43 protein-coding genes and 2 pseudogenes (1 of these 45 running past the window's edge) are annotated in these 57671 nt (G+C 41.3%); 8 read left to right on the forward strand and 37 right to left on the reverse strand.

Annotated elements, in window-relative coordinates; all coding sequences use genetic code 11:
- The first annotated feature begins 384 nt into the window (after positions 1-384).
- Positions 385-1194, forward strand: a complete 810-nt coding sequence (locus tag KUL49_RS14405; protein WP_131137743.1) for a hypothetical protein — start codon at positions 385-387, stop codon at positions 1192-1194.
- A 212-nt stretch (positions 1195-1406) separates the two neighbouring features.
- On the opposite strand, the gene KUL49_RS14410 is transcribed toward KUL49_RS14405, so the two are convergent.
- Genes KUL49_RS14410 through KUL49_RS14420 form a run of 3 tightly spaced genes read right to left on the reverse strand, consistent with a single transcriptional unit; the run spans position 1407 to position 5680 of the window.
- Positions 1407-2861 carry a TolC family protein gene (locus KUL49_RS14410; protein WP_242633845.1) on the reverse strand — a complete coding sequence of 485 codons (1455 nt, stop codon included), beginning with the start codon at positions 2859-2861 and terminating at the stop codon, positions 1407-1409.
- Entirely contained in the window at positions 2855-3907 is a 1053-nt protein-coding gene (locus KUL49_RS14415) for an HlyD family secretion protein (RefSeq protein WP_131137744.1), read from the reverse strand. Before KUL49_RS14415 ends, KUL49_RS14410 begins: the two co-directional genes overlap by 7 nt.
- Positions 3908-5680, reverse strand: coding sequence for an ABC transporter ATP-binding protein (locus KUL49_RS14420; RefSeq protein WP_242633846.1), 1773 nt, complete (start codon positions 5678-5680; stop codon positions 3908-3910).
- Positions 5681-5895: 215 nt separating this feature from the next.
- On the opposite strand from KUL49_RS14420, the gene KUL49_RS14425 reads away from it, so the two are divergent.
- Entirely contained in the window at positions 5896-6786 is an 891-nt protein-coding gene (locus KUL49_RS14425) for a LysR family transcriptional regulator (protein WP_131137745.1), read from the forward strand.
- 46 nt (positions 6787-6832) lie between these two features.
- On the opposite strand, the gene KUL49_RS14430 is transcribed toward KUL49_RS14425, so the two are convergent.
- Positions 6833-7507 (reverse strand): YkgJ family cysteine cluster protein, encoded by a 675-nt coding sequence (locus KUL49_RS14430; protein ID WP_131137746.1) that lies wholly within the window; start codon positions 7505-7507, stop codon positions 6833-6835.
- A 67-nt stretch (positions 7508-7574) separates the two neighbouring features.
- Here KUL49_RS14430 and KUL49_RS21245 point away from each other — a divergent pair, with 67 nt between their 5' ends.
- Positions 7575-7706, forward strand: a complete 132-nt coding sequence (locus KUL49_RS21245) for a hypothetical protein (protein WP_258312656.1) — start codon at positions 7575-7577, stop codon at positions 7704-7706.
- A gap of 111 nt (positions 7707-7817) precedes the next feature.
- Here the strand turns inward: KUL49_RS21245 and KUL49_RS14435 are convergent, their stop codons facing one another.
- The 13 genes from KUL49_RS14435 to KUL49_RS14495 all read right to left on the reverse strand — a co-directional run bounded on the left by KUL49_RS14435 (position 7818) and on the right by KUL49_RS14495 (position 18898).
- Positions 7818-9005: a nucleotide sugar dehydrogenase gene (locus KUL49_RS14435; RefSeq protein ID WP_131137747.1), complete on the reverse strand. Its 1188-nt coding sequence runs from the start codon at positions 9003-9005 to the stop codon at positions 7818-7820.
- Between the two features lie 300 nt (positions 9006-9305).
- Positions 9306-10388, reverse strand: coding sequence for a dTDP-glucose 4,6-dehydratase (rfbB, locus tag KUL49_RS14440; RefSeq protein ID WP_131137748.1), 1083 nt, complete (start codon positions 10386-10388; stop codon positions 9306-9308).
- A 37-nt stretch (positions 10389-10425) separates the two neighbouring features.
- On the reverse strand, positions 10426-11295 hold the full coding sequence (gene rfbD / locus KUL49_RS14445) for a dTDP-4-dehydrorhamnose reductase (protein ID WP_131137749.1): 870 nt from the start codon (positions 11293-11295) through the stop codon (positions 10426-10428).
- Positions 11296-11353: 58 nt separating this feature from the next.
- On the reverse strand, positions 11354-11899 hold the full coding sequence (rfbC, locus tag KUL49_RS14450; RefSeq protein WP_131137750.1) for a dTDP-4-dehydrorhamnose 3,5-epimerase: 546 nt from the start codon (positions 11897-11899) through the stop codon (positions 11354-11356).
- Between the two features lie 75 nt (positions 11900-11974).
- Positions 11975-12862, reverse strand: a complete 888-nt coding sequence (gene rfbA / locus KUL49_RS14455) for a glucose-1-phosphate thymidylyltransferase RfbA (protein ID WP_131137751.1) — start codon at positions 12860-12862, stop codon at positions 11975-11977.
- A 9-nt stretch (positions 12863-12871) separates the two neighbouring features.
- Entirely contained in the window at positions 12872-13609 is a 738-nt protein-coding gene (locus KUL49_RS14460) for a sulfotransferase family 2 domain-containing protein (protein WP_131137752.1), read from the reverse strand.
- A 169-nt stretch (positions 13610-13778) separates the two neighbouring features.
- Positions 13779-14984: a glycosyltransferase gene (locus KUL49_RS14465; RefSeq protein ID WP_131137753.1), complete on the reverse strand. Its 1206-nt coding sequence runs from the start codon at positions 14982-14984 to the stop codon at positions 13779-13781.
- 2 nt (positions 14985-14986) lie between these two features.
- Entirely contained in the window at positions 14987-15433 is a 447-nt protein-coding gene (locus KUL49_RS14470) for a hypothetical protein (protein ID WP_131137754.1), read from the reverse strand.
- Positions 15434-15922 carry a GDP-mannose mannosyl hydrolase gene (locus KUL49_RS14475; protein WP_131137755.1) on the reverse strand — a complete coding sequence of 163 codons (489 nt, stop codon included), beginning with the start codon at positions 15920-15922 and terminating at the stop codon, positions 15434-15436.
- 3 nt (positions 15923-15925) lie between these two features.
- The gene (locus KUL49_RS14480; protein WP_131137756.1) at positions 15926-16885 is read right to left on the reverse strand and encodes a GDP-L-fucose synthase; all 960 of its coding nucleotides are present in this window, start codon (positions 16883-16885) and stop codon (positions 15926-15928) included.
- A gap of 9 nt (positions 16886-16894) precedes the next feature.
- Complete coding sequence (locus KUL49_RS14485) at positions 16895-17461, reverse strand: hypothetical protein (protein WP_131137757.1); 567 nt, start codon at positions 17459-17461, stop codon at positions 16895-16897.
- A gap of 235 nt (positions 17462-17696) precedes the next feature.
- On the reverse strand, positions 17697-17987 hold the full coding sequence (locus tag KUL49_RS14490) for a VCBS repeat-containing protein (RefSeq protein WP_131137758.1): 291 nt from the start codon (positions 17985-17987) through the stop codon (positions 17697-17699).
- Entirely contained in the window at positions 17873-18898 is a 1026-nt protein-coding gene (locus tag KUL49_RS14495; RefSeq protein ID WP_131137759.1) for a VCBS repeat-containing protein, read from the reverse strand. Before KUL49_RS14495 ends, KUL49_RS14490 begins: the two co-directional genes overlap by 115 nt.
- Positions 18899-18979: 81 nt before the next feature.
- Between KUL49_RS14495 and KUL49_RS14500 the strand changes: the two genes are divergently transcribed.
- The 3 genes and pseudogenes from KUL49_RS14500 to KUL49_RS14510 all read left to right on the forward strand — a co-directional run bounded on the left by KUL49_RS14500 (position 18980) and on the right by KUL49_RS14510 (position 21230).
- Entirely contained in the window at positions 18980-19300 is a 321-nt protein-coding gene (locus KUL49_RS14500; protein WP_131137760.1) for a hypothetical protein, read from the forward strand.
- Positions 19297-19647 (forward strand): IS66 family insertion sequence element accessory protein TnpB, encoded by a 351-nt coding sequence (gene tnpB, locus KUL49_RS14505; protein ID WP_131137761.1) that lies wholly within the window; start codon positions 19297-19299, stop codon positions 19645-19647. The genes KUL49_RS14500 and tnpB overlap by 4 nt, the downstream gene beginning before the upstream one ends.
- Positions 19648-19733: 86 nt before the next feature.
- Positions 19734-21230, forward strand: a pseudogene (locus tag KUL49_RS14510) (IS66 family transposase).
- 434 nt (positions 21231-21664) lie between these two features.
- Here the strand turns inward: KUL49_RS14510 and KUL49_RS14515 are convergent.
- The 14 genes from KUL49_RS14515 to KUL49_RS14580 all read right to left on the reverse strand — a co-directional run bounded on the left by KUL49_RS14515 (position 21665) and on the right by KUL49_RS14580 (position 38187).
- Positions 21665-22045, reverse strand: a complete 381-nt coding sequence (locus KUL49_RS14515) for a hypothetical protein (RefSeq protein WP_131137762.1) — start codon at positions 22043-22045, stop codon at positions 21665-21667.
- Positions 22023-22394, reverse strand: coding sequence for a sulfotransferase family 2 domain-containing protein (locus tag KUL49_RS14520; protein ID WP_165477911.1), 372 nt, complete (start codon positions 22392-22394; stop codon positions 22023-22025). Before KUL49_RS14520 ends, KUL49_RS14515 begins: the two co-directional genes overlap by 23 nt.
- 16 nt (positions 22395-22410) lie before the next feature.
- Positions 22411-23169, reverse strand: a complete 759-nt coding sequence (locus tag KUL49_RS14525; protein ID WP_131137763.1) for a DUF1796 family putative cysteine peptidase — start codon at positions 23167-23169, stop codon at positions 22411-22413.
- 220 nt (positions 23170-23389) lie between these two features.
- Positions 23390-24859 carry a glycosyltransferase family 25 protein gene (locus KUL49_RS14530; RefSeq protein WP_131137764.1) on the reverse strand — a complete coding sequence of 490 codons (1470 nt, stop codon included), beginning with the start codon at positions 24857-24859 and terminating at the stop codon, positions 23390-23392.
- 156 nt (positions 24860-25015) lie between these two features.
- Positions 25016-26131 (reverse strand): GDP-mannose 4,6-dehydratase, encoded by a 1116-nt coding sequence (gmd, locus tag KUL49_RS14535; protein WP_131137765.1) that lies wholly within the window; start codon positions 26129-26131, stop codon positions 25016-25018.
- A 20-nt stretch (positions 26132-26151) separates the two neighbouring features.
- Positions 26152-26922 carry a hypothetical protein gene (locus tag KUL49_RS14540; RefSeq protein ID WP_131137766.1) on the reverse strand — a complete coding sequence of 257 codons (771 nt, stop codon included), beginning with the start codon at positions 26920-26922 and terminating at the stop codon, positions 26152-26154.
- Between the two features lie 40 nt (positions 26923-26962).
- Positions 26963-29947 (reverse strand): hypothetical protein, encoded by a 2985-nt coding sequence (locus KUL49_RS14545; RefSeq protein ID WP_131137767.1) that lies wholly within the window; start codon positions 29945-29947, stop codon positions 26963-26965.
- On the reverse strand, positions 29940-30326 hold the full coding sequence (locus KUL49_RS14550; protein WP_131137768.1) for a hypothetical protein: 387 nt from the start codon (positions 30324-30326) through the stop codon (positions 29940-29942). Before KUL49_RS14550 ends, KUL49_RS14545 begins: the two co-directional genes overlap by 8 nt.
- Before the next feature lie 60 nt (positions 30327-30386).
- A complete protein-coding gene (locus tag KUL49_RS14555) occupies positions 30387-31337 on the reverse strand; it encodes a hypothetical protein (RefSeq protein ID WP_131137769.1) in 951 nt (316 codons plus the stop codon).
- Positions 31330-32616 (reverse strand): hypothetical protein, encoded by a 1287-nt coding sequence (locus KUL49_RS14560; protein WP_131137770.1) that lies wholly within the window; start codon positions 32614-32616, stop codon positions 31330-31332. Before KUL49_RS14560 ends, KUL49_RS14555 begins: the two co-directional genes overlap by 8 nt.
- A 19-nt stretch (positions 32617-32635) precedes the next feature.
- Positions 32636-35140 carry a hypothetical protein gene (locus tag KUL49_RS14565; protein ID WP_131137771.1) on the reverse strand — a complete coding sequence of 835 codons (2505 nt, stop codon included), beginning with the start codon at positions 35138-35140 and terminating at the stop codon, positions 32636-32638.
- A gap of 49 nt (positions 35141-35189) precedes the next feature.
- Positions 35190-36734 (reverse strand): glycosyltransferase family 32 protein, encoded by a 1545-nt coding sequence (locus KUL49_RS14570; protein WP_131137772.1) that lies wholly within the window; start codon positions 36732-36734, stop codon positions 35190-35192.
- On the reverse strand, positions 36724-37593 hold the full coding sequence (locus KUL49_RS14575; RefSeq protein ID WP_110289318.1) for a WcbI family polysaccharide biosynthesis putative acetyltransferase: 870 nt from the start codon (positions 37591-37593) through the stop codon (positions 36724-36726). The genes KUL49_RS14570 and KUL49_RS14575 overlap by 11 nt, the downstream gene beginning before the upstream one ends.
- A gap of 114 nt (positions 37594-37707) precedes the next feature.
- Positions 37708-38187 (reverse strand): hypothetical protein, encoded by a 480-nt coding sequence (locus KUL49_RS14580; RefSeq protein WP_131137773.1) that lies wholly within the window; start codon positions 38185-38187, stop codon positions 37708-37710.
- A gap of 103 nt (positions 38188-38290) precedes the next feature.
- Here KUL49_RS14580 and KUL49_RS14585 point away from each other — a divergent pair, with 103 nt between their 5' ends.
- Positions 38291-39469: a hypothetical protein gene (locus tag KUL49_RS14585; RefSeq protein ID WP_131137774.1), complete on the forward strand. Its 1179-nt coding sequence runs from the start codon at positions 38291-38293 to the stop codon at positions 39467-39469.
- A 206-nt stretch (positions 39470-39675) separates the two neighbouring features.
- Here KUL49_RS14585 and KUL49_RS21530 read toward each other — a convergent pair.
- Positions 39676-39838: pseudogene (locus tag KUL49_RS21530) on the reverse strand (hypothetical protein); the annotation flags it as partial.
- Between the two features lie 600 nt (positions 39839-40438).
- Complete coding sequence (locus KUL49_RS14595) at positions 40439-44977, reverse strand: FG-GAP-like repeat-containing protein (RefSeq protein WP_165477912.1); 4539 nt, start codon at positions 44975-44977, stop codon at positions 40439-40441.
- 321 nt (positions 44978-45298) lie between these two features.
- On the opposite strand from KUL49_RS14595, the gene KUL49_RS14600 reads away from it, so the two are divergent.
- Positions 45299-47395 carry a hypothetical protein gene (locus KUL49_RS14600; RefSeq protein ID WP_131137777.1) on the forward strand — a complete coding sequence of 699 codons (2097 nt, stop codon included), beginning with the start codon at positions 45299-45301 and terminating at the stop codon, positions 47393-47395.
- Positions 47396-47598: 203 nt separating this feature from the next.
- Here the strand turns inward: KUL49_RS14600 and KUL49_RS14605 are convergent, their stop codons facing one another.
- From KUL49_RS14605 to KUL49_RS14620, 4 genes are all read right to left on the reverse strand, one after another.
- Complete coding sequence (locus KUL49_RS14605) at positions 47599-51987, reverse strand: VWA domain-containing protein (RefSeq protein WP_131137778.1); 4389 nt, start codon at positions 51985-51987, stop codon at positions 47599-47601.
- Positions 51988-52002: 15 nt separating this feature from the next.
- Positions 52003-52731 carry a hypothetical protein gene (locus tag KUL49_RS14610; protein ID WP_131137779.1) on the reverse strand — a complete coding sequence of 243 codons (729 nt, stop codon included), beginning with the start codon at positions 52729-52731 and terminating at the stop codon, positions 52003-52005.
- Between the two features lie 99 nt (positions 52732-52830).
- Complete coding sequence (locus KUL49_RS14615; RefSeq protein ID WP_131137780.1) at positions 52831-55902, reverse strand: VCBS repeat-containing protein; 3072 nt, start codon at positions 55900-55902, stop codon at positions 52831-52833.
- A 187-nt stretch (positions 55903-56089) separates the two neighbouring features.
- On the reverse strand, positions 56090-57671 hold the 3' portion of the coding sequence (locus KUL49_RS14620) for a glycosyltransferase (protein ID WP_131137781.1). Its footprint extends 1130 nt past the window's final position; the window shows 1582 of its 2712 coding nt (coding positions 1131-2712); its start codon lies beyond the right edge, outside the window; the stop codon is at positions 56090-56092.

The raw sequence follows: 57671 nt of genomic DNA on the forward strand, positions 1-57671 counted from the left end.
AGGCTTGCTGTTTTGCTTTTCCCCCCGAAGCGGATGCGCATTTTAGGGAAATGAGCGCTCACGTCAACACTTATTTTGAAAAAGTTGAAAAAACTGAACTAACCGTCTATTTTTCGCTCAAATGTGATAATTAGTAGACAATATGGACTAATTACTAATAGGATAGGAATTCAGATCCTATAAAGTAGTAGTTCTTAAAGTAGTATTTGATCCTGCCGTTATTATTAAAGTGCTTGGTATTAGTTGCTGATATTAAAGCCAGCGTAAAGGAATACGTATAAGAATGTATATAAGCGTCGATGTTTAGCGCTTTGCGTTTTTTATAAATGTATTAATACTGGTAGTGTCATAAATTGACTACGCGATAATTATAAAGGTGGGTTTATGTTACGAACTCTTTCATTGCTATCATCTGCAGTACTAGCCTCTCATGTTAGTTTTGTAGCAATGGCACAAGATGCGTCTTCTAGTGATTCCATTCAACCAAGCACTTCAAGTAATGTAGTCGCCGTTGATGAATCGAATCATTTTCAAACTGCCTTTTTAAAGCGTCAGGTTGAACAAACCATGTCTGTGGGTAGAGCTATTAGTTCAATAGCTGGTCATTACCCACAAGAGATCGTTTCTATTGTAGATATTGCTCTAGACACTTATCCCGACAAATACAGAGAAATCATTTTTGCTGCTATCTCTGCACAACCAGCTTCTACCGAAGAGATTGTTCAGCTGGCTATTGAGAAAGAAGTGAGTAGCTGCCCTAACATCGTACAGCTGGCTATTAAGGCAGAACCGACCTATGTTGATTTTGTAGTACAAGCAGCGGCGGTATCTACCCCTGAAGAATTAGATGAAATTGTACGCGTGGCCGTATTAACTCAACCCGATGCGGCAGACAGTATTGTACAAACATTATCTAAAGAGCATCCAAACAAGATTGTCGATATTATGACTAGCGCATTAAACGCTGTTCCTTTTGTTGGCGAGTATGTAGTAGACGCACTTCTAGCCGTATTTCCTAATGAAGCGGAAACGGTAGTTGAAACGGCCGTGAGAGAGTCGGCCCAGCAGCGTGAGCAAGTTATGCGTATTTTGAATACAGCACAACACGCCGGTGTATCTCAAGAAAAGCTAAGGGAATACGCGATGTCTGCCGGACTGGACGAGGATGACGTTAATAGTGCATTGGGCAATTAAGCCCTTAAGACTAGGTTTATAAAAAACGGCGTATTGAACTCAGTACGCCGTTTTTTAATGTCAGCTCATTAGTCACTTCGTTATTAGAAACTACCGAGGCTATTGTCTTTTAAACGCTAACATCCTTTTTGTACCTATTAACTTTTAAGTAGCTAACGACAAGCGGCACTTTCCATGTACTCTCTAACAACACTCGATGAGTGTAACAACCATCAACTATCGAATGAGTGCAGCATGGCCGCTTCTTTATAGAGCATTAATTCTGCTTTTAACAAATCCACCCTAGCTTTAATTTCTTTGATCTTCGCTTTAATCTCGTTTTGCGCTCGCGCGTTTAATACAAACATATCGCTATCACCTGCATCAAAGCGTGTTTTTTCCACTCTCGATAGGGTTTTCGCAAGTACCGCATTTTCGCTTTGCAGCGCCACAATATCTTTAGCTTGCGACCAATAAATAAAAGCTTGTTCGAATCGTTGAACGATAGCTTGCTGCGTTGATGTTAGCTTGTGTGCAAGCTCTCGTTGCTTTGACTGAAGTTGAGCGCGCTCTGCCTTCGCCTTCCTGTTGCCTAGCGGATAAGAGAACGACAAGCCTACTTTTGTTTCAGTGCCCTCAAGTGTTTCCGAGCCCGCCCCCACATCTCTAGCAATAGACGCGGTAAGATCAAGTTTTGGTAGTAATGCATTGTCAGCAAGCGCTACCTTATTTTGTACCACCTGCTGTTCCAACTTCATTACGTCTAATTCAGGGTGGTTACGCAGTGCATTGCGAAGTGAAACCAGTTGTCCGTTACCAACCCAGAAAGGCCAGCTTATTTCATTAGGCGGCTGCTCGCTGTTAATTGCTAGCATATCACCATTAGGTGAACGCCAGTAAAAAGATAGCATTTTTGCATGCATGTCTCGTTTTTGTTTAAGCTCGGCCAATGTTAAACGCTGCTGAAGTAGATTAGCTTTAAACTCGGTAAGAACAATACTGGCTAAGTCGCCCTTCTCTACTCGAGTGACCAGCGCTTTTTCACGCTCTGACGCTGTATTTAGTAACTCAGTAACGGCTTGAATTTGTAAAGCACTTTCATACCATGCAATGTATTCGCTGACGCCTTTGTAGACAAAGTCATTAATAAGGCTTGTCGCTAATGCCTGCCACTGGGATGTAGCCAGACCAGCGTTTCGCAACTCAGTTCTACGTTTATCGATCTCTCGATTTTGCAAAAGCGACATAGCAACGCCAACACTTGCCTCGCCAGCGGATAGCGTATCGTAACCCCCTTCATAGCTAGGAAAGTCGCCAGCGGCAATGCGATACTCGCCAAATACAGAAGCATTAAAATCCTCAATTGGGTTGGTGAAGCGCTGAGTGAGGTTTGTTCCATCGTAATAACCCGACACTCGACTCTTTGTTTTCTGCTCAATAAAGGGGTCGAAACTGCTTCTTGCTATTTCAAGTTCAGCGGCGGCCTGGTAGTTACCTTCATTAATTGCCAGCACATACGGGTGATAGTTCACCATACTATCAATCAGCACTTCGATGGTTGGCGCTAATCGAGCATTTTGGCTTTGCCCTTGATAGGTATTTTGCGTCTGCGCAGACAGGCCCGGAGTGCCGCTGCCTATATACATGGTTAGCGCAAGTGCAGTAAAAAACAATCTGCGCATTACCATATTGATGCTCCTGAGCCTTTCGCACCACCAGATGATGATTGCTGAGTCGGCAATGGAGGGAAGTTATTCAGCTGTCGCCACATTTCATAACCTAATCGAACTTCTTCTAGTAGCACCCACGCTTTTACTCGGCTTCCTAAACGGGCAGAGCTTTCAGCTGGCCATGGGATGTCTGCCTCGTCAGGCTTTATCCAAACGTTAAAATCGCCCGTTGCGTTTGCCACTGGCTCTACGTATACCACCTCACCGCCAAAGGTTCCTATTGCGCTTCCTGGCCACCCGCTAAATTGGAAAACGGGCCACCCATCAAACTGCAGGCGAGCTTTCGCGCCGGGTTTTACTAGTGGTGCATCCAACCCTCTTACCGTTACACGGACACTACGCTTGGCATCGGCAGGAATAAACTGACCTAAAATGTCGCCTGATTTTACGAAGGTAGACACGCCGCCCGATAGCAAGCGCACCACTGTGCCATCTACAGGCGCAAACTTAGTTTGGGTAGATTGGCGAGACAACGTCATACTTACTTCGTTGATTTCAGATACAGATGCTGCGGCTTTCGCCCTAAGTTCTTGTACTTTGATTTCAGCTTGTTCTACTTCTTTGCGTGATACCAAACCCTGCTCCTGCAGAGACTTTTGGCGCGCCAAGTTGTTTTCGGCATTTCTTACCGCGGTTTCATTAGCTTGATTTTTCAGGTTTGCTGCCGAAAGCTGAGACTGCAGCTTCTCAAGACGTTGAGCATCAATGTCGATTAGCGTAACAATAGGCTCACCTGCTTTTACCTGCTGCCCTTCCCTTACGTGCCATTGCTTTACTTGCCCATCGACAAGGGCATTAATGGGCTGGGTTCTGTCTTTAGGGTCGAGCGAGTCGACCATACCCGTTCCATAGGCAGTTTGGATCCAAGGGGTAAAGTACAGTATTAATCCGGCAGCCAGCACTAAGAAAATGATCACGCCGGTAATAACGCGATGTAGCTTAGGTACTTTCAAAGAAGGTAATGAAGTAATGTTGTCTAAAAAGCGACGTTCTGCGTTATTCACTTACTCACCCTCCTTATCATTTTTTACATCGTTTATTTGCGTGGCCGCCGTTTGATGATTAGTACTTACTGTATCTGTAGCATTGACACTTTCTTGTACGCTGACAATCGGCGATTCACCATTGGTATACTCATTTAACATGGCCGTTGCGTTGTCGTGTAAGTGCAAAACACCTTCGAAGCATTCTGGTATTGGCATATTGGTAAAATACATAACAGTAAAGTCGTATTTGCTTAAGCGCCTAAGTAGTCGTGCTCTTAGCTCAACAGGTATCGCATCAAAGTGCTGATTCAAAATAAGGAGTCTAGGCTTACCAACAATTGCGGCGGCAAGTTTAAGCAATAAAAACTCTAGAGGTTGTAAAGGCGCACCTAATACCGACACTTTGGTTTGCAAACCTTCAGGCAAGCTATCGATAACCTTCGTCATTTCTACTTCTTCAAGCGCTGCTCGAATATCAGCAATGGTAGCCTGTGGATGAGCTAGTTTTAGATAGCGCTCTATAGATACTTCAATAATTAAAGAGCGATCTAAAATAGTAACTGCTTGCCTAAGTTCATGGGTGTCGTAATCGTTTAGGCTAAGTTCACCTAATAATATATCGCCTGATTTAACACGGTCGTATTGTTTTAAGAGCCCAAGCAACTGCTTTTGAACCCAGCTTTTGTCTGTGGTAACAAAATATTTTGTGCCTGGTTCAAACACCACGTTGAGGTTGCAAGAATCATTGCCATGTTTTAATTCTACGTCGTTAAAAACGAGTTTAGACGATGCCGGTATGTGCTCTGAAGCATTTAGCTCTTCTTGAGGCATTGCCAAAGCACCACCCAGCTTTTCAGCTGCACCATACAGTTCATAATATAATTTAAGGTACTGAGTAAAACGCGACAAACCGAAGAATACGGCAGACATAACCAGTTCAGCCGCGACTAACTGACCAATAGACAATTCGCCTTGCACAACAAGTACACCACCAATACCTAACAATGACGCGCTTGCTACCGCATACATCAATAGGAACATAACCACCTGTGAAAAGGTGTAATGGAAGTGGCTTTTGTGTTTTTTAACATAGTTACTAATGTAACCTTCGGTACTACGGCCAGCATATTCCACATGATCGGCAGACTTAAAAAACTCATGGGCAATGGCAATGTCGTGCAGCCATTTCGCCGAATCATATTTAGCGTGAGAGAGTTCAATTGCGGTGCGCTTAGCGCCGCGGCCCCAAATTTTCCACACGGCGTACATGGTTAAGAGCAGTACTACATTAAATGCAAAAAGCGCGGGATGGTAAAAAGAAACCAATGTGAAACCCACCAGCATTTGCAGTACCAATGCAAAGCCATCAATCATTAATGAAGGTATGTTTTTTTGGAAGGTCATAATATCGAAATAACGCTGCGTAATGCTTACGTTTTGTCGGCCTTCGAAAAAACTATGCGGCGCTAGAATAGTTTTAAGCCCTAAGTCAGCGGTAAGACGCGCGTAAACCTTGCGCTCATAAAATTCCATCACGCGCATACGAAGAGCGCTGAAGACCCCTGATGTAAACAAAGTGAGAAACAGGATAACGGCCAGTATGACTACAGCTCGGGTAGAGCCAATATTGGCGATACTATTAATTAGCGTTTGTACCGCAATAGGTACTGCCAGTGTCATCAAACTGATTGCCACGCCGTAAGCAATAGCAACCCAAAAAAAGCCAGCCTCAGGTTTTAATAACGAAAAAAGTGTTTTTCGCGTTTTACGTAAATCTATTGGTTTAGCCATAGTTATGTCTTCAATATACCGCTAGCTTGAAAAATCGGTTATGCGTTGTTTACCGAACTTATGAAACAACACTTATAGTGTATTGTAATGGTTAGTTAGAATAAATCTGTTATATTCTTAATAGTTCATCGGAAATAGTTGTTATTATGAATAATGGAGTCAGAGTACTTTTTCTCACCCTCTATTATTTTAATAATCTAGCGTCTAGATAAAGTATGCATCATCTAAACTACCATCATCTATATTATTTTTATCTTGTCGCGCGCGAAGGCAGCATCGCCAAAGCGGCTAAATTACTCCACGTTACCCCTCAAACCGTAAGCGGGCAACTGAGTACATTTGAAAGTCAGCTTGGTTATTCGTTATTCGATAGAATAAACAAACGGCTGTACCTGAACGCACGAGGTAAAGTTAGTTATCAGTATGCCAGCGAAATATTTCATAAGGGTAACCAACTGGCTGAAATACTTAACAATAGCGATGAAGTGAATACGAAAGAATTCGTAATAGGTATTACAAATGGTATTCCAAAAGTGCTTTTTTACGATTTTGTGCACGATACCATGCGCAAATACTCGCAGGTGAAGTACGTCATTAAAGAAGATAGCTTTGACGGTTTATTAAAGGAACTCGCTATTAACGCTATCGACTTTATTGTTGCCGACAGAGGCATTGCGCCGGGAACACAGATTAGCGCCAACAGTTTTTTCTTGGGAGAAAGCTCGTTAAGCTTTTTCGCTAAATCCCCCTTGGGTGAAGGGTTACAATTCCCAGACTGTTTAAACCAAATGCCACTGCTTATTCAAGGTAACACCTCGGGAATACGCCACGCGCTCACAAGCTGGCTTGAGACAGAACAGCTTTACCCTAAAATTGTTGCTGAATTCGATGATACAGCGTTGCTGAAGTTATTCGGCAGCGAGGACTTCGGCGTATTCTGCGCACCTTCTGCTATTTCTAAACACGTAGAGGAACAGTATGGTGTGCACTGTATTGGTAACGCCAATACGCTTAACGAAAGATACTACGCCATTACCGGTAAAAGCCGTGCCGACTACACAATTAGTGAGGCAATAGTGGAATCGGCACGCGAAATTCTAGCGTAACGCTCTGAGTTATTGGGTCAGAGTACATTTTATGCTTTCTATTTGTCTAAGCAGCAACACCATCATCTGTATCTTGCGCATAAAAACTTAATGTCAGAATTTTTTCTAACACAAAACGTAATGCGTCATTGATAGGCATAAGCTTTTCACCCAATTCATAATCTAATTGTGCTAATTTTTGCCTACCTTCTGCGATCATTGGCGGCTTAGACTTTACAACGTGACTTGTACTGTTTGCAGCAATATCAACAACCAACGGATACTCAAACACATCAGAGCGCTGTGGCTGTATGGCGATAAGTGCAGCCGCATATTTTTCAGGTACGGCTTGCTTTATTGGTTTGCATACCGAAAGCGTTGCTTCGCCTGATTTTGTTTTGTAGCCTGCCGCACCAAACATACGGCAAATCCCCGGGCGGTATTCGTAAATTCCGCAATAACCTTCTGTACCGTCCAAACTCAAGCGTTGATATTGCTTGCATGCAAAACCGCTATAACTTTCAAGTTCATCGAATACTTGTTCGGCTTGCCCTATATCAAACAAATGCAATGCAAATGGCAACATCTCTAAAGGCGACACTTCAATATCGGGTTTATTACAACATGCGCCGCATCTCTCAACACAGTTTAACGACTGACTTGATTGATATGCGCTGAATTCTTCAGAAAGAGATTGGTAAACATCCATTACTTGGCTGGAAAGCTCACGCAGCCTATTCATAACGACTCCGCTAATAAAAGCAAACTAAAACGAAACGAAGTTCATACTGGGTAATATGGTAGGTAGCATGAACTCAACACCTTGTTTACTGGTTTTAGTAACCAGTGAACAGATAGTATTGGAGGAAGAAATGTACTCTGCCCCCAATATTTTAAAGCATGCTTCTTCCCCGCCGGGTGTGAATAAGCGTGAGGCTTAATGGCAGGGGTTGAATTGGTGCGGATTCTATTTTGAATTTTGGGATTTGGGAAGTTTTTTGTGGGGAGGATTGCGAAAAGACTGATGCTTTTCGCAATCTCAATTCATTTTGTTAGTCAGCGTTGAACAGGTCGCGGCTGTATACTTTATCGAGTACGTCTTCGATATCGCCCGTTACACGGTTGGCAACGATTACGTCAGAGATTTTCTTAAACTCTTCTAAGTCGTTTACTACGCGTGAATTAAAGAAATCTTCTTCCTTAAGCACTGGCTCGTAAACTACAACTTCAATACCTTTCGCCTTAATACGCTTCATGATGCCTTGAATCGCACTTGCACGGAAGTTATCAGAACCAGACTTCATGATAAGGCGATAGATGCCTACAATTTTCGGCTTACGGCTTACTATTGAATCGGCAATAAAATCTTTACGCGTACGGTTAGCATCTACAATGGCCTGTATCATGTTGTTCGGCACTTCACTGTAGTTCGCAAGTAACTGCTTAGTGTCTTTTGGTAGGCAGTAACCACCGTAGCCGAAGCTTGGGTTGTTATAATGCTTACCAATTCGAGGGTCTAAACCTACGCCTTCAATAATCTGTTTTGTATCTAAGCCGTTTCGTTCTGCATAGCTATCCAATTCATTAAAATAAGCCACACGCATTGCTAAGTAAGTGTTCGCGAAAAGCTTAATCGCTTCAGCTTCAGTGCTGTCGGTAAATAGCACGTCGATTTCTTCTTTAATTGCACCTTGTTGAAGTAGCTTAGCGAAAACTTCTGCTCGTTCGCTTTGCTCGCCCACAATAATACGGCTAGGGTAAAGGTTATCGTAAAGCGCTTTGCCTTCACGCAAGAACTCTGGCGAGAAGATAATATTGTCGGAACCGAAGCGGGCTTTTGCTTCTTTAGTAAACCCTACCGGCACGGTCGATTTTACAATCATCACAGCATTAGGATTAATTTCCATCACTGTTTTGATAACCGCCTCTACACTACCTGTATTGAAGTAGTTAGTTTGAGGGTCGTAATCTGTTGGTGTTGCAATAACAACATAATCGGCGTCTTTATACGCAACTTGTGCATCTAACGTAGCTTCAAGGTTTAGCTCTTTAGTTGTTAGATATTCAGTGATTTCTTTGTCTTCAATTGGAGACGTTTTGTTGTTAAGCATCTCAACTTTTTCCGGAACTAAGTCGACTGCCTTCACTTCATTGTGCTGCGCAAGTAGCACTGCATTTGAAAGCCCTACATAGCCTGTGCCTGCTACAGCTATTTTGTACTTAGCTAACGTACTTTCCATTTACTGTTTCTCCAATCCTACTAACTATCAACGATAGACGTAATTACTTAAATATTTTCACGTATATTGCCAGAGTTTTTTGAAAATCTCATGAACAATGCATCATAAAGGTGCTTATATTTGCATAGCACTTGCGACACGGTGCATTTGGCCTCAAACCACGATGTTCAGTATGAGGCGTTAGTGATTTATTTTGCTCTAGTTATAAATAAGCAACATACAGACCACCAAGAGTTTTGCATTCAAAAAAAAGCCCCAGCTAACAGAGTAAGCTGAGGCTATAAATGTAATAGAAGTCGATTAGCTACCCGTACCTAAACGCTCACCTTGATAACTGCCGTCAAGAACCGCTTTCCACCAGCCTTCATTCGCTAAATACCACTCTACGGTTTTACGAATACCGCTTTCGAAAGTTTCTTGCGGTTTCCATCCTAACTCGCGCTCAATTTTGCTTGCGTCGATTGCATAGCGCATATCGTGCCCTGGGCGGTCTTGTACGTAGGTAATTTGATCAGCGTATTTACTATCTTTTGGCTTAACTTCATCCAGAATTGAACAAATAGTTTGCACCACTTCAATGTTCTGCTTTTCGTTGTGGCCACCGATATTGTAGGTTTCACCAATTTCACCATTAAGCGCAACCACTACCAATGCCCGGGCATGGTCTTCAACATACAACCAATCACGAATTTGATTACCTTTGCCATACACAGGCAGCTGTTTTCCAGCTAGGGCATTTAGAATAACTAGTGGAATAAGCTTTTCCGGGAAATGGTACGGCCCGTAATTATTTGAGCAGTTAGTTACAAGGGTTGGCAACTTATAGGTGCGAAGCCACGAACGCACTAGCTGATCTGAACTTGCTTTACTTGCTGAGTATGGCGAGCTTGGTGCATATGGGGTTGTTTCCGTAAACAGTGGAAGCTCCGTTCCCGGCTCAACTTCATCGGGGTGAGGAAGGTCGCCATATACTTCATCGGTTGAAATATGGTGGAACTTAAACCCTGCTTTTTTATCGCCTTCAAGTGCTGACCAGTATGCTCTTGCTTGTTCAAGCAACGTGTATGTGCCCACAACGTTAGTTTGAATAAACTCACCTGGCCCATCAATCGAACGGTCTACATGAGACTCTGCCGCAAGGTGCATTATGATATCTGGCTGGTGCGTATTAAACACTCTCTTTACTTCTTCAGCATCACAAATATCAACTTGTTCAAAGCTATAGCGGTCGCTGCTTGAAACCGAAGTTAATGACTCTAAGTTACCCGCGTAGGTTAGCTTATCTAAATTAACCACTGTGTGGTCAGTGTCGTTTATAAGATGGCGAACTACTGCAGAACCAATAAAGCCCGCGCCACCTGTTACTAAAATTGTTTTACTCATTTTCTTTTTACCAAAAGTATAATCTTGTTCTTGTCACTTACGCTTTCAATTCGTCTAGCATGCTGGCTAATTGCTTACGCCAGTGCGTGGGCTTACACGCCGCAAACGCTTCTCGAGCAGATTGTTTATCTAGCACGCTGTAATGGGGGCGCTTAGCTGGCGTAGGGTACTGGCTAGATGGAATTGGCAATACTGGGATAGCGTTACCTATCAAGCCTTTCTCAACACCTAATTCTTGAATAGCTAGCGCAAAGTCGTACCAACTTGCTACGCCTTCATCAGTCCAGTGATACACGCCACTGGTTTTATTCAAAGCGGCAGTAACACAAACTTCAGCTAAACCTTTAGCCCATGTAGGCGTTCCAATTTGATCATCTATTACGCCCAACTGAGGTTTATCAGCCATCAAACGCAGCATGGTTTTCACGAAGTTATTACCATGAGACGAGTAAACCCAAGCTGTACGAATTAAACAGCTAGCATCTGGCAGTATTTCAAGCAGCGCTTTTTCGCCTTCTGCTTTTGATTTGCCATAAGCACCTTGCGGTTCAATGGTGTCGTCAGTTAAATAGGGTGAACCCTTGTGGCCGTTAAATACATAGTCAGTAGACACATGCACCATGAAGGCGCCGTTAGCATTGCAGAAGTTTGCTAAGTTTTTAACGGCAAGCGTATTAATAGCATTGCACGCCTCGGTATCTTCTTCTGCTTTATCAACAGCTGTGTAGGCCGATGCGTTTATTACAACTTCAGCCGATAAAGGCGATAGCGTTTCTTCAATATTTGAGGCGCTCGTAATATCAATATCATCACGCCCCAAAAACGTGACTTGATGCTCGCTATTTTCTAGTTCACGAGAAAGCTCAAAAGCTAGCTGGCCAGACTTACCTATAATTACAATATTCATTAATCGCTAATACCTAGTAAAACACCAATAAAAAGCAGTGAAAAAAAATCAATGACAATTAAAACGTAGGTGCGTTAACAAATGCCAAACCCGCCTCATCTTTACCTGATAAAGAAGGCTTCTCACCATTTACTAATGGCCAGTCGATATTCAATGTAGGGTCGTCGTACTTAACTGATATTTCAGATTCCGGGTGATAATAGTCTGTGCACTTATACACGAACTCAGCAGAATCACTGGTTACGTAAAAGCCGTGAGCAAAGCCCGCAGGTACCCATAACTGACGTTTGTTCTCTGCTGATAACGTTACCCCTACCCACTTACCGTATGTAGGTGAGTCTTTACGCATGTCTACGGCTACATCGTATACTTCACCGCTAACTACACGTACTAATTTGCCTTGGGTTTGCTCCATTTGATAATGAAGGCCGCGAAGGATACCTTGCCTAGATTTAGAGTGGTTATCCTGAACAAAATCTACATCTGCGCACTCTTTTTTGAACCAGTCGGTGCGAAAGGTTTCTAGAAAAAAACCTCGCTCGTCACCAAATACTTTAGGCTCGATGATTTTTATATCAGGGATGTCTGTTTTAATTACTTGCATTTACTTTCCGTACAAACTGGCAATTTAAAATAAGAAGAAAGGTGGCAATGCCACCTTTTAGAATTTGATATGAAGCTAGATCTTAACTCTATCGTTAATCACTTTAAGCAGGTAATCGCCATAACCACTCTTCTTTAGTGGTGCCGCAAGCTTTTCAAGCTGCTCAGCGTTGATATAGCCCATTCTATAGGCCACTTCTTCTGGGCAACATACTTTCAACCCTTGGCGTTTTTCGATAGCCGCAACGAAGTTTGCTGCATCAAGAAGTGAGTCTAGTGTGCCCGTATCAAGCCAAGCAGAGCCTCGGCCCATTAGCTCTACTTTCAAGCTGCCATCTTGAAGATATAAATTATTAAGGTCGGTAATTTCAAGTTCACCACGAGGGGATGGCTTAACTTCTTTAGCAAAATCGACTACGCGGTTGTCGTAGTAGTAAAGACCTGTTACGGCGTAGTTGGATTTAGGAGCAGTAGGCTTTTCTTCTATAGAAAGCGCGTTCCAATCATCATCAAACTCTACCACGCCGTAGCGTTCAGGGTCATTAACGTGATAACCAAACACCGTTGCACCATGTTCTTGCTTATACGCATTCTGCAAAGACAGTTTTAAGTCGTGGCCGTAATAAATATTATCACCAAGAACTAGAGAACAGCTATCGTTACCAATAAACTGCTCGCCTATAAGAAATGCCTGCGCCAAGCCATCTGGCGAAGGCTGAACCGCGTACTGAATATTCATTCCCAGCGCAGAGCCATCGCCAATGAGGTCAATAAATCGTTGTTGCTCTTCAGGCGTAGTGATAATGAGTACATCACGGATGCCCGACATCATTAACGTGGTTAACGGATAAAAAATCATCGGCTTGTCGTAAACAGGCATTAACTGCTTACTGACTACCTTAGTTAACGGGTGCAAACGTGTGCCAGATCCGCCAGCTAATATTATTCCTTTTCTCGTGCTCATTATCTCAACCTACTCGCTAAATTTTTGTTTTGCCAACTCATAAAGCTCAAAATCGTCTTGGTTATTTTGAACTAAAAATTCAAAGGCTTCTTCACCCAACTCTTCACGTATCTCTGCAATTTTCTCATCAATTGATTTAGAAGTATCACGTGACACGTTTTGAACTTTTGGAGCAATATTTATCCCTTCAAATCCTTCGTTAATCAGCCACGACTCAAGCTTTTCAAGTGACTCATTGAATTTCTCTACAAGGCCAACAAACGGTAGTTGCTCTACAGCCATCTTTGCCCTGTCAAGCTCTGAACCGTGCTCAGCCCCAAACATATAAGCGAAACGCTCTGTGTGAAAATTCTTACACTGTCTGTCATGTCCGAGAGCGATTCTCGATTCAATATATCCTTTAAGAGTAGTATTTCGCGCAAGAACTGCTCCGAAACCGTTACCACCTTGCTTCCGCTCGAACGAGTATGCGGAGGCTATTCGATCAATAGGATGACGGATAAATATAACAGGTAACAGTTTAAAGTAATCTACGCTCGGCACAGGTAACTGGGCAGTATGTGATGAAAAACATTTCGCAGATTTATTGTTCTCTATCCACCGCTTAACTAACTCTCTATTTTTTGCTGGGTTAGCTGGAAACTCTTCGGTTAACCATTCAGTACCTGCCTCAAAATTTTCTTTGAACGAGGCGTCTAACGAAGTGCCTGCATTTTTAAAAAGATGGAAGTGAAAAATAGCTTTCATAAACTTTTCCGATATATTGTCAAAATATTTAGCCAGTGAAAAAACAAAGCAAGAGACTTGTGACTAAATATTTAAGGTCATTAATTCAATGCCCTTCTTGATAAATTTTGATTGCTGTCTGTATTTAAGTATTCACTATTTCACAGCAATTTTAGCGTTATTTTGAACTTCAAAAGCGAGAAAGGAGCCATTCTGAGAAAGATCTACAAATGGCATTTTTATACTGTGTAGAGTTCAAATCTACTGAGCTTTCATCAATCTCCCATTCCTTTATAGCCCGTATCATACTGTCTATATCACCGTAGTCAAAGAAGTATGCACGTTCCTCCATAAAATTAGACTCTCTTTCCAACCAAGTTCCTTTCGAACATAAAAGATTACAATGACTTCGGCGTAAAACGTCCCAGAAAATCCCCGAAGTTTTATACTTGTACTTGTTCGGCATATACGAAGCGATAACCCCTTGAACACTATCAAATAGTAGTTCATATTGCTCAGTTGTTAGGGTACCAAATAATACGTCGAAGTTGTTAACCCGACTACCTAATCTACGAAGTTGAGATTCAGCGTGTTTATATTCTATACTTCCCGGCGAATTTGTATTCCAATGCAGTACAAAATCTACATTGGGAAAACTTTTACATAGGTGTTCCGAATTATTCAGTATGAAACTGGTTCCTTTGTCTTCTTTCACGCTGCCAACAAACAATAACAAACGCTTTCTGCCTTTTATTTCACGGCTGAATGGTTGTGAGGGTTGATAGTTTATTGCTGGATGAATAAGGAAGGAAGCACCAGTCAACGCTTCGTAACCAATTTTGTACTCATTACAGCTTGTAGCGAAAACTAGTTTTTCCGAAGGTAAACTACGTGCGAGAAAAGAAAGTGAAAGCTTATTTTTAATAAACCAGCTATAGCGCATAGCTTCATCCATAAACTTGGGAGAAGCTATTCCAGGGTCAAACATTCCACAGACTATTAGTTTTGGGATATGCAACTTTGGAATACAGCTTAAAAATTTTGCTAACCCTAGAAACAAATGACTGAAAGCAGTGTGAAGAACAATAACATCATTTTGATTAATATTATAACGCCGAAATAAATCGCTAAGTTCAGCCTGAAACTTTTCAGCGAGTTCGTTTTCTTTAAAAGCAGGTAAAGGTTCGAGGTTATTTGTGTAACAAGGCGTGGTGAAAAAGGGAATAATCTTCCCTTTTAAATTTTTCACAGAATTGCTTAGCTTTTTAGACGCAAGTACTGTAATCGTCTTACGGGTTGATGATGCATCGCCAATAAGCGTCTCAGCAACCGAGCCATGGTGAGAATCAAAATCCTCAAACCCAGGATCTAACAAAAAATAGCGAATACTAGCCATTTTTATCGACCGCTAATGGACTTAATAATTTCTGCCTTAGCTAAATCAATTTGTCGATGGATTTGGCCAGTCATTGCTACCATCAATTGTTTAGTCGTAATTGTAACGTTAAAAACATGAACCGGCTTATCATTAACATACATCACAATAACATTACTACCTGCCTCGAATGCCTGCCAATTAGGCTCAACGCTAAAACCACAACCCCCATTCCCTATTCCGGCTTTTTTAAGATCCTCTCTAAAAATAGAAGCTTGGGTTTGACAAATTATTGTGTTGTTTAGTTTGAACAAAACATGGCAAGGTTTAGCGTTTTCAAGATGATTTACATGTGCCCAACCTGAAAATTTAAAAATTGATAGCTCATCAATATGAAATGTCGCATAACCTTTTTCATATTTAACTCTACGCTTACGGTTCTTATATTTTTTATATAGTTTTGAAAGCAACTACAATTCCTCGCTCAATTCACTGCTTAGCACAGCATCCATATAGTCGGATGAATGTTTATGAATGCTTTTATCGCTTTTTACTTTCGATTTTTTACACCATTTATATTCATTGTGCTGATCGCCAATAGGCAATGCCAATCTGTTCTGATGAACCTTTAAATGATAGCCCGCTACAACGTAGTGTGTGGAAGGCTTTTCTCCCATCACACTATCATCATAGAAATGTTCATACATATCCAATAAACGTGCTTGGGATCGGCTAAATTCAAAGCCTAACTCATTCAGCGTTAACCGCAAGAATGCAGCGTCTAAGGTTTCGTTTTTTAATATTCGCCCCCCAGGAACAAACCAATAATCTTTTGCAGGGCGGTTTTTTCTTAAGCCGAAAAGTATTTCACCTTTTTCATTTTCTACTACTAAATCGATAGACACCAAAGGCGTTCTATCAATAACCTCGGTAAACGCTTGTTTGTTTAAAAAGGCCAAAACTTACCCTCTGAAGTTATCCTGATTTTCTAGAAACCAATTAAAAGCGTGCTGCAGACCACGTTCTAAATCATATGTGTGTTTCCAACCTAAATCGTGAAGTCTAGAAACATTCATCAACTTTCTGGGGGCGCCATCAGGCTTAGTGGTATCCCAAACGATATTGCCTTTAAAGCCTGTAACTTTTGCAACGGTTTCTACCAATTCACGAATGGTGCAGTCTTCACCAGTACCTACATTAATATGGCTGAGCATAGGTTGGGTATTGGCTTGATAAGTTTCGTCGTCAAGTTCCATTACGTGAATGCTCGCAGCTGCCATGTCATCTACATGTAAAAATTCTCGCATTGGCTTGCCGCTTCCCCACGCGACTACTTCGCTGTCTCCACGCAGTGCTGCTTCATAAAAACGACGAAGTAAAGCAGGTATTACATGAGAGTTCTCTGGGTGGAAGTTATCGTGAGGGCCATACAAATTTGTCGGCATTACTGAACGATAATCACGTCCATATTGGCGGTTATAGCTTTCGCATAGCTTAATTCCTGCAATCTTTGCTATTGCGTAAGGTTCGTTTGTTTCTTCTAACGTTCCTGTTAACAGCGCACTTTCAGTCATTGGCTGTTCGGCTAATTTAGGATAGATACAGCTAGAACCTAAAAATAGAAGCTTCTGAACATTGTTTGCATGTGCTGCATGAATGATATTTGCCTCTATCATTAAGTTTTCATAGATAAACTCTGCAGGATAGGTATTGTTTGCATGTATACCGCCAACTTTTGCAGCTGCCAAGTAAACTTCATCAATACTGTTGTCAGCAAAGAAACGGCTTACTTCTTTCTGGTCAGTAAGATCTAAATCAGCACGTGTTCTGGTGATAATTTCAATATTTTCTCTCTGCTCTAGGTTTCTAACAATAGCAGCACCAACCATCCCTCTGTGGCCAGCAACAAACACTTTTTTCATGATTTTCTCTCAAACAGATATTAATGTCTTAAATTTCAATGTTGGTCCATAATGGAGGAAGACTGGCAAGTCTTCTTCTATCATCAAACCGTCTAATTCTGGTGAACTAATCGAAAGAATCTCCTCTTTCGATAATGCAATGGAACGAATGAGTTCATTGCTCGGCTTAGTATTTTGCTGAACAGCGCTCAGCTCGCTATCAAACATTAGTTGGTCATACTCTGTCGGCATTTCAAACCCCATTTCTACATCTATATCTTCTAATGTCTGATCATCATCAATCCATGTTAACACTTGTTCTGGCTGACCTACTGTTTCAGTCTCTATTTTTCGCTCTTGTTTATTAGCTTTATATGCCGACGACAGACTAATGATATTATTAGAATTTGGTTTTGCTTTCGACATCTTGTCAATGTCACCAGAGTGGGAATGATTATTTGCGCTAGTGTACTCTGCCTGTTCTTCCTTACCGAGGCGAACGCTATCAACATTACTCTGTTCAGAAATGTCGTTATTCAACGCAAAAAGAGAAAATGCAATAGAAAGAACAACCGCTATGGCTAAAAACGTCTTCATAAATTATCCCTAATTTAAACTTGAATGCTTGATGGAAAAGCGGGTGTCGCCCAACTGACTTACTACTATACCAAAAGTTACTCCATATTACGGCTATAAAATACTATCCAGCTCTACTAGTTCATATTTTCGGAGTAAATAGAATATTAAGGCTAAATGTAAGCTATCGTAAGGGGCGGCACTGACTTCTAAGAACTAGTCAGGGCACTGTGAATATAGTGCCCTAGAGGAATAGCTAGTCTGCCATAAACCATGTACCACCGACTGGTTTTACGACACCTGCAGCGATACGATTAGTGTTATCCATGATATGGACAATATTGCGACCGCCAAACGACTCGTTTCGCCACAAGAAGTCAACTTTACCATCTCCATTAAAGTCTTCTACTTTGGCTAACGACCACGCAGTGCCTACTTGCGGCAACAATTTCTGTTCTCTAATGACTCCGTTTGCCATGTAATAGACACTATTTCTACCATCTTGAACGTTGCGCCAAATAAGATCTTCAGTACCGTCACCGTCCATGTCTCCTGTTCCAGCAAGTATCCATTGGCTAGGGCCCCATAAGATAAGATGGCTTCGTTAAAGTTGCTTTCCCCGCTTTCTAAGCTCCATACTTTTAAGGTTTGGCCATCTCGAAGGATAAGTTCTTTAACTCTATCACCATTAAAATCTCCAATACCTTCAATGACCACATTCCCAATACTGTTAGACCAAAAATTACGTCTACTAGCTCCGTCCATGAACCAAATTGCTAATTGGTTGGTGCTTAGCCTACGCCATACTATGTCGTCTTTGCCGTCACCATTTAAGTCTCCAATAGCTTCTATTTTGAAGTCACTATCTAAACGTGCTATTACGGGGCTGGACAAGATATCGAAACCATTCATTAGATAGAGTCTGTTATAACCACCGTGTGAACTGGGGTTTCTCCAAAATAAATCCGTTTTTCCGTCTCCGTCGAAATCACCAAGGTTAAGCTGCCAATCTTCTCCTTGTACAACATTAATAGGGCGAGACTGAAGAACATCTTCACCATTCATTGTCCAAAGAAAATTCCAGCCTCGAACATCGCTAGCATTACGCCATACAATATCAGCGCGGCCGTCACCATCTACGTCGGCCCTTACAGGTAATTCAGAGTTATCACCTATACCATCACCGTCTGTATCGGCCCATTCAGAGCTATCTGTTGGAAAAGCATCGTTGAGGTCGTTAACACCGTCATAATCAGTGTCTGCATTTACCGGCGAGGTACCTAAGTTTTCTTCCTCTTCATCGGTTAAGCCATCGTTATCGTTGTCTGTATCTACAGCATTAGCGATACCATCCCCGTCGAAGTCTTCGATGTTAGAAGACAAATCCACGCCAACATTGAACATATTAAACAGGGTTTGATCGACGTTAGAATTGTAAGTGGAGTATGCAATTTTCACATCGTGTCCGTCCGATAACCCCCACGTTCAATTCATAAGTCAGCTACGGCATGGTGTTCTTTTTTGCTAAGGAGAATGACCATGCAGCAACATCAACCAAGAGACATCCAAGACTGGCTCAATCTATTTGAACAACAAAAGCAAAGTGGACTCACCGCGGTGGAGTTTTGTCGCCAACAGCAAATTAATGTTCAAACTTATTACACTAGACGGCGAGATATTCGGTTACAGCGAACAAGCAGCAAGTTCGTTCAGGTGAAACGTGAAGTCACGAAGGTTGAATCCTACACCGAAGCAACGGGTGGAGAACTTCTCCTGCAACTTGGAAATGCTCAACTTACCGTGCCAACAACGATTAATCCTCACTGGGTTGCTACTGTGATAAAGGCATTGGTCGAATGAAGATGTTCGTTGAGCCTGCCGATATCTATCTGTACATGGATATTGTCGACTTCCGCAAATCGATTAACGGCTTAATTGTCGTGGTTGAGCAGGATATGGACCTTAATCCGTTTCGCGATGCACTGTTCATCTTCTGTAACAAAAAGCGCGATAAGGTCAAAATACTCTATTGGGATAAAACGGGCTTCGCACTCTTGTATAAACGCCTCGAAAAACATCGCTTTAAATGGCCTGTCGATGCGAACTTAAAACAGATGCATATGAGTGAACAGCAGCTACAATGGCTGTTATCGGGCTACGATGTCGTAGGGCATCAGCCGTTGCACTACAACGCATCCGGCTTATAACCTGTGATCATAAGTAGCGATTAACGATCACGAAATAGTCTTAATAATGTAAGGTAATCAGCAGCTTAATACGGGGTAATAGCAGTATGAAAGAGAAAAAATACCAATCCCGCATCGCTGAACTTGAAGCGCTTCTTGAAGAGAAGAGCGCGCGGATTGCCTATTTAGAAGAACAGTTCCGCGTTGCCCAGCATAAGCAGTTCGGTAAAAGCACCGAAGGCCACGCTGGGCAAGGTGAGTTGTTTAACGAAGCGGAAGAATTGGTTGTTGAATCTGAAACAGCCGAAGAAACGATTAGCTATACCCGTAAAAAGCCTGTACGTAAACCATTGCCTCAAGACCTGCCTCGTGAAGTTATCGTTCACGATATTAGCGACGAAGAAAAAATCTGTGGCTGTTGTGCGGGCGAATTACACCGCATTGGTGAAGATAAGTCAGAGAATCTTCAGTTAATCCCTGCTCAGGTTAAAGTAATTGAGCATGTTCGGCCCAAGTATGCATGCCGTACCTGTGAAAAGAACGGTATCAGCAACACGATTAAACAAGCGCCCGTACCTCACAGTGTGATTCCAAAAGGCTACGCAACGCCAAGCTTGTTAAGTCAAATCATCACCAGCAAATATCAGTATGGCTTACCGCTTTATCGTCAAGAGGCTATGTTTAAACAGCATGGTATTGAATTAAGCCGTAAGACGATGGCAGACTGGATAATCCGCTGTGCTGAGTTGTTTAAACCGCTTTACGAGCAGCTTCATCAACACCTGTTAAAGCAACCTGTTTTAGCGGCGGATGAAACCACGCTAAAAGTGGTTGAGTCTGAAAAAACGAACAGCTATATGTGGCTGTACGCCAGTGGCGCAGACTCTCCTAACGGTAATATACCCGATGCAGAGATACCTAATATCGTGTTGTACGATTATCACAATAGTCGCGCTGGGCAATGCGCAGTAGACTTCCTTGATGGATATAACGGCTACCTGCAAGTAGATGGCTATCAAGGCTATGAGCAAACGCAAGCCACACTCATTGGCTGTTGGGCACATGCACGTCGTAAGTTCATGGAAGCCAAAAAAGGCGCAGGTAAAAAAGGTAGTGGCAAAGCGGATTGGGCTCTGAATCACATCCAAAAGCTCTACCGCATCGAAACTCAATTAAAAGATAAAACGGTGGAAGTGCGCTACAGCACAAGACAAGAAAAGAGCCTGCCGTTACTCAATCAGCTCCATACATGGCTAACGAAATCAGTTCAACAAGTGTTGCCGAAAACCAAATTAGGCGAAGCGATTCAATACTGCTTGAACCAATGGGAAAAGCCAGCGCGCTATACACTCGACGGATAATTGAATATCGATAATAATCGCGCTGAGCGCGCGATTAAACCCTTCGTGATAGGAAGGAAAAACTGGCTGTTTAGCCAAACCGCCACGGGCGCAAACGCCAGCGCAGTGCTCTACAGCATCATCGAAACTACTAAAGCAAACGACCTTAATGTGTTCGAGTATGTGATGACTTGCCTTGATGAACTCAGTCGGCCCAACGCCGATATCGAGCAACTGCTACCATGGCAATTTGCGAAGCGTTAGGTGGGATTGCCAGACGCTTACTATCCATTGACGAATTTGAAATTAGCTCCACAATCAAGGGCGTGCAGCTAATCACCGAAGACAGTTTAAGATAAAATGCCGAAATAGATCTGCACCTAACTCTTTTCTTAGCTAGTTGTGAACTAATACAGCTTTACCACTAAACTTAGACCTCGATTGACAGATAAGCACGCAGCTACTTTAGGTTATCCTAAGGAAGTAAAGGCGAATTGACTAACTCGCTTCTAGACAGAAATTTAGAACAACAATTCTCGTGGTATCTACTAGCAGGAGGGAACCGTTCCTCTTAGCTCTGAAAAATATTTGTTAAGCTTATAACTAATTAATTTCAATAGACAAAAAACTTTAAATTAAGCGTTCCCCTATGAAAAATTATAAATATTTCACTAGATTATTATATCCGATCTACCGATTTAGGGAATTTTGAATTTGTATTTATTAATACTTTCTGAATGCAAGTCAGCAATAAACTCACGAGCTTTAGGCGCCTGCCCAAACATATATTTTACTGTGGCATATTCGGGCCTTATTTTGGCTTTAGCAGTTATTCCTCTAAATGTATCCGCGAGACCTTTTAGTGGCCCGAAACGGCTTTCAAGAAGACAAACATCCTCTCGCAGTCGCTCATAATTAAGCATAATATCAATTACATTTTTTCCAGCTATATTGTAAATATCATCATTGAGCGATAACTTATCTTGATTAGCTAAACACCATTGCTCAAAATTGACATCTTGCGGTTGCTTCCCCTGCATACTCAATAGAAAAAAACTAAATGCTGACCGTGTATTCAAAAGGGTTTCTTATGATGGAAATTTTAGTATAGCTATTCCAAATTACATTGCCTAATCGGCACTTAGCATTTTCAGCTGAAATATGATTATAGAATTTAAACGAGTCTCTTTCGTCATGAAATTTTTTAGAGTCTTTAGGGTTATCAATAACTAAAGATTCACCATCAGTATACTTATAGTTTTGTGGCCCTCGAAATCCCAATTCCTTTCTTATATTTTCATCGTTTTCCGTAATTGGTGTAATTATGGAATTCTCTGTAGCAAACTTAGACAACGCTATTTCAAATGAGGTACTCGCGACTTTTCTAGCCTTAAGCACTATTATTTTTGGTTCGTGCAAAACTATCAATTTATTTCGCCTTAGGTTAATTTAAATTTGCATTTAGACCGGAAAGCATGATTTTGAAACTGTGATCGTCATATTCTTCGATAAATTTTTTTCCGCTACTTTCCCCGCCGGCACAAAAGCGCAAGTGTACTAGATCTTTTTGTATATCAAGGACCGATGCTTCCAAGGCTCTCTGTGTATAATGCTCGACAACAATAAATTTTGAGTTGTTATGCAATGATTTTAAATGGCGAATTAACTCCCAAACTGATGCAACTCCAGTGAGTGAGGGACGCTTTACAATTTGCGTAAAGCCCTGAGCCCACCTTTGACGTTTCTCAGGCTCTGTAATGGGCGTAATAACAAAACAAAGTTGCTTATCTGAATTCAAACTTTCTATAAATCTATCAGAAGCTCTTCGATAGTAGTCGAAGTCGGCTGTAATATTCAGGGGGTCCTTATGTGTAAAGAAATACTCATGGTAGCGTTTGTGCGTCACAGCGTTTACATTGGGATGTTGGCTCCATTGAGCCTTATCCATAAATGCATTAAATGAGTCGTTACATGCATCAACAATTATCTCTGGGCTAGCGAATACCCAGTCAAATGGATATGCAGCCTTTCTTAGTCCGATCTCTCTTAAATAGTGAGCTGTACTGCAATTAAAACCTAGCGAAATAAACTCTGCGTCTTGGTCAAACATGGTTAAACTGCTAATTTTATCTCTAGCGCTTGCTGCCTGACTTGTAAGGCGCTCTATTTCATTTATGCTTTGAGGTAAACCAATATTTTTCAATGTATTTCTCTTTATAGTTTTACTAACTATTAATACAGCTATGTGTCGTAGCCTTGAAGTACCTGCTGCTCAGATTAATACTCTCAATGTAGAAGTTCTTTTTTTAACTGCTACTCAACGATACGATAGTGAATTCAAACTATATCTACTACGAGTAATTTTAAGCAGTTCAAAACGGTAAAATTAATCCTACACTTTAGAGTTGAATATCACTTAACAACTATACAAATTCGCGGTAGCCAAAATAAACGCATTGCAAATTAAGCTCATTTTTTAGTTTTTCTGGCAGCGATGAAAATTTTTCAAAATCAACAGTTGGCTTTTCCACAGTCTTGCCCTGATATCTTTTATTAGAGTTGATAGCTTTGTGAGGGTATTCAATGTTCGCTGGCAGTTTCACCTCGCAGTTTGTTTCTATATAACCAACTAACTTGTCTGCTTCATCTTCAACACGAAATACAACATTCGGTTTCTGCTCCAAAACTAGCTTATTCCAGTAAATATAGCTCGCAACAGCCCTTGAAAACTCACTTTCGAAACTATCTAAATCAACCCCACAACGCAGCTTTATGTGCTTTTTGCGGAATTCATATGACACGGGCGCATGTTTATTTTCTCTCATAATACTTGCTACAGCAGTGCGAGGGTCTCTCACATGCATAGCGACATGCCTGAAATATTTAAAGCGTCTTGAGCGCGCACCATCATTCAGCGCCCATGGGCAATCATCTTCTGTAGCAAACATCCACGAGCAAATACCATCATCTTCTAGTTTCTCGTGGCCAATTTTTAGTCCAATAGCTTGGCAAAGTGACGCACTGTAGCCTGAACCACACCTAGGGTGGCCGATTATAAGAAGCGGGTATACATCAGTATGCTTTTTATGTTGAATTAACGCATTGGTAGCATGCTCTATCTCTTCAGTTTTTCCACCATTTGCTTCAAGATAAGAGAGTCTAATTGGCTTTGGGTGAATGGTTGACTCTACTTCCCCCGTGCTCCAACTCATTTCGTAAAATAAGGGAGGGTAAAAGGTTTTAGCATTTGAAGTATTTGCGCATATTCTGTGTATGAATATATCGACTGTGGTGTCGACCTTCTCGAAACGCCCCAATATCTCTTGTGCCATGGCTTTATTCAGTGCAAAAGCGGGGTTTGACATTTTCCCAAGAAAATCTGACAACCTCAGTTCTTTATCACTTTTATGATCATCACATAACGCCCAGCCAAACTGTAATAGAGCAGGTTCACTATGTTGAAGTTTTGACTCGCTAACCCAGTCATTTGAAATCGCCTGTTGGCATAACACACTTGCACGTTCGGTAAGCTTAATGTCATCTTCAATAAACAAGGCATACTCTTCGCTGCTAGCTAAAAAAGCTTTTAACATCCGAATATAACTTGCAAATGTAGCTACCTGAACGGGAATCAATGTGTTATTACAACTACTATCACCACATTCTAAATTTCCGCATCTGAAGCAACTTGGGAACGTGTGTACTTTGGATTCTTCGTATAGCGTTTTTACGTCATCACTTTCTGGCGTGGCAGCATCGATGAATTCTAGATTACTTAGTTCATATTGCGCGATGAAGCGTTCCATGTAACCACGTCGCTCTGCGCTAGAGGGCAATGATAAACAGTAGATTTTGGGAAATGCCCCTAGAAACAAAGAAACGTTATCTTGCATTATTTATTATTCCTTAACAGCAAGTGACTTTGGCTTAAATCTAGCTAAAAGCTTATAACCATATACAAAAATTGATAAAAGTATAAGTTATTGGGTAATGAAATAGATAAAGGCGACATGAGTCGCCTTTATCTAAAGCTTAGCGGCTAGAAATGTCTATTCTTTAGCTACAGCAACCGAATAACCATGCTTCTTCAATAGTGCATGTTGCTTTGCTTTACCAAGGTCGTGTGCAACCATTTCTGCGCACATTTCCTCAACGGTAATTTCTGGTACCCATCCTAGCTTCTCTTTTGCTTTTGTAGGATCGCCTAGAAGCGTTTCTACTTCTGCAGGGCGGAAGTAACGTGGGTCTACCTCTACAATAACATCACCCACTTTCACACCTGGTGCAGTTTCATTATCTACTGCCGTTACCGTAGCGATTTCTTTCACGCCTTCGCCCGTAAATTCAACAGTAATACCTGCATTCTCTGCTGACATACGCACGAATTCGCGAACCGATATTTGCTTACCAGTAGCAATAACAAAATCTTCTGGTTTATCTTGTTGCAACATCATCCACTGCATACGTACATAATCTTTTGCGTGCCCCCAGTCACGAAGTGCATCCATGTTGCCAAGGTAAAGCTTAGACTCTAAACCTTGAGCAATATTAGCGATACCACGAGTGATTTTACGGGTAACAAACGTTTCACCGCGGCGTGGAGATTCATGGTTAAACAAAATACCGTTACAAGCATAAATACCGTAAGACTCGCGGTAGTTAACCGCAATCCAGTATGCGTACATTTTTGCTACTGCGTAAGGAGAGCGCGGGTGAAACGGCGTAGTCTCTTTCTGCGGAATTTCTTGAACTTCACCGTAAAGCTCTGAAGTAGACGCTTGGTAGAACTTAGTTTTCTTTTCAAGGCCTAAAAAGCGAATAGCTTCTAGCAAGCGTAGAGTACCCATAGCATCTACATCTGCTGTGTACTCAGGTGCTTCAAAAGATACCGCAACGTGTGACTGGGCACCAAGGTTATACACTTCGTCTGGCTGCACTTCTTGCATAATGCGGATAAGATTTGAAGAATCCGTCAAATCACCATAGTGCAAAATGAAGTTAGCGTTTTCTACGTGCGGATCTTCATAAATATGATCAACACGTTCTGTATTAAACAATGAAGCACGACGCTTAATACCGTGAACTTCGTATCCCTTTTCTAATAAAAACTCGGCTAAATAAGAGCCGTCCTGGCCGGTTACACCGGTAATAAGTGCTTTTTTCATGTAAATCAACCTTTTTACTGTTACTCAATCAACATCCAGCGAAATTCTGAGTCTATTAAGTTTGAAATCTCATTATAATTTTCTAATTTTTCGACTAGGCCTACAGGGTTTGTTTTGCCAAACTTTACGTGCAGATTAATGCTCTCTTTTTCTTCGTTTCCAATAGATAGATCTATCAACTTATTTGCACTACTGACTGGATCATTTTCAACATCTTTTTCGTAGTACAGCACATTCCAACTGTTATCACGAAAATAATTTTCGAGTAGCAAGTTTATAGCTGCGCCATTATAAAGCACGTCATTAAGTGAACCTGAGAACCCTGTATCCCAGTCTTTTAGTTCGTTGACTGGCAGGTTAAGCGTTGAGCTTTTATGTTTTTTCCCGTCATTTTCAATATGCCATACTCCTGATTTTGCGGCGGCATGACATGAAACCAGTCGCTTAAGAATATTATTTCTCAACAAGAGTACAGGAGTAAGCTCATACTTCTCTGCTAGCTCATTAACGAACTGCAGATATCTTTTTACTGCATTTACACTATCTTCATTTTCAGGAGCTACTCTTAAAATATTGATAAGTTTTACTTCAATTCCAAACGCGTTCTTTTCACTTGTATATAACTTATCAAAGTAGTTGTTCATTTCATCTTCGGTCTTAAATGTTCGGCCTTTTTGCTCTTCTAGAGTGAATACTTCACCCAACCAATTTATACCAGGATACTGACCTACGAGATTTCCTAATACAGTTGAACCACTTCGGCCAAGGTGAACCAGTAAAAGATTTTTCATTACTTTTCCTATTTGTAATTTCTATAGTGTTCACGCAAAATCAAAGCTCATAATAAAAAGCTGAGTCCCTGAACTCCTCAAAGAATTTTTGATAAGACAGTTCTTCTCTAAATCGCTTGTTACTTAAGTAGTCATGAGCCGCCTTAATGCGCTGCTTATCTGCTAACAGTTTTTCGGCCTCTGCAATATCGTTGATGTAAAGTGGATAATCTGGGCCTAAATACTCCACCACGCTCGGTAGCGGATTTATTAGCAACGGGGTTTTACGGGCAATACACTCGAGCACTAAATTATTTGCTGCAGTTGCGTACAACCAACATATCACTACTGAACTACTTAGCAGTTCGTCGTATTCCTCATTGGATACCATCGTGAACACTTCGACGTCGGGGTCGATCCTATTTCCAAAAGTGCTAATCTCATTTTGTAAATAGCTATCTGTATGTGTTTTCTTCAACATCACACGCCTATGACCATTCGCCTTAATTTGATGAATGGCTTGCAATTTACGAAGCCAGTCCCCAGCTTGCACTATTGTAGGCGTATTTACATACTTCTCGTAATCAAATGGCTTGAGGTTATCGAAATCTGTTGGATGTAATAATGAGACAACCGGAATACCAGGTAAGTACCATTCTACATCTCTTTTTAAGTCATTACTTAATGTTATGAGTCCTTTACAGTTTGGCAGCGATGCTTTCCATAATTCAGATTCAAAAATAACTTCAGGCGATACCGGCGTGTGAAACCAGCTAGGTGCAAAAAAAGGAACATGTAAAATACCCACCCATGGTCGCTCTATAGGAGTCGGGGTAGCTGAGGCAGCTTCACCCGGCTCATCGCCCCATACGAAATAACGCTCAATAAAGGGGAGAAAGAGTACGCCATTATCACTGGTTTCGAGTGGAAGCAATGATTCAGCTATCTTGTTAAAACTATTTCTGTGCTCGCCATAGTGTAAGTTTGAACCGAAAATGTTTAGCTTTCTAGGGGGCGCCTGTTCTTTTATCTTACGCTTATGGAGAAAGAATGGCACGAAGTCATCTTCTACTTTTTGGTGAAATACTGCCAGTTTATCGCCACGCCGATTGTGCGATTCAAGGTTTACGTAATAATATCCAAGCCCCTTGCCATTTAGGTATCCCACTTCGCCGTCGTTGGTCACTTTTAGCCAAAATGCCCAATCCGCGAAAGTTCCATAGCGGTCCTCGTCAAAAAAACCGTACTTGTCATGTAAATCACGTCGCCAAATAGGCATACAATGGGGAATGTTGTGAGGGTTTAATGTATAACTACCGTTGTCATTCTCTTCTAAGTTACCTAGTGTAAGAAACTCAACCGAACCTTCCTGGTCGCTGTACCACGGGTGTTCTATTTTGTGAGTGTCCAAGTCTCCTGAAAAAGTATAGAAAGGGTGAAGTGCACTGGCAGCAAACGCATACCCACCTCTATTCATTAAATCATGAACCAGCGTGTTCACATGCTCTGGGTCACGCAAGTCATCCACATTAGCATTAGATATAAACTCAGTGGAGGACATTCGTATGCCAATATTCCAGCACTCATATAGCCCCGGATCTTGCCTGTTCCAGACAAAAATAGCATTCTTCTGTTCACGAAGAATGCGTTTGATACTTTGAAGTTCTACTTTTGTAGGGTTAGCAGTGAGATAAAAATGATCGATTTCTTCGTATTTATCCAACGCCTGACAATTATTGATGAACGTTTCAATAAACTCATCTGTTTTAAACATTGAAGTTACAAGTGAACACTTTCGTTTATCATATTCAGAGTAAGAGATTTCACCTTCAAATTTATCTTCGTATCTATGGTTAAGGAACCACTTTACGTCAACGCCTAGAGCATCAGGGCCGCAGAAATTGATTTTATTTACATTTCTGAGGTCCACAAAAAATTCGTCTACTTGTTCAACTACATTGCGAGTAAGTCGGCTTACGTCATTTACAATAGCAAACGAATCTGACCAAGTTACGATACCATTCAGTGCACAGTCAATAAAATCAGAGATGCTATCAACACTGTGGAAGTATATGGACTCATTCAAAGAGAGGACATCGGAAAAAATGCTTATCAAATTAGTTGTAATATTACCTTCGATGACAATATTTATTTGCATGTTACGTTTAGCAGCAATGGCTTCTAAACCTTTTAGCGCTTGCAAGTACGAATTGAATAGCTTTTCTTCGTTTCTAAGTAACAGCCAAACAGTTCTTCTTGTATTGAAATAATAGTTTTTACCCGTGTAATTACTGTCTAGCCATGAACAAGATATCCACGGAACACCACGTACTGCTCCAGAAGGATTCAAACGAGATGCGAGAAAGAAATACTTCGCATTTATAGTACTTTCTTTTTCGTTTTCACCGTCATAATATTCATCAGATTTAAGCTCACCTTCATGATGAATAATGACGATATCTAAACATGGATTTAATGGCTGATATCCAGAATCTATTAGATCAGACGCAAGCATTAAGTCACAATTCATTTGCCCCATAAAATAGAAAGCATCTTGCTTCAGTACGCACGGTTTATTAAACACCCACGCATCTGCAGACACGTAATTCGGTAAGCTATTATCGCGCTTTAAATACATTTCCAGCTTGCCATTAATAACCTCATGGCGGCTTAATGCTAACATACCGTTAGCAGGAAACCGTTCCTGGGCGAATAAGTCCATTGATTTCTTAACAGCTAATTCATCAGAAAAACTCACGTCACCGTTAATAATTGCGGTAACATCTGCACTATTGTTAGTCAGTAATGTGTTGCTATAACCAATTAACGTTTGAAATGTAGGTCGAGTTGCATTTTTCACAACACACACTTTCTTATCATTCGCGTATTTAAAATTATCGATTATCGCGTGTACTTCTGACTCAGTAACAATGTGAATTAAATTGATATTTCCGTTTTCAATATGGCTTTTCAATGCTTTTTCGATTGGCTCTTTCATTACGCCGTCGAAGAATGCAAACGAAGTAATCACATCGAATTTACCCATAAACTTTGCACTCCCTTACCACTTCAACTGCAATTTTCTTAAACCGCCAAGCTGAATAGGTCAATTTTTCTAAAAAATAAACATTTGACGACTGTTCATAAATAGCCAAGCTGTGAATAAAAGTAGACGTTAAGTTAGAAGGATCTTTTTCAAAACCTACCATTAAATACTTGGCTGTCTCATTACTAAAAAAAGAAATAGATTTATGGTTGCGTTTGGTTTTGAAAAATAGGAAAGAGAACAACTTAAGGGATGCTTCGGAAGCGTCCTTTGAAACAAATTCATGTACGATGCTATCTGTAACATTGTGAAGGGCCTTTTGATCTGGCTTAGGCTTCTTAATTATTACAATGGCTTGTTCAAATAATTGGTAAAACATAAGATTATTATTCTATATTAACTATCAACTACATTGGCTCGAAAAAGCGTGCTCAAGTAGTTATCTCTTATAATTGAGTAATTCACATACCCGCGTATAGTGTTTGCTTGCATAAATTTCTTTTTTTAATTCTCCGTTTATTGCCCTCCGTGGCCGTTCGGAAATTACATCACTGCTCCTTCCACTGTCCCCCGTAACTTTAAAAATACTAAAAATATCTTCAAAATACGGAGAATATTCGATGTCTAAAATTCCTGTAATTCGCTGCATAACTATTTTTGGTTCAGCGACAAAGTCTTCATACTTAACAATTTCGCAATCCTCGAAATGACTAATAAAAGCTAACAATCTTTCACAATATTGATCAAATGAAGGAGGGCTAAAATGTAACCAACCATTAGCTTGTAGCGACACAAAAGAATCTATCGGATTTCTTACAGTAGCGAGCTTTCTATGCGAATAGCGCTGCTTAAATAGCTTAACTAACACTGGTTCATTAGCGATAGCGTCCTCATCGCCCAAGCAGTAATCGGAATGAGTATGCTCCCTAAGCACTAATTTAGAGGACATAGCATTCAAATGTTCATTAGCTACATCTATTTGCGATAGGAACATTTTTTCAGCTAATTCATCCATTCTTGGAAGATTTGCATATCTACCCAGCGAAGTAATATCGGTTGGCCGAAACTCAATAATCGATGGGTTAATTGTGAGTGTTGTTGTTGGGTGTACTTCACTAATTAAGAACGTATTAGGCATAGCTGAGATACATTTCGAAAGAACAGTTCCACCGCTGCAAGCAAAATGATGTATCGACCTAATCACTTTTTTATTAGATTGCCTTTTTTCTAGCGCATTTTCACAACGAGAAAGGAGGCTTTGAGCATCAACAAGAGTGCTAGTTTCCAAAGAGCCTACACTCTTAGTCACTTTGTCACTATCATTTAATAGAGATAAAGCCTCATCGAGCTCTACCCTCAGCCTTTTGAAATTATCCACTTCTTTATCCACGCTGCTCTTCTATTAACTCAGGGTATTTTTTCTCTAACTCGTAATAGAATTTTGAAGCATGCTTCAATTTTGCATAAAGCTCGTTTACCAATTCTTTAAGCTCAGTTTCATCTTTAGCTTTCTTAGCGTAACTAACTCTTAATGCGTCCAGGTCTGTTTGCAACTTTAAATTCAACTTACTTGTTAGTTCTAACGCAGCAATTTGCTTACGCTCCGAGTTTTGGACATGCTCAATTTTTTCAAGTAGCTCCTTGCGCTGCTTATCTTTTTCTGAGCATACAGTTTCCACCGTTTGCTTTTGCAGCGCTAATTCATTATTGAGTGAAGCTTTAGATTCCTCAAAACGCTGCTTTTCTGCCAGCAAATTCTGTTTAACCTGCTGCAGCTCATCGCTTAACTGCTTTTGCTTTTCTCCACTCTGTTGTTTAGCTGCTTGCAACTGATGTTTGGTCTGCTGCAATTCATCGCCCAACTGCTTTAGCTTTCCTTTACTCTGCTGCTGTGCAGTTTGAAGTTGCTCTTTAGCCTGCTGTAATTCTTCGGTAATTTTTTTGACATCGCTTTGAGAAGCATTTAACTGATTCTCTAACGCTACTTTAATTTCTCTATGCTGCTGACGTTGACTGAAGTAGCTCAGAGCTTGCTCAGCATGTACTTTTTTAGTCGCCACAAAATTAGAGTAAGGCGGCATAGACTCAGCTAATACAAGGTAATCTCGCCCACATTCTGTAAACTGTTTTTTAAGCTTTTCTACTGGTTTAGTTTCACCAAAGACAGGCTTTAATGAACTTTGTATTACCACATGGGTGAAGGCATTTAATACTTGGTTGTTCAAACATTGCTGCTCTGCACCGTTAACCTGCGAAACAAGCAAGCAGGGGCGGCTTTCTGAAATATCGAACTGCTGTAGCAAAGGCTGCAGCTCAATAACTGCGGCATCTTGTTCAGTAAATTCCAGTGCAGGTCGAATACTTTTAATTACATTAGGGGGGAGTACAGAAGAATAGCCCGGCACATTTGAAACAAAATAGCGCATGCTTTTTTGCTTAGCATCAAACGCTGGTACGCCGTGCTTTATTACCACACTCTCGGGCGAGCCTTTAGCGTTATGCAGTAGTGTGGCTTTTTCAAACATTGCTGGTTCTGGCTCTACCAAAACAACCTCTGTAGCTGTTAAAGAAAACAACCAATTAAGCATAGCTTCAGTACGTGCACCAAGAACTAACACGCACTTGGGTTGCATCGACAGCCCTTTCACTATTTGTAATAAATCACTCATAGCCCCTCCTTACGTTCTTTTAGAACTTTGCAACCATACCTGATATCAGCGTCTGCCAGTTTTCAAGCGGCTGGTTAACTTTAAGCTTCTTACGGTCGAGCGTATGAAGCCTGTCAGCTAGCTTGGTTAGCAGCTCCTTTATGAACAACTTGTCTTCTTCTTTTAAGCTGTCGATTGCGTTTTGCTGCTGCTCGTTTATCTGTGCAGGTAAATCAAGTACTAGTTTTAGCCCCCACTTGTCTTCTGTTGCGGGCGGCCAGCTAGCCAGTGGTGCTTGGTTGTTAGCAAGTTCTCTAAACTCTAGGCTTCCGTATTCGGTGAATACTTTATCTTTTATTTGCTTTGCGCCAATTTTAATATCGAAAGCGGGGTAGCTAATGCCGTTTGCTTGTAAGTTTTCAATACAAATAAGTAAATGCTCGTTTGTAGCGCCTACCATATTTTGTTTAAGGCTTAGCTTTTTAAAGTTAAGCGGTTTTGGTGCTGGGCTGGGCGTAAGCTTTTTTAGTGCAATTGAAAGTTTTAATAGCTTTTCTGGCCATGGGGCAATATCTAGATTCGCGGTGGCATCTGTACGTTGCACGTCGCTTTGCTGAAGTTTAGTTTTTAGTTCCTCAACTATTCCTATAAGCAATAGGTGATCTTCTGCTGATAGCTCTGCCAACGCTTTTTTGCCCGCATCAGTAAATGGACTAAGTAGCGAAAAGTCGCACACTTTATTGCTGCCCGTTTTAACAAATTTTGACAATGGATAAACACGTTTGTTGTCTGGTGCATGAAACTCAACGTCTAGTACACCTTTTCTGTCGTTAACAATTACAGAAAATGCATTCCAGTGTTTGTCGGCGTGCTCTACTTGAGTGAAACGAGCAGTTATGCGCTGCAGATCTTTTTGGTTTGCACCACCGGTTAAGGTTACGCCTTCACTTAGTACCAGATGTGGGAAGCGCTCCTCTATTTTGCTCTTAAATTCACTAAGGGCTTTATTATCGGGTGACTCGCCCTTTAGTTTTTGGTATTCAGTAAAATAAAACTCTAGCTCTTCTTGAAGCTGCTTTATTTGTAACTGTAATAGTTCCTGTTCACTCATAGCGTTTTCTAACTCTTTCCTTAATGCTGGCCCATTATCTTCTGAATTTGACAACTTAGCCTCTAGCTTATTTATTAGGCCTGCGCTTGTATTTTTATGTTCTTCGAATTGTACATAAATACTTTCTAGCTCTTCTTGCAATTGGCTTATTTGCAATACTAAGAGCGCGTTCTCATCTTCTGCAGCCAACAATTTTTCTTTTAACGTATTAACAACCTCAGGGTCTGGCTGTTTTTCTTTCGTTGCAGCTTTTAATTGCGTATTCGTTTGCTCTGCGTTTTCTAACTGCTGTTGCACCTGCGTTAGTTTTGAAAAGGTTGCTTCTAATTCTTCTTGAAGCTGTTGAATTTGAAGTTGTAACAGCGCGTTTTCATCTGCGTTAGCTTTGCTTTCTTGAACTAGGTTTTGCTTTTCAGAATTAGCCTCGGCCAACTGGCGATTGATGTCGGCATGCTTAACTTCTAAGCCGGCAATTGTAACTTTGCTATTTTCGGCATCAGTAAAAACAACCTCTAGCTCTTCTTGCAACTGCTGAATTTGAAGCACTAGCAGTTCATTCTCGCTTTTTTGTTCATTGCTTTCAGCTACAAGTGCTTTGTTTTCCCCACTAGCCTGCGCTAGTTCAGAGTTAATATCGCGGTTTTGCTGTGTTAGTTCGGCAATAGCAGCTTGGTTTTTTTTAGCTTCAGTTTCCTTTGTTTCTAACTCGCCTTGAAGAACTTGAATTTTTTGCTTGTTTAACTTCACTTCTTCGTGCTGTTCTTTAAGCGCTTTTTCAATGCCTTCTTTTTCGTTTTTAGCGGCGTTTAATAATAAATCTTTCTTCGCATTTTCATTCTTTGCACTTATAAGGCTTTGATACTGCTGCAAACCGAAGTGAACAACCTTAGCCCACGACTCAGTATTATCATCTACGCTAAAACCTTCGAACTGCTGCAGTATTTCATTTGTATCAATATTCCCCTTCAGCGCACAACGCACTGTTTGAGCTAGTGCTTGCTGCTCGTTTGACAACACAGAATTACTTAACAATTTGATAGAAAATTGCTCGCCCAATAAGTACTGATGCTGCAGTAAAGCTTTGAAGTAACTGTTCCAGTTTTCTAAAGCGTTAGATAATTCAGCTTCTTTTACAGGCCTACTAGCAAATAGCGCAACCACATAAGCTTCTGGCGAAACAAGCAATGCTGTAATCGATTGTGCCTTGCTTATATCTTCACCTGCCTGCTTTATCGCTATATTTAGGTTTGGCGCGGCTGCATTAACAACGCTTTTTATAAAACCAGCAGCATTGCTTTGCGATTCCTGTTCTTCAGACCAATTTAGGCTTAGAGCGAGCGCTCCCTGATGACTTTGGTGTTCTTTTTCTTCACCCTGAATACCTGCATAAGTGAACAAGCTTTCATTAGGTGCAATAACTAACGTTTGACCCACTTAAAATTCCTTAATTATGCTGCTCAAAGATGAACTTACTGTTTTGCTACTAGCCATTTTCATTAACAAAGCTCTTTATTGCAAAGTACCAGCGTTCTAGCGAATATTGAGGGGTTATACCCTTACAATCAGTTTTGTGTATTTTTTCTGCGATTGCTTGAGTTAACTCTACTGTACGTAATTTTAATGCTGGGTTGTCTACACTAACTGATAATACGTTATTTACTTTACTGTCTGCTGACAAAAGCACATTGAAAAATGTAGGCTTTGTAGCCCCCTCAATGTTAGCCTCGCCATTGAGCGCTAAATTGTTATTAAGTGCGTTGTTGGCGTCAGTTTTAGTTATTAAAGCTAGTTTCTTAACCGCTATTTTTATACTGGCACTACTAGTGTCACTATTGCTTACTTCTTTTGTTTTTACTTCTGATAACCTGGCAATAAGCGTTTCAATTGTTTGGCACCACATTTCTAAGCCACCAATAGTGCTTTCTATTACGTTATTTTCAAACAAAGCCTGTTGTTTCGATAACGCTATGTGCAGCTGCATTAGTATAGTTATCAAATCGGATTGATCGGTGGTTGAAAGCTTGTAGAACGCACTATTTTCAGCGTTTTCGGGCATTACTAGCATGTAGTCAGTAACGCCGTTATTACCACTTTTGACAAACTGACGTAGAGGAAAATAGCGATGAGGCAATGGCGCATAGAATTCTACTTCCGCTCTATCTCCACGCTTATTAACAATGATAGGAAACGGTTTGCTCTCGCCTGATGTAAGTGCAATTCCGCTTACGTTCATAACTAAGCGGCTTACGTTTTCTTTAACAAACCCTCCGCTTATAGTCACTTGGCAATTTGAAGTGTCAACACTGTCTCTAGCGGTAAATGGTTTAACTTCGGAGCTTGGAAGCGATGTATCAGTTTTCTGAACTGGAGCAGGTTTTTGCAAAACATTGGTTTCTTCGCTTACTGCTTCATCCGAAAACACGCTCTGCTTTTCTTGCTCTTTAGACCAGTGCTTTTTTTTGTGTTCTAGCTCATTAACAATGTCAAAGAAGGGTTTGGTAGCCGCCTGTTCCACAATGTTTAAGCTATTTTCAAACTCGCCACTTTCTACCATTTGATTAAACGACAATGGCCCTGTTAAACGCCAGACATCATTACTATTGCGCTCTTTCAAGTTTTTTAAAATATGATTCCAAATCCACTCTAGTGCGGGATGACCGGCCCGACACCCTATTGCACCGTTCATAATACCGCCATGCCACTTTCTAACTAAAAGAAGTAAGTCACTAGACAGCAAAGGTTGTATAGGCGCCTTACATCTAATACCGCAATCAACATAAAACCCACCCATTTTTAAACAATAGGCTACACGAAATATGTCAGACTGCATGGCAGGAAGTGCTGCTAACTTGAACAAGCTTTCTACTTCACTGTTGTAATGCTGACCAATAAAGGCGCAGGCTTCTTCATACCCAAACAGCTTGTGTTCCATTGAAGGGTTGTAGTTCTTCCATGTTTCTACTAATTCTGCAATATCGTTTGGTAACTCTGGCGTATTCCAGTACTGAACAATAGTATTAGGTGTCATACTTCGATCTTAAAAATGCTGCATTTTGTTCGTAGATAGCGTAAAACTGAGATACTAACTCTTCGTTGGTGAACATTGCAGTTCCACCTAGCTCCACATTGGGCCCGTCTATTGATAGTACGTTTGTTCCTTTTGATTCCTTTCTACTAACTTCAACACATTGAATGCCAGGGGGAACAAGAGGAATAAGCTGGTTTAACGGCTCTAACTGTGAGTTTATAGCGATATCACTTCCTCTTTCACCCACGATTCGCTCACAGATTCGTTTTGCGTACTCGATTAACAATACCGATGCAGGATGATTGAAAGTGAAGAAAGTTCTCGATTGCTTGCGGGTAGACTCTATAAAATCTGCAATTTTTACATCTACTACTGCATCTCTTGCTTTCAATTCGTCAAGCGACTTTTGATCTTCTTTACCATATTCTTGTTTATTGTAGAACGGGTCTGACAACCAGTTCGCAACCTGCTGCTGACTGATCCCTAACAGCCATCCATCAAGAATAGTTTTATTATGATATTCGCCAAGAGGCCCCCTAAGTGTGGTTACTTCAGGGTGGCGAATGTACATCAAATCGGGGGTAAAGCCGCTAAAATAAAGGTTCAAAATAGTATGCGTTTTATCGCCATACAAGCGCTTTATTTCGCTGGTTCGAATAAACTTACATGGGTAAGCATCTGAAATCATTTGCGTAACAATAACATCTGCATCGTTGAGCGCGTCGCGATATTCTGCCTCATCGCTATCTTTCAATAAATGAACAATTGGCGTAGCTGTTACGCTTATGGTTGGTACAAGCTTTTCGATATAGTTAGCAAGGGGCCTAGCCTGGCAATTGCCAATAACAACTAATTTCATGCCACTGTCACCTTACTACCGCCTTACTACACACACACGACTTCATACGTTGAAAAAATTTGATTGATAACACTATATAGACCGTTCTAACTTTGTAACTTTGTACCATACCAATTAGTTGAGCGGTAAATCATCCATTTTCGTATTTTTTTCTAAAGGCTTCCCAATATCTTTTGATGAAATATCATCTTGTGCGTCGATATTTCCAGGCATGGTCATCTGTGGGTCTGGCGCAACCGCAGGAAACTCTCCGTCTAATTGTAAAGTTTCAGATTCAGGAGACATATAAGACAAGTCACCTTCAGGTGCTTCAGAAAATTGCATCTCTCGTTCTATTTCAGCAAGGAGTTCAGGATCGGTTTGTAGACCTAATTTAGCGGCATCAGAATTATTTCTTTCAAGATACAAATCATCGGTATTTGAATCTTGCGGTAGAGGTATGCTTTCGCTCTGGGTATTTTCACTAAAGGAAACTGGGGAAGTATTTCTGTTTTCTAGCGACTGGTCCGCACTGTCATTCGGAAATAAATCGAAAAACAAGACGAAAAAAACTACAATCACAACAAAACCTGTTATAACGCTTATTGTTTTCATCGCTAATTCCTTTTTGGCCAAGCTAAAATCAATCAATTGATGCAATGTAGTCTACCACTAAATAACAGGTATAACACCTTGAGTTTACTTAGGCAGAGGCGATATGAAAAAAACACTCATTCTTCTTTATGAAAAATTTATTTACCGCCGCTTGCTTGCCTACAGCGCCCTCTTAATGTGCGTATTTACTGTTCAATCACAAGAAAACAATGTACTTCCTTCCGTAAACCACCCCGCGAAAGGAGTTAACTTTTTCTATTTGAACGGCAGAGATCAAGAAGACTTCGTGCAAGTGGCTGAGAAACTCTTTTTTGGGGACAACGCTTGTAAAGGCATTAGAGCTGATATTTCAGAACGTTTTGAGAACTCTTTGAAGGAAATTAAAAGCGCAGGGTTTGACTGGGTTCGATTACTCGTAAGCAAAGATTTTTACAACATTTACGCCCCCCGGTGTGGTTTTAGTATGGACGAAATTTATCCTGTATTAGCCGACAAACACCTATCTGTACTTGCTCAGCTTGTTGGAAAAGTGGCAGAGCATGGCCTTAAAATTGAGCTTGTACTGTCTGGAACGAGGTGGTTCGCAGACCCTAGAAATGATGTAAGGTTTTTTGAATCAATTTTGCTTGGCATACCGCTTGAGCATGTGAACATGATAATATTGGGTGGAGATGTTCAACCGTCTAACGCCCAGTACCAAGCTGACTGGCTTCTTCAGGTTTTACCCCATTTTTTAAATCACAAATACAGTAGTTTAGCTTCTCAGAACTATTTATTTGACACAGTAACTTATCGCAACAAAGATCAAGCATTGGCCTATGTTAAATGGGTTAAAAAACACTTCCCACAACTTAGCTATTTACCAGTTAATCTATACAACCGTACTCTTCCGCCTTCCAGTAGTTGGCGTGATTACTCGACTGCGCTCAAGGAGTTTATAGCTATATACAAGCAAGCAAACCCTCCTTTATGGATAGATGAGTATGGTTTTAGGTTAAGCAACGAATCAGAAAGCGTTCAGTATACGGAAGCCGATAGAGTTGCTTATTTGAAAGGCTTTTATCATGCATTGTCGTGCGAAAACCCTATAACAGCTGCATATTTTATATGGACAGCTGGCAATGATCGTCACGTTTCATTCCCTGACAAAGATACTGATAGAACGCCTTTTGGTCTGTTTAGCGGCTATGAAAATAACAAACCAATCACCACACCGGCATGGGATGAAGTAGCGTTATTCAACACTACCTCATCGTACTGCGAGCAATTAATTAAAGATTAGATAAAAAGTATTTTATTTAATGTATGGGGCTAATACAGATTCGTCTACCACCTTAGGGTTATACGGCTTTGCATTACCTCTTTCTACTGCATTTTCGACCATTTCGACAAATTCTTCGATGGGTATATCGGCAGATGCAGACAGAATACTCTGAACCTCGTAGTTCCACCACTTCAGTTGAACAAGCCTATCAATTGCATTTTGAGGGAAACGAAAACGAATTATCTTAGCGGGAACGCCCCCTACGATAGCGTAAGGAGGGACATCTTTCGTTACTAAAGCTTTTGACGCCAATATTGCACCGTCACCAATGGTAACTCCGCGGGCAATTGTTACATCTTCTCCAATCCAAACGTCGTTGCCAATGGTCGCACTAAGGGCATTTTTAGGCTCTTGATTATTTACTTGGAAGTTTTCTATTTCGGGATGATCTTTAAAAAACTGTGCATTGGTAATAGCATGGCGGTCGTAAGTAATATTGGCCGTTGTAAACCGACTGATGGGATGATCTACTCCCATCACAGATACTCTAGCTCCTATAGAGCAATACCTACCTATTATAGTGTTTATCGGGAACACACTTCGCGTAAACGAAAACGAGCCAATAGAAAATAAAAAACTACCATTGATGTAGTTACTATAAGGTTCAATACGGCCGTTAGAAGGAAATACGAGCTGGTCAGTTGGTCGAAATCGTCCTTGTACTTTGCAGTTGCCAAATGGTGTGAAGTAAACGCGATGCTCATTCAAATAGGCCAGTAATTCGTCGCTTACTGTAATTCTATGGATCACTTCTATTTCCTTTTTTGCTTTGTTCTTATGGGATTTAAAGCTGACTGTCTCACTGAATACTAATGAAAAATATGCATATAAGATAGGATTTAAGTACACAAAAATGCAAAAGCCACTTCTTTTTACAGAAGTGGCTTTTGTGTTTACTGTAAAGTTTTGGAGTAAATTTTCTGCGTATTACTTAGCCACCTGCCAAGTATCATCCGTTGGCCTTAATACTCCGCGACTTTTTACTGTAGTACCGTCCATCAAATGAACGATATTTCGAGTAGTTACTTCATTTCTCCACATTAAGTCTGCTTTTCCGTCACCGTCATAATCACCTATATTTCCAATTTGCCAGTTAAGATCTGCAACTTCATTGATAAGCGTGCTGGTGTCTATCTGGCCGTCTTTCATTAAGTAAACCCAGTTTCTTCCATCTGCTTGGTTTCTTAGGATAATATCCGCAGTTCCGTCACCATCTATATCCCCGGTTCCAGCAATTTGCCAATTCGTGTTAGCCGTAATTAAGCTGTACTGGCTTGAGATTTCGCCGTCTTCCATTAGCCAGATATAAACTAAGCCCGTGGTAGATCTGCGCCATATAATGTCTTCGTCACCATCACCATCTATATCGCCCGTTGCGACGACATGAAAATTAAGGTCTGTAACCCAAAGCGAAGGTTTACTTTCACCAATACGACCATTCTCCATTAAGTAGAACCACGTATCTCCTCGTTCAACATTGCGCCACATGACATCGCCCACGCCATCAGCATTAAAATCGCCGTTACCTACCAAATGCCAAGTACCAGCGGTCACATAGTTAAGCACGTAGCGGTCTTTAATATTGGCGCCATCCATTAGATAAATGAAGTTTTTACCTGTGTCGCTGTTGCGCCAGAAAATATCTGACTTTCCATCGCCATCGTAGTCGCCAAGGCCATCCATCGTCCACGTGTATTCCTGAACAACATTAATTGGCGTTGCTTCTGATATTTGCGTGCCGTCCATTGCCCACAAGAAGTTCCAACCTTTATTGAAACTGCGCCATAGTAAGTCTGCATTGCCATCACCATCTACATCGAATTTAGTTGGCTTGTAACGTGATGGATCAAACGGGAACGCATCATCTTCATCCTTTACCCCATCATTATCGTCATCTGGGTCGAGTAAGTCAGAGATAAAGTCCCCGTCGTTGTCCGGTGGTGTACTGCCGCTATCTGATGGGTCAGTGTTATTTCTAAACTCATCCCAATTTGTGTAACCGTCACCGTCAGCATCACCATCGCTATCGGCTAACAACCAGTTCATCGCGCCTAAATATCTAAGCTCCCACCAGTCAGGAATGTTGTCACCGTCGCTATCGTGATTAGGAGATGTAACAACGGCAGTGCCCGTAGGTATAACCGTTGAAATCGCCTGCATTAAAACAGGTGATGAGGTAGAACTTGCCACATAATTACCAATAAGTAACTTACCTGGAGGAAGGTTGTACCCCATGGAAAGTACGTAGTTTAAAGGTGATATGGCACCGCTGTTTAAGCTTCCTAATTCCCATCTGCCCCATTCACTACCATCACAAACACCTGAACATCCACCAGCAGTGGTACTGTTTGGATAGCTACTATATTGCGGCGCATTAGAAGTAACTCTGACTTCTGCAATTTGGGTAGGACTAGTGACTTCGAGATCAAGATTTACCGTGGCTGTCGACTCACTGGTTATCGGAGTCGTGTACACATTTTCAACATCTAGAACGAAAGGCACTTGGTTGTGTATAGCAGTAACAAGGTTGCTTCTGCTTACGCTATCAGCATTGTCCTCGCTAATTATTTCCGCCTCTATTTTCATTGTTTGGCCGTTAGTTACCGTAGAGTTCGCTTTCAAGCTAAAAGCTACCGCACCTGAATGACTGGCTTCTATCGTACCTAAGGGCCAGTAGATTACATTGCCTATCTTTTCATTTACCCCCGTAGCGCTCTGATAACTGTATCCTTCAGGAATGGTTACCTTCAACAGGGCATTGGGATATGCGGTTGCGCTTGAATTACCATAGCTCACTTGAAAGCTTTGAATTTCATTCGCTTTTATTACACTTCGTTGCGAGGAAAGCACCATTTCTAACGGCAGTACAGCTGAGGTTAACAAAGATTGTCTAGCAGTTACTTGCAAGTCACCAGAAGCTTCTGTTGCATAAGCAATAATGTCTAAGGGCTCGCCCGATACTGCATTGGTTGTGTAAAAAGGAATAGATATAGTTCTAGACTCGCCAGCCTTTAGGGTATCTAAAATCCAGCGACCTCTTTCATGATAGTCACACGCTCCACTGCAGCCCGCTGAAATTCCGGGAGAGGGGCGTGAATGGTGCAAACGTGTTCCCGTTTGAATATGTAATTGCACATCTGAAATGTCTAAAGCGCCTTCGTTTGCGACCACGAACTTTTGGTAACTATATAGGTCTTGCTGGTGTAATGTGCTTGCTCGTGACGCTGTAACAGTTAACTTCACGTCTTCTTTAATTACTATGCTATCTGCAGAGCGTTGAACACGTTCAGTACTGTTGTAAACCGCAGCTTCTAGCGAAATTGGCGTACCTTCAGTAAGCTCTGTATCCACGTCGAAGTATGCATAGTGCATACCTCCATCCCCAGGGTTTACTGTTCCCAAATTCCATTGTAGCTGGCCATTTTCGATAAACGCACCGTCGCTCCCTGATACAAAAGTAAGGTTTTCTGGTATAGGTAACTTCAACATAACATCGGTATACGCATCGCTACCTAATTGCCCGTACGTAATCTCGTAGCGCACACGCTCGCCCGCAGCAACTTGTTGCTTGTCTGAAACAAGTGATAACTGCATATCATTATCACTCTTAGCAACAAACGTAGGTTGTAGCATTAAGTTATATGACTTCGTAGCATCGTCTACATGAAGCTGAATTTCTAAAGGCTCACCCTTTGTAATTTGATTGTAATAGATAGGAACAGTAACAAAGCGTGACTCACCTGCGCCAACTACAGGGAATGTCCATCTCGCCCATTCACCAGAATCGCAAGCCCCTGAACAACCGCCTGTAATACCGGGCATAGGTAGTGTAAAGGCTGTTCTTGACGGCACCATCATCGACAAGTTGAGCTCACTGATGTCTAGTGCTCCTTTGTTAGCAACTAGCACTTTTACAAAGGTCAATTCACTTTCTTGGCTCATCTCATTTTGTATAGTGGCGATAACGTCTAGGTTTATCGTTCCATTAATAACAACAGAGTCTGTAGAGCGCTGAATCCAGTTCTCATCCTGGAGTATTGCTTCTGTTTTTACGATGTTACCGTTAGATAAAGGTGTAGAAGGCTTGATTTCTACGAACCGTGTTCCACCAATAGCAGGGTTAATAGTGCCTAAATTCCACTCTACGTTTGAGCCAACTACCGCTCCATCATCGCTACTTGAAACGTAATCAAATCCTTCGGGAATAGAAAAAAGCAACTTCATCGGCGTGTAAGCGCTAGTAGCTTGGTTTCCATAAGTAACTTGATACTTAATAGATTCGTTGTTAGCAACAATACCTTTATTTGGGGAGATAATTAAATCGACTGTTGATTCGTTTGCACGAATAACCGTAGGGCGCGTTCCTAGAAAGTACTCTCCGCTGCCCGTAAACACTTGAACTAAGCTTTCAATTGGCTCTCCAGAATCGGCATTGGTATTATAAATGGGCACAGTTATTACTTTCGACTCGCCAGCACCAATGGTTCCTAATTCCCACCGGCCCCACTCAGACGAGTCACATGCACCACTGCAACCACCATTTATGGAGGGCCTAGCCAGAGTATGTGCAGTTCCAGGAGCGGCCATGGAAAAAAGGCTTACCTCAGGCACAGCCACACCGCTGTTATTGCTAACGATATAGCGCATCACACTATAAGACCCTTCTTGCCAATAATCATTATTAGCACTTACCGTTAAGCTTAATTGCGGCAAGTTACTTGTCACCACCGCATCTTCCGAAGTGACAATAGCATTAGAGCCATTGAAAAACTGTGCACTTACTTCATCCACTTTGCCATTTGAAGACGAACCGGACTTTTTCAAAGTAAATAGATACTTATTACCAACATCTGGGTTCAACGCAGGCAAGGCCCATACGATTTTATTGTTGGAAACCGTGCCGTTATGTGAGGCAGATACAAAACTCATTCCAGCAGGAATATTCACTTCCATTGAAGGTGAGGCGATGCCCGTGTTACCCACATTTCCATAGGAGATCTCAAAATCCACATTCTCGTTGGCAGACACAACTTGTGAACTGGCAGCAACATGCAGTGCGACAGATGGAGAGTTATTGATTGTTGAAGGTTTTAGCACTTCGAGCGTATTGGACTGCCCTGAATACGTTACATTGGTTGTTAACGTGCGTTCGTCGCCAGTTGATAGGTTAGAAGAATAAACAGGGAGCGTGACCACTTTAAAAGCGCCTGGGGCTAAGTCACCAAATTCCCATCTAGCAGTTTCTGTGTAGTCACAAACGCCGCTACACCCGCCAGATATCGAGGGTAATGGATTCCTAAAAAATGTGTTTTCGCCAACGTTTACGTAAAGAGTAACATCACTTTTTGTAGAGCTTGAATCATTTGAAATAATTATCTTGTGGTAGATATAACCACCTGTTGAAGCTTTGTCAGTTGTTTTTGTAACGCTTAATGTCATGGCACTTGCCATTGACGATATCATCATCAAGAAAGCGCTATAAAACAATATAGCTATGTTTATTTTAGGTTTGTAGTTACCGCAATCCATGTGTCACCCGCCTTAATATTGCATTGAATTTGATTATTAATCGGAATTTAAGGGAAACTTAGAATTGAGCCGAGCTAGCCCTCTCACCTAGAAGATTTCCCTCTCTCTAAAATGAGCGGGTAACTACCAAAAACACACCTGCTCACTTTTCAAACAATACAGTTTTTGATACTTTAAGGAATACGTAGTTAGCAGTACTTAGCCGTAAATAAAGACATTTAAGAATTTCTGTAACGCCAGTGGAAAAGGATTTGAGAAATGGCTACAAGAAAGCGGGTTAGAGGTGTTATCGCGTCACGAAATAAGCTTGAAGTAGCAATGCTTAATGCAGGCATTCGCTCTCAGTCTGAACTTGCCAAGCTTATTGCAGAAAAAGAAAACATTAACTCTCCTCCTAGAGACCTAGTTAATAGAACTTTTCGTCAAACAAGGGTTTCTCACCAAACTATTACTCGCATCGCCACTGTTCTGAATGTCCCCCCTCATTCTCTATTTCTTACCCAAGATGAGTTAGAGTCTGAAGAGGAGTTAAATCCAGTCACCGTGACTGAAGGGGCAATTTATAACGATAAATCAGAGCTTGCAGATAACAACGCAGAAGAAGATTTAGATGCTTCTGAGGAAAACAACGCTATTATACCTTCCTCTCCACCGACTCTCCGAACAGCTAAAGTTAAATATCAAAGACACGCAGGAACGCTACGACACACTTATATCGTGGCTTTTTTTATTGTTTCAGCCGCTCTTATTTCGTTAACTTTACTTTGGAACACTAACGAAAATACTGTCGATTCAATTTCTCGGTCCATACCTAATGTACAGTCATTAATGATCATAAAAGGTAACAGTGAGTTAGAAAAAGAAGTAGCTAGGCACCTGGCCAAAAGACTGAAGAAAGATTTCACAATATCTTCAGTGTCTATTTCTGATATTGCAGCTAATGACTCACCTTATTCGCTAATTGAAAACTATAACGTTGACTTAGTTATCTCATTAGAATTAGTGGAAAAGGGTATCTTTAAGGCGCTTTTGGGCTTCGCTTACACCACTGCAAACAAAACTTTGCTCGCATCTTTGATAGACAGCGAAACTATCGTTACAGAAAAAACTATTGATAAATCCTCTGCCAAACTAGAAAGCGCCCTAAAACAGTATTTAGCTGGACCTGAATACTCTTATAAGGGATTAGATGAAACTAATGCGAAGAACTATGTTTCTAGTCAAGCATTGCTTCACAAAGGCCTAAACGAAGGTAATGTTAATGCTGCTCTTGAGAAGACTCATCTTATATTAGCTGCTGCGCCAACAAATCCATTGGCCCTAGCTCAACTTTGTAATTTGTATGCACAAAAAATGTATTTAACAGCGGATGACAACTATCTAGTACACGCCACCGATGCTTGCAACCGGGCTAGCGAACAAGCTAAAGATAAACCGGAAGTGTTATTTTCATTGGCACAAAAAAGTCGTCGAGAGAGCGACATCGATGTTGCAATCGGATATTACCTAGAAGTTCTAAAAGTAAGCCCTAACTATTCATCCGCATATGTAGGCCTAACAGAAAGTTATTTAAAGAAATTTTTAATGACTAAAAATTCTGAAGCCATGTCGTTAGCTAAAGAAAGTATTGTTAAAGCAAGTAGATTAGCTCCCAACGATTGGATGATTCCGTTCATTGAAGCCCGCTTGCATTATTACGAAGGTAACGCTTCACTTGCCTTAAAAAAATTCGAAGAGAGTAAAGAGATTGAAGTCACTCAAAACGTTTTAGGTAACTTAGGCAGTATTTATTTTTGCAACGGAAACATTGAGGCCGCCTTTCAAAACTATAAGGCAATGGAACACGAGTTTGGCGCCTCCAATATTTCAGATCATCTGCTAGCAACCGCTAGCTTTTATATGCAGAAATACGACGACGCCATAGGATATAATTTGAAAAGCCTCGACGCTATGGCTGATACTAATAGTAATGGCCTCTATCCAATTTGGATTAATTTGGGAGATTCATATTTAGCTAAGAATATGAAACAAGAAGCAATGGAAGCCTATGAAAATGCAGTTAAGATCTCACAAAGATCTGACCAAAACACCACGGTAATGGTTGATCAGTTATACGCTTATCTTCACATCTCTAGAATGAACCGCACGTTTGAAACAGGGTCGGTAAAAGCAGGGATTCGTGAGGAGCTAAGCAGCATTGAAAGCCAAATTTCTGACCCCGGCGCAAAGTTTCGTTCAATGGTCATTTGGGCTTATTTAGGAGACAAAGAGAAGGCACGCAACATTCAAAAAGTGCTTACATCGCAGTGTAAAGGTCTAGCTAAGTATCCCGGTGTGGAGGATATTTTAGGTTGAACTAATAAGCTTATGTGACTGAAGAACACTTTATACAAACCTATCTAGATTGCTCTTCGCTAACTTAATACTCAAAAGCTGAGCACTTTATGATTTACAGTTAAATAGTGAAATTAATAGTTATTCAGATAAGTAGGCTTCGTTTTCACTACAAAATCAAGCCTACTAAAAGAAAAAAGAGAGCAAACGCTCTCTTTTTTAATTTACTTGGCCACTTGCCAGTTGTTGTCGGTTGGCCTCAAGACTCCGCGACCTTTTACAGTAGTACCGTCCATAAGATGGATGATATTTCTTGAAGTCAATTCATTTCTCCAGAGAAAGTCCACTTTTCCATCGCCGTCATAGTCGCCGATGTTGGCAATTTGCCAATTCAGGTCTGCCACTTCATTGATGAGAGTACTTGTACTTACTAAACCAGCATGCATGAAGTAAACCCAGTTTCGGCCATCTACTTGGTTTCTCATAACGATGTCGTCAATACCGTCTCCATTTAAGTCACCAGTGCCAGCAATATCCCAATTAGCGTTCACTGTATTAAGCGTATATTGATTAGCAATAATGCCATTTTCCATTAACCAGATGTAGTTTACGCCTGTTGTGCTGTGACGCCATATAACATCATCATCTCCGTCGCCGTCTAGGTCACCAGTTGCAGCAATCTTATAGTTAAGGTCAGTTACCCAGAGAGACGGTTGACTAATACCAATATAACCGTTGTTCATAATGTAAAACCATGTATCGCCTCTGTTTGTATTGCGCCACAATACATCGCCTGTGCCATCGCCATTAAAATCACCACTACCAGCTAATTCCCAGATTCCGGCAGTTACATAATTTAAAGCGTAACGCTCTTTAATACTTGCGCCGTCCATCAGATAGATAAAGTTTTTGCCTGTGTCACTATTTCGCCAAAATATATCTGATTTGCCATCGCCGTCATAATCGCCCTGACCAGCCATGGACCACGTATATTCTTGCACGACGTTAATAGGAGTAGCTGAAGACAACTGGGTACCATCCATCGCCCATAGGAAGTTCCAACCTTTCGCAAAGCTTCGCCATAGTAGATCAGACTTTCCATCACCGTTTACATCGTTTATTGCTGCATAGCCAAGTGGCGTAGGGTCGGCAAGGTCGACAATACCATCACCATCATCGTCGTCATCTGCATTATTGCCAATACCATCACCGTCAGTATCAAGCCACTCTGCAGGGTTTTGAGGGAACGCATCAACCGTATCTAGCCAACCATCGTTGTCATCATCTGGATCGCTATTATTACCTATGCCGTCGCCGTCAGTATCTACCCATTCGAATCTGTCGTTTGGAAACGCATCAACGCTATCTATAACACCATCACCATCGCTGTCAGCCCCACTACCGTTGTCTACACCTGGAATAACTATGTTATCCACCCAGGCTGAATCTAGACCATGAGAAACCGAACTATCCTTTGAAAAATCCCACTTAAAGGTGTGAGTGCCGTCAGAAATTGGAAACACAACGGTTTCAATTGCGCTTACACCAGACCACTGACCTTGTAATACATCATCTATGTAGAATTTTAAGAAGTCATAACCAGATTCTGAATCAACTTTCATATCAAAGCTTAAATCACCAGCAGCAGTTTCAAGCGTTAACTCTGCTGTTGCGGATTGCCCGTCTATTAGTGCATCTGGCACTTTCATACTATATAAGCCGTCTATAGGTTCTATATCGCTTATTTCCCAATTTGCGTCACCAGTAAGGACAAAGGAACTTAGTGCTGCGTCACCAGATTCAAAATCTAGTGCACTTGTTGATGGAGGAGCGCAGCTTAAAAAGCTACGTTGTGAACTTGCGATAGGTCTACCTTGAACGACAGTGTTAATAACCGCAGTATGTTGCATTTGGTCAGCAAAGATATCCGCGAACGTTATTAGGTACTGACTTTGTAAAACGTCAGATAAGGTTGCGTAAATGTTTGCCAACTCCGAATTATCTGGCGCGTAATAGTAAATACCATAAGTTCTGTTTGCCAATTCTTGTAGTACGGTAGCATCTGCTTGCCCTAAACCTATTGTAAATACAGGTATGTCGTACTGATTAGAATTAGCAATTACGGAATCGAGTGTTCCAGTACTGGCTGTATCGTCACCATCAGTCAGAACAATAATAGCTTTTCTGCCCGATGTACTAGCAATATCAGTTAAAGCTACATCAATCGCATCGTACATTGCTGTTGCACCGTAGTTATCGAATGGAGAATCGATAGCAGCATAAAGCAAAGCAGTGTCTGTCGTTAAGGCTTGTACCACATTCGGCTGGTCAGAAAATTTAACAACCATACCCTCATCGGCATCCGACTTATTTTCAATAATAAGTTTAGCAGCCGTTTGCATACTAGTTATATCAGAAGACGACATAGAAGCACTGTAGTCCATCACAACCGCGAAAGTCGTTTTTGAATTGGCTGACTGTACTTGAGTGACGCTACTAATTGGAGAGGCGGTGCCATCAAGGTACAAGTCGAAGCTATTTATACCCAGTCCATCTAAAGGCACACCATTTTGATCGTAAACACTCACCACCGCTTCAAGTAGCGGGCATTGATATTCTACTATTTGGTTGATGCCTGTATTGTAATCGCGGCAACTATCATATGTAGAAAACACTGAACCGAATTGATTCTCATCAGTAACTTGAACTTCAATGTTGTGATCTGAACCACCATTTGTAGGGTCTGTAAATGTGACTACATACTGACTTTGAATGCTTGTAACTATTGATTGATAGATGTCTTCCAACTCTGTCGACGTTGGAGAATAATAGCTTAGGCCACCAGTTCGCTGTGCTAGAGTGCTCATGGCATCTCTATCACCAGAACCAAGTGTTACTGTATAAACAACAATACCAAGACGATTGGCATAATCGACCACTTCGTCAATATTGAACGACGAGTTATTGTCAGAGCCATCAGACATTGCTACCACAACCTGCCTACCTGATTGGCCAGATACATTCGATAGAGCCTGATATACGCTATCGTACAATGCAGTTGAACCACCCCTTCCAGCGTAATCTTCAGGTATAGAACTTGTAACAAGAGCAAGATCATCAGTGAACGGCTGTATGACGTCTACGCTACTTGCAAATTTGATTATGCTAGCTTGGTCGCCAGGTTGCATGTAAGACACGAATTGTGTAGCTGCAGCTTCCATCGAAGTGATATCAGCTGAACTCATTGAACCGCTGTAGTCTAAAGTGAAAGCGACATTTAACACTGATGAACGTACGTCGGAAACTAAGCTTACGGTGTTCACATCCACCGGGGCACCGTTTATATGTATATTAAAATCGTCAGCCGTAAGGCCTGGTATGTTATTTCTGTAGGAATCTAGTACCGTTACCGTCATTTCCATTTCAGGACATTGACCAGTTGTATTGATATTGGTAAGCAAAGGCACTAGTGATGCTGTAATCTGACCAGATGCGTCGCCGGCCAAACTCGTGTTTTTTACATTTCCGTATGCTTTAGGCCACGCTGACTCAGCGAGCGAGGTCGATGTTTCGAAAGCGATTAGCTCGTCATTATCGTTACCGACATAAAGTGTACCGTCTGAAACTAAGGTTGCAGACGCATCGAAATCATAGAAACCCGTTTCGTTCGAGCTCCATAAAAAATCACCTGCATTGCTAAGAGCATAAAAGATATTGTCCCTGCTACCAAAGTAGATAGAGCCATCTGCCCCAACTACTGGGGTACTATAAACGTAACTACCTGTCGTATAGACCCAATTAATACTTCCTGTTGGGGATAGAGAGTACACATTGTTGTCTGCCGAACCAAAAATGATATTTCCGGCGTTATCAATTGCTGCTGAACCTCTGATATCATTTCCGGTCTCAAAAACCCACTTTTGCGTGCCGTCAGAGTTAAGCGCGTACATTTTGTTGTCAGTTGAACCGACATACACTGTACCTAATGCGTCGATAGATGGTGCACCGTAGTTATAACCAGTTGTTTCAGCTTGCCACTTCAAAGTACCGTCTGGATTTAGCGCATAAATATCCCGATATTCAGACACAACATATACTGTACCGTCTGTAGCCATCGCAGCACCTGAACTGAAATCGCCGCTCCCTTGAAAAACCCATTTTTGTGTACCATCTGGATTTACAGCATAAAATTTATTGTCGTCAGAGCCTACATATATCGTCCCATCTGAGCCAAGCGCTGGTGTAGATGAAACATTGGCACCTGTGGTAAATTTCCACTTCAACGAACCGTCAGCATTGATTGCATAGAGTGAGTTATCAGTGGAACCGACGTATATCGTGCCATCCTGCCCTATTACAGGCGAAGAGCCGTAATTTGTATAAGAATTATAGGTCCAAAGGTGTGAGCCGTTGATAGAATATGCCATTAGTCCATCATAGTAAGTACCAATGTAAATCGTGCCATCTTCAGCAACGGCTGGGACGGTTATAACATCACCAGCATTTAAATCGACAGACCATTTAATATCTCCTGGCGCAGCATTTGCGGCATTGGACAGTAGGAAAACTGTTGCCAACAAGCCAATGCAGAAGTAACTGTAAAGTTTCCTCACCTCTATATCCTTATATTAATCAATAACTAGTGTTTTATCTGAACGATAATTTGGTACATCAATAGACACGAGATTGCCATCGACTACATAGCTGCTTTGAAGCACCTGCCTTTGGCCATCGTTTTCTTGCCACGCTCTAGGACGACTTACATACTGTGTTGTACCGTTATACGCGGTGATAAGAAGGTTTCCTTCACTATCCATAGTCACGGTGGATGCTTCCGAAAAGCGCATTTCTATATCAGATATGTTACCTTCGGGTGTTACGTGGAAATCAAAGTCGACTTTTCCTCCATCAACATATTCAATAACATCAATACCAGAATAAACGTCTTTTGTTCGTTTAAAGCCGTAATTCAGTAGTGAGGTTGGTTGCTTATGGATATTGCCCGTGGTCACTGTTTGAGCGTTTTTATTAGCATCTAGTAACTGTACTTTAATACGTGATTGGCTGTTCCCGTCACGGCTGGTAGATGAAAAAACATCAGTAGTCAGGGGTTCGTCCTGCTCTAACTGCTGTTCTTTCAGCCTGCTTTTTTGGGGTTCAGAAACATTGCTTAATATACTGCTGGGTGCTTTTGGGTCACCGTTGCCGTATTTAACATCTAGCTCTTTTTCATCGCGTTTGACGACAGAGTGAGTATCTTGAAGGGGTTTCTTTTCGTCGCGTGTGGTGTTTAGGTACAGTAAACCACTAGCAACGCTTATGACGACCATCCCTGTTATAAATGAAATACGCTTCATTTACGGAGTTCCTTTCCTTAAAACATTATTTCAAAATAACATAGAACTTATATAAAAAAAAGGCGGTTGAACCGCCTTTTCTATCTAGTATAAGTAGACCTACTTAGCTACCTTCCATGTATCGTCTGTCGGTCGTAATACTCCGCGACTTTTGATTGTCGTTCCGTTCATTAAGTGGATAAGATTACGAGTTGTCGTTTCGTTTCGCCACATGAAATCTGCTTTGCCGTCGCCGTCATAATCGCCAACATTGCTAATTTCCCAATTTAAATCCGCAACTTGATTAATAAGAGTACTAGTTTCAATTTGACCATCTTTCATTAAATACGCCCAATTTCTACCGTCAACTTGATTGCGTAGAACTATATCATCAGTTCCATCGCCGTCTAAGTCTCCCGCCCCCACAATAGACCAGTCTGTATTAATAACATTGAGGCTGTATCTGCTCGCTATACTACCGTTTTCCATTATCCAAATATAATTGCGGCCAGTACCATTGTGACGCCAAATTATGTCTTCTGAGCCATCGCCGTTAACGTCACCTGTCGCTGCCACTTTAAAATCTAAGTCTGTTACCCATAGAGACGGCTGACTTGTTTCAATAAGCCCATCTTTCATCATGTAGAACCACGTGTCTCCCCGTTCTACGTTACGCCACATTACGTCGCCTATACCATCGCCATTAAAATCACCGTTACCTACTAATTCCCACCTACCTGCGGTTACGACATTTAGCGCATATCGACTCTTGATACTTGCTCCATCCATCAAATACATGAAGTTCATACCTGTAGCGCTATTTCTCCACAGAATGTCCGATTTACCATCACCGTCGTAATCACCGAGACCATCCATCGTCCACGTATACTCTTGTACTACATTGATTGGGGTAGCAGCAGATGTTTGAGTTCCATTCATTGTCCACAAGAAGTTCCAACCTTTATCAAAACTACGCCATAGCAAATCAGATTTACCATCTGCATTTAAATCATTTACTGGTGTGTAAGTTCTTATTTCTCGTGCAGACCAGTTTGTAAGATTAAAGGGGACGTCACCATCGCGATAATCACCGCCTAATTCAGGAATACCAGCCCAAGCCCACGTTATACAATCACCTTGTGGATCAGAGGTAATACAGTCTAGAGAATTGAAATCTAAATAGGGGGATATCAAGAAACCGCCATCAAGCCCAAATGAACAATCTCCTCCATTGTCGGTAAATGTAAACCCTTGTACACAGACCCAAAAATCTAGTGTATTACCGGAAAGACTCATCCTTGCGGCGTGCGATGGGTTGGCGGCTCTTATTGCTAAGTCGCTAGTAATGTCGTACTCAATACCTGATAAAGAGGCACTTACTACATTAGTAATTACGATTGTGTCATTATCTTCAAGCAACGCACCTTCTACTACAGCGGTTAATTCATGCCCAGCAGTACCTCGAGCGTTGCCATCAAATGTGTATGTAAATGAAAACAGTTGAGTTGAAGCATCTGTTCTTGATGCGTCTGTAGGGAAATCGTCAACTACGTCCGGCACTCGGTCTCCATCCGTGTCAGAATTTGTAGGGTTCGTTCCTAATGTAAACTCTTCAAGGTTGGTTAACCCATCATTATCTGCATCTTGATTGGCATCATTGCTATTTAGGTGATTTAGACCATAACTTTCTTCGAAGTAATCTTCCATGCCGTCGTTATCGTCGTCATCGTCATCAGAGTCTGATATTCCGTCACCGTCATTATCACCGTCAAATCCACCTGCGATGTATTCATCTTTGTAGTGACTAAGATCTACTAGTTCCAAGTAATTGATACGAGGAGCCATCCACACACCACTCGTACCACTAGGAACGTCTTCATAAGTACTGTATTCCAATACAAACGTTAAACCATTATCGTTGGTTGTTAGTGGTATCCAGTTTCTCTCTCGAATAGCATAACTAGAATCGAAGTTTAACGAAACTTTCCTATCTAGCACTGTCCATGTCCAACCTGAAGTTCCCATTAGGATCGTGTCATTGGTGCAGTGAACACCTCGATTAAAAGTACCGTCATTGCTGAAGGAGTAAGCATATAACATGTCGCAAATAGGCCAACCTTTGTCATTCGCCCAAGCGTCAATACGACCGTTAATATTAGCGTTATAAACAAAGGGAAAGTTTGAGACTAACCCAGAACCAAAATTTTTAGCCGAGCCATCAATCGCCACCAACTCACGAGCAAAGCGATACGTTTCCCCCTCAGCGCTTACTTCAACAAGAACAGTCCACACCGACTCATTAACTTTCTGGATGGGGGTGATAACAAACAGAACTCCATTCATATTAACCAAAATTTCGTTACTTTTGAGCTCAGTTGTGTATGCGTCTTCAAGAATTTGACTTATTGATGTTACAGGCGTGCTCGATAATTCGAAAATGTCATGCACAATCGAATTTACTTCGTCACCGAATTGAAAATCTATTTCATCGACAACTGGAATAGCGGCACTCATCCCCTCTAGGCTGTCAAACGAAAGCCCTCTATCTGCTATTCCAAACTCGAAACGTAATCCATTATATACGTTTGTTGAAAACGCAGAAATTTCCGACTCGCCTTGCCATCCACCTTCAATTCCGTTAACAACATCTCCTGGAATATATAGTATTTCCTCGACTGTGACATTGGCGTTAACGTCAAAATAGCCATCCGCTGTGTTGGCTATTGTATAGACAACATTGTCAGTCACACTTGTCCACTGTAAGGACGGTGTTTGAGTTATTAAACCTTGCTCGAACGCGGCAATGAGTTGATCAGCTACTTGGTCTCCCCATCGATCCCGGTAAGTATCACTGTAAACATCATGAGTTTGAAATGAGGTGCTTCCGTGTGATTTGTCTAGATAAGTTTGTGTAAGCTGATTTCCCGCTGTGGAGAATACAATATCGTAAGATGGAACAATCTGTGTTTGTGTACGATCTGAGAAGCTCCATGAACCCGCGTCTGACTTAATTAATATTCCTTCGACTATAATCCCGTATTCATCAAGCGTGGTTTCGTCAACTGAGAGAATTAATGACTCGTTGTCTAACAATTCTTGAAAACTTTGGTAAGTGGTAGCGCAAACCTGCGTAGAAAACGAAACTAGTGCGAGTAATAAGCATCTAGTTAGAGCCAAGCGAATGGTACTCATAAGGCGTCCCTGTCAATAAATCAAAATACTAGTAAATAGATTTTAGTCACATTAGAGCACGCTGTTCACTTTTTCAACAGAAAACTAAAAATAATGTTTACTTCCACCTCAGGGAACATTTGATTTCCTTCCGTGTAGCAAATGAAAAAGCCACTAAGAAAGTGGCTTTTATAAAACTTACAATATTCTATAATGACGTAAAAATACCAACAGACTCGAAGATTTTTCTCATTTTCTTAACGCCATTTTGGTAAGAAAAATTCTCTCTAGCTAGTATTTCGCTATTTTCACTAAACTGTTTCCAAAGTTTGTCATCGTCGTACAGCTTTATAATTGCCTCAATCCACTCGTCTACGTCGTCGGCAATTATTGTATTAATTCCATTTGTGAGACCAGTTCCTTCCGCAGCGATGGAAGTGAGAATAGTAGGCGTAGCATATGCTAAAGCGTCTAAAACTTTCCCTTTAATACCCGCGCCAGAGAGTAACGGCGCGATGAATACCTTGTGATTGTGGTAAACGCCGTCTAATTTTTCTGCAAAACCTTTTACCTTTACATTATCAGTTTCAAAGTCCTTGAAATGTTCAGGCATTTTGCTGCCATAGATGAAAAAGGTGATGTCAGGTCGTCGAACTTTCAGTTTCGGCATCACCTCTTTAACCATATATTCCACAGCTTCCGTGTTCGGTTTATGGTTATACCCACCAAGAAATGCAATACCTTCTCTCTCATGGAATTGGGGGCCGCTATCTTTGGGTTCGACTATCCATGGAGTAATATGCATATTGGCTTCTTGCGCGATATGGCTCGAAATTACTGCCTGTTCTGTAGTATTATATGTAAGTATGGCGTCAACTTTCTGACAAACTTCTAACTCTTCATCTCTCGTTAATAGGGCTAAATCCATAGCCTCCTCATCATTGTTAACCAAAGCTGCACGAATTTCTCTGAGGAAATGAAGGTCTGCATTATTGAATAGGATTGGTGTGTCTGATTCTTTTATTACGTCAACATATTTTTGAGCGACATCGTAACGGGTAATATAAACAGCATCCATCTCACCCAGTCTTCGCTGTAATACATCGTCCAATGAATAGTAGAAAGGCACATACAAGACCTCTACGCCCATTTTTTGCAAAACACTGGTGTATTTACCCATAGGCGCTAGATTCGCTGGCACGAAGGTTACTTTAAACCCTAACGCCAGCATCATTTTTATCTCTTGCAATGCAGCATGACTGCCAGCGTCCATTCCTTGCATCGGTGTAGCATAATCTATGACCATTACACGCTGTTCGACATTTCTATCTTTTTCTAGATGCATAGTACTAAGGGTTGGTTTGGACCCTTTTTTATAAGTGTTAAACCATTTTCGTCTAAACGTTGTTTCGTTAACTACTTGATACTGCTTTAAGCCCTTAGTTACGTCTGTACCATGAGACTGACCTTCAAAATGAATAACTTCAGAATGTGGCACATAAAGCACCTTATAACCTACGTCCCGTACTTTGAATGAGAGGTCCGTATCTTCGTAATAACATGGTGCATATTCCTCACTGAATTTACCAACCTCTTCCCACACTGATTTAGTTACACACATTGCTGCGCCAGTAACATAATCCACTTCACGTACATAGTTCCACGCTGGGTCAAATGGATTGCCGTTACGCCCTGCGTTCCAAGGCTCTCCTGTAGCCCATACTATTCCACCCGCTTCTTGTAAGGTTCCGTCTAGGTTTAGTAGCTTAGAACCTGTAAGCCCCACATGC

The organism is Alteromonas sp. KUL17, from assembly GCF_006538305.1.
In the GTDB taxonomy this organism is placed as follows: Bacteria; Pseudomonadota; Gammaproteobacteria; order Enterobacterales; family Alteromonadaceae; genus Alteromonas; species Alteromonas macleodii.

What these genes read in the sequence shown, in the direction of transcription:
- KUL49_RS14405 (WP_131137743.1), top strand. Translation starts at nt 385, where the DNA reads ATGTTACGAACTCTTTCATTGCTATCATCTGCAGTACTAGCCTCTCAT.
- KUL49_RS14410 (WP_242633845.1), bottom strand. Translation starts at nt 2,861, where the DNA reads ATGGTAATGCGCAGATTGTTTTTTACTGCACTTGCGCTAACCATGTAT.
- KUL49_RS14420 (WP_242633846.1), bottom strand. Translation starts at nt 5,680, where the DNA reads ATGGCTAAACCAATAGATTTACGTAAAACGCGAAAAACACTTTTTTCG.
- KUL49_RS14425 (WP_131137745.1), top strand. Translation starts at nt 5,896, where the DNA reads ATGCATCATCTAAACTACCATCATCTATATTATTTTTATCTTGTCGCG.
- KUL49_RS14430 (WP_131137746.1), bottom strand. Translation starts at nt 7,507, where the DNA reads ATGAATAGGCTGCGTGAGCTTTCCAGCCAAGTAATGGATGTTTACCAA.
- KUL49_RS21245 (WP_258312656.1), top strand. Translation starts at nt 7,575, where the DNA reads ATGAACTCAACACCTTGTTTACTGGTTTTAGTAACCAGTGAACAGATA.
- KUL49_RS14435 (WP_131137747.1), bottom strand. Translation starts at nt 9,005, where the DNA reads ATGGAAAGTACGTTAGCTAAGTACAAAATAGCTGTAGCAGGCACAGGC.
- rfbB (WP_131137748.1), bottom strand. Translation starts at nt 10,388, where the DNA reads ATGAGTAAAACAATTTTAGTAACAGGTGGCGCGGGCTTTATTGGTTCT.
- rfbD (WP_131137749.1), bottom strand. Translation starts at nt 11,295, where the DNA reads ATGAATATTGTAATTATAGGTAAGTCTGGCCAGCTAGCTTTTGAGCTT.
- rfbC (WP_131137750.1), bottom strand. Translation starts at nt 11,899, where the DNA reads ATGCAAGTAATTAAAACAGACATCCCTGATATAAAAATCATCGAGCCT.
- rfbA (WP_131137751.1), bottom strand. Translation starts at nt 12,862, where the DNA reads ATGAGCACGAGAAAAGGAATAATATTAGCTGGCGGATCTGGCACACGT.
- KUL49_RS14460 (WP_131137752.1), bottom strand. Translation starts at nt 13,609, where the DNA reads ATGAAAGCTATTTTTCACTTCCATCTTTTTAAAAATGCAGGCACTTCG.
- KUL49_RS14465 (WP_131137753.1), bottom strand. Translation starts at nt 14,984, where the DNA reads ATGGCTAGTATTCGCTATTTTTTGTTAGATCCTGGGTTTGAGGATTTT.
- KUL49_RS14480 (WP_131137756.1), bottom strand. Translation starts at nt 16,885, where the DNA reads ATGAAAAAAGTGTTTGTTGCTGGCCACAGAGGGATGGTTGGTGCTGCT.
- KUL49_RS14485 (WP_131137757.1), bottom strand. Translation starts at nt 17,461, where the DNA reads ATGAAGACGTTTTTAGCCATAGCGGTTGTTCTTTCTATTGCATTTTCT.
- KUL49_RS14490 (WP_131137758.1), bottom strand. Translation starts at nt 17,987, where the DNA reads ATGGACGGTGACGGTACTGAAGATCTTATTTGGCGCAACGTTCAAGAT.
- KUL49_RS14500 (WP_131137760.1), top strand. Translation starts at nt 18,980, where the DNA reads ATGCAGCAACATCAACCAAGAGACATCCAAGACTGGCTCAATCTATTT.
- tnpB (WP_131137761.1), top strand. Translation starts at nt 19,297, where the DNA reads ATGAAGATGTTCGTTGAGCCTGCCGATATCTATCTGTACATGGATATT.
- KUL49_RS14530 (WP_131137764.1), bottom strand. Translation starts at nt 24,859, where the DNA reads ATGCAAGATAACGTTTCTTTGTTTCTAGGGGCATTTCCCAAAATCTAC.
- gmd (WP_131137765.1), bottom strand. Translation starts at nt 26,131, where the DNA reads ATGAAAAAAGCACTTATTACCGGTGTAACCGGCCAGGACGGCTCTTAT.
- KUL49_RS14540 (WP_131137766.1), bottom strand. Translation starts at nt 26,922, where the DNA reads ATGAAAAATCTTTTACTGGTTCACCTTGGCCGAAGTGGTTCAACTGTA.
- KUL49_RS14545 (WP_131137767.1), bottom strand. Translation starts at nt 29,947, where the DNA reads ATGGGTAAATTCGATGTGATTACTTCGTTTGCATTCTTCGACGGCGTA.
- KUL49_RS14550 (WP_131137768.1), bottom strand. Translation starts at nt 30,326, where the DNA reads ATGTTTTACCAATTATTTGAACAAGCCATTGTAATAATTAAGAAGCCT.
- KUL49_RS14560 (WP_131137770.1), bottom strand. Translation starts at nt 32,616, where the DNA reads ATGAGTGATTTATTACAAATAGTGAAAGGGCTGTCGATGCAACCCAAG.
- KUL49_RS14570 (WP_131137772.1), bottom strand. Translation starts at nt 36,734, where the DNA reads ATGACACCTAATACTATTGTTCAGTACTGGAATACGCCAGAGTTACCA.
- KUL49_RS14575 (WP_110289318.1), bottom strand. Translation starts at nt 37,593, where the DNA reads ATGAAATTAGTTGTTATTGGCAATTGCCAGGCTAGGCCCCTTGCTAAC.
- KUL49_RS14580 (WP_131137773.1), bottom strand. Translation starts at nt 38,187, where the DNA reads ATGAAAACAATAAGCGTTATAACAGGTTTTGTTGTGATTGTAGTTTTT.
- KUL49_RS14585 (WP_131137774.1), top strand. Translation starts at nt 38,291, where the DNA reads ATGAAAAAAACACTCATTCTTCTTTATGAAAAATTTATTTACCGCCGC.
- KUL49_RS14595 (WP_165477912.1), bottom strand. Translation starts at nt 44,977, where the DNA reads ATGATGATATCGTCAATGGCAAGTGCCATGACATTAAGCGTTACAAAA.
- KUL49_RS14600 (WP_131137777.1), top strand. Translation starts at nt 45,299, where the DNA reads ATGGCTACAAGAAAGCGGGTTAGAGGTGTTATCGCGTCACGAAATAAG.
- KUL49_RS14610 (WP_131137779.1), bottom strand. Translation starts at nt 52,731, where the DNA reads ATGAAGCGTATTTCATTTATAACAGGGATGGTCGTCATAAGCGTTGCT.
- KUL49_RS14615 (WP_131137780.1), bottom strand. Translation starts at nt 55,902, where the DNA reads ATGAGTACCATTCGCTTGGCTCTAACTAGATGCTTATTACTCGCACTA.